Annotated in this window: 57 protein-coding genes, 1 tRNA gene and 1 pseudogene (1 of these 59 only partly in view); 20 read left to right on the top strand and 39 right to left on the bottom strand. The window is 51.1% G+C overall.

Annotated features, from left to right (window positions below; all coding sequences use genetic code 11):
- The first annotated feature begins 37 nt into the window (after positions 1-37).
- Positions 38-364 (top strand): metalloregulator ArsR/SmtB family transcription factor, encoded by a 327-nt coding sequence (locus KK062_RS03325; RefSeq protein ID WP_254082809.1) that lies wholly within the window; start codon positions 38-40, stop codon positions 362-364.
- Positions 361-867, top strand: coding sequence for an SRPBCC family protein (locus KK062_RS03320; RefSeq protein WP_254082808.1), 507 nt, complete (start codon positions 361-363; stop codon positions 865-867). Before KK062_RS03325 ends, KK062_RS03320 begins: the two co-directional genes overlap by 4 nt.
- A 376-nt stretch (positions 868-1,243) precedes the next feature.
- On the opposite strand, the gene KK062_RS03315 is transcribed toward KK062_RS03320, so the two are convergent.
- The 3 genes from KK062_RS03315 to KK062_RS03305 all read right to left on the bottom strand — a co-directional run bounded on the left by KK062_RS03315 (position 1,244) and on the right by KK062_RS03305 (position 3,755).
- Entirely contained in the window at positions 1,244-2,368 is a 1,125-nt protein-coding gene (locus tag KK062_RS03315) for a M23 family metallopeptidase (RefSeq protein WP_254082807.1), read from the bottom strand.
- Positions 2,365-2,826 (bottom strand): DUF4268 domain-containing protein, encoded by a 462-nt coding sequence (locus tag KK062_RS03310; protein WP_254082806.1) that lies wholly within the window; start codon positions 2,824-2,826, stop codon positions 2,365-2,367. The genes KK062_RS03315 and KK062_RS03310 overlap by 4 nt, the downstream gene beginning before the upstream one ends.
- An 89-nt stretch (positions 2,827-2,915) precedes the next feature.
- On the bottom strand, positions 2,916-3,755 hold the full coding sequence (locus tag KK062_RS03305; RefSeq protein ID WP_254082805.1) for a dienelactone hydrolase family protein: 840 nt from the start codon (positions 3,753-3,755) through the stop codon (positions 2,916-2,918).
- A gap of 222 nt (positions 3,756-3,977) precedes the next feature.
- Here KK062_RS03305 and KK062_RS03300 point away from each other — a divergent pair, with 222 nt between their 5' ends.
- Positions 3,978-5,087 carry a DUF3179 domain-containing (seleno)protein gene (locus KK062_RS03300; RefSeq protein WP_254082804.1) on the top strand — a complete coding sequence of 370 codons (1,110 nt, stop codon included), beginning with the start codon at positions 3,978-3,980 and terminating at the stop codon, positions 5,085-5,087.
- Positions 5,088-5,094: 7 nt separating this feature from the next.
- Here KK062_RS03300 and KK062_RS03295 read toward each other — a convergent pair whose 3' ends face one another.
- Positions 5,095-8,157, bottom strand: a complete 3,063-nt coding sequence (locus KK062_RS03295) for a glycosyltransferase family 117 protein (protein ID WP_254082803.1) — start codon at positions 8,155-8,157, stop codon at positions 5,095-5,097.
- Between the two features lie 134 nt (positions 8,158-8,291).
- Between KK062_RS03295 and KK062_RS03290 the strand changes: the two genes are divergently transcribed.
- The 5 genes from KK062_RS03290 to KK062_RS03270 all read left to right on the top strand — a co-directional run bounded on the left by KK062_RS03290 (position 8,292) and on the right by KK062_RS03270 (position 11,852).
- Positions 8,292-9,524, top strand: coding sequence for a sensor histidine kinase (locus KK062_RS03290; RefSeq protein WP_254082802.1), 1,233 nt, complete (start codon positions 8,292-8,294; stop codon positions 9,522-9,524).
- A complete protein-coding gene (locus KK062_RS03285; protein ID WP_254082801.1) occupies positions 9,521-10,228 on the top strand; it encodes a response regulator transcription factor in 708 nt (235 codons plus the stop codon). Before KK062_RS03290 ends, KK062_RS03285 begins: the two co-directional genes overlap by 4 nt.
- Before the next feature lie 66 nt (positions 10,229-10,294).
- Complete coding sequence (locus KK062_RS03280) at positions 10,295-10,597, top strand: hypothetical protein (RefSeq protein WP_254082800.1); 303 nt, start codon at positions 10,295-10,297, stop codon at positions 10,595-10,597.
- 494 nt (positions 10,598-11,091) lie between these two features.
- Positions 11,092-11,457 carry a DUF4180 domain-containing protein gene (locus KK062_RS03275; protein ID WP_254082799.1) on the top strand — a complete coding sequence of 122 codons (366 nt, stop codon included), beginning with the start codon at positions 11,092-11,094 and terminating at the stop codon, positions 11,455-11,457.
- Positions 11,458-11,779: 322 nt separating this feature from the next.
- Positions 11,780-11,852: transfer RNA gene (locus KK062_RS03270), tRNA-Arg, on the top strand.
- Positions 11,853-11,859: 7 nt separating this feature from the next.
- On the opposite strand, the gene nhaA is transcribed toward KK062_RS03270, so the two are convergent.
- The 4 genes from nhaA to KK062_RS03250 form a co-directional block, all read right to left on the bottom strand.
- Positions 11,860-13,026 (bottom strand): Na+/H+ antiporter NhaA, encoded by a 1,167-nt coding sequence (gene nhaA, locus KK062_RS03265; RefSeq protein WP_317195736.1) that lies wholly within the window; start codon positions 13,024-13,026, stop codon positions 11,860-11,862.
- Positions 13,027-13,299 (bottom strand): hypothetical protein, encoded by a 273-nt coding sequence (locus tag KK062_RS03260; RefSeq protein WP_254082798.1) that lies wholly within the window; start codon positions 13,297-13,299, stop codon positions 13,027-13,029. It abuts the gene before it with no gap.
- Positions 13,300-13,383: 84 nt separating this feature from the next.
- Positions 13,384-13,842 (bottom strand): hypothetical protein, encoded by a 459-nt coding sequence (locus tag KK062_RS03255; protein ID WP_254082797.1) that lies wholly within the window; start codon positions 13,840-13,842, stop codon positions 13,384-13,386.
- A gap of 153 nt (positions 13,843-13,995) precedes the next feature.
- The gene (locus tag KK062_RS03250; RefSeq protein ID WP_254082796.1) at positions 13,996-15,000 is read right to left on the bottom strand and encodes an RDD family protein; all 1,005 of its coding nucleotides are present in this window, start codon (positions 14,998-15,000) and stop codon (positions 13,996-13,998) included.
- A 173-nt stretch (positions 15,001-15,173) separates the two neighbouring features.
- Between KK062_RS03250 and KK062_RS03245 the strand changes: the two genes are divergently transcribed.
- Positions 15,174-15,620 (top strand): DoxX family membrane protein, encoded by a 447-nt coding sequence (locus tag KK062_RS03245; protein ID WP_254082795.1) that lies wholly within the window; start codon positions 15,174-15,176, stop codon positions 15,618-15,620.
- An 11-nt stretch (positions 15,621-15,631) separates the two neighbouring features.
- Here KK062_RS03245 and KK062_RS03240 read toward each other — a convergent pair whose 3' ends face one another.
- The 4 genes from KK062_RS03240 to KK062_RS03225 all read right to left on the bottom strand — a co-directional run bounded on the left by KK062_RS03240 (position 15,632) and on the right by KK062_RS03225 (position 18,215).
- Positions 15,632-16,870, bottom strand: coding sequence for an RNA polymerase sigma factor (locus KK062_RS03240; protein ID WP_254082794.1), 1,239 nt, complete (start codon positions 16,868-16,870; stop codon positions 15,632-15,634).
- A gap of 51 nt (positions 16,871-16,921) precedes the next feature.
- Positions 16,922-17,269, bottom strand: a complete 348-nt coding sequence (locus KK062_RS03235; RefSeq protein WP_254082793.1) for a YciI family protein — start codon at positions 17,267-17,269, stop codon at positions 16,922-16,924.
- Positions 17,270-17,315: 46 nt separating this feature from the next.
- Positions 17,316-17,768: a carboxymuconolactone decarboxylase family protein gene (locus KK062_RS03230; RefSeq protein WP_254082792.1), complete on the bottom strand. Its 453-nt coding sequence runs from the start codon at positions 17,766-17,768 to the stop codon at positions 17,316-17,318.
- A 105-nt stretch (positions 17,769-17,873) separates the two neighbouring features.
- Positions 17,874-18,215 carry an MmcQ/YjbR family DNA-binding protein gene (locus KK062_RS03225; protein WP_254082791.1) on the bottom strand — a complete coding sequence of 114 codons (342 nt, stop codon included), beginning with the start codon at positions 18,213-18,215 and terminating at the stop codon, positions 17,874-17,876.
- A 105-nt stretch (positions 18,216-18,320) separates the two neighbouring features.
- Between KK062_RS03225 and KK062_RS03220 the strand changes: the two genes are divergently transcribed.
- Both KK062_RS03220 and KK062_RS03215 read left to right on the top strand, forming a co-directional pair.
- On the top strand, positions 18,321-19,586 hold the full coding sequence (locus KK062_RS03220) for a serpin family protein (protein WP_254082790.1): 1,266 nt from the start codon (positions 18,321-18,323) through the stop codon (positions 19,584-19,586).
- Complete coding sequence (locus tag KK062_RS03215) at positions 19,537-20,199, top strand: CPBP family intramembrane glutamic endopeptidase (protein WP_254082789.1); 663 nt, start codon at positions 19,537-19,539, stop codon at positions 20,197-20,199. The genes KK062_RS03220 and KK062_RS03215 overlap by 50 nt, the downstream gene beginning before the upstream one ends.
- Before the next feature lie 14 nt (positions 20,200-20,213).
- On the opposite strand, the gene KK062_RS03210 is transcribed toward KK062_RS03215, so the two are convergent.
- Genes KK062_RS03210 through KK062_RS03185 form a run of 6 tightly spaced genes read right to left on the bottom strand, consistent with a single transcriptional unit; the run spans position 20,214 to position 24,295 of the window.
- On the bottom strand, positions 20,214-20,756 hold the full coding sequence (locus KK062_RS03210) for a DUF2721 domain-containing protein (RefSeq protein WP_254082788.1): 543 nt from the start codon (positions 20,754-20,756) through the stop codon (positions 20,214-20,216).
- Positions 20,757-20,763: 7 nt separating this feature from the next.
- The gene (locus KK062_RS03205; protein WP_254082787.1) at positions 20,764-21,147 is read right to left on the bottom strand and encodes a sensory rhodopsin transducer; all 384 of its coding nucleotides are present in this window, start codon (positions 21,145-21,147) and stop codon (positions 20,764-20,766) included.
- Positions 21,140-22,339 carry a D-arabinono-1,4-lactone oxidase gene (locus KK062_RS03200; RefSeq protein ID WP_254082786.1) on the bottom strand — a complete coding sequence of 400 codons (1,200 nt, stop codon included), beginning with the start codon at positions 22,337-22,339 and terminating at the stop codon, positions 21,140-21,142. Before KK062_RS03200 ends, KK062_RS03205 begins: the two co-directional genes overlap by 8 nt.
- Before the next feature lie 8 nt (positions 22,340-22,347).
- Complete coding sequence (locus tag KK062_RS03195; RefSeq protein ID WP_254082785.1) at positions 22,348-23,385, bottom strand: Gfo/Idh/MocA family protein; 1,038 nt, start codon at positions 23,383-23,385, stop codon at positions 22,348-22,350.
- Between the two features lie 24 nt (positions 23,386-23,409).
- The gene (locus tag KK062_RS03190; RefSeq protein WP_254082784.1) at positions 23,410-23,967 is read right to left on the bottom strand and encodes a BON domain-containing protein; all 558 of its coding nucleotides are present in this window, start codon (positions 23,965-23,967) and stop codon (positions 23,410-23,412) included.
- Between the two features lie 37 nt (positions 23,968-24,004).
- A complete protein-coding gene (locus tag KK062_RS03185) occupies positions 24,005-24,295 on the bottom strand; it encodes a peptide deformylase (RefSeq protein WP_254082891.1) in 291 nt (96 codons plus the stop codon).
- 30 nt (positions 24,296-24,325) lie between these two features.
- Between KK062_RS03185 and KK062_RS30670 the strand changes: the two genes are divergently transcribed.
- Both KK062_RS30670 and KK062_RS03180 read left to right on the top strand, forming a co-directional pair.
- Positions 24,326-24,448, top strand: coding sequence for a hypothetical protein (locus KK062_RS30670; RefSeq protein WP_262899146.1), 123 nt, complete (start codon positions 24,326-24,328; stop codon positions 24,446-24,448).
- 207 nt (positions 24,449-24,655) lie between these two features.
- Positions 24,656-25,216, top strand: a complete 561-nt coding sequence (locus KK062_RS03180) for an HD domain-containing protein (protein WP_254082783.1) — start codon at positions 24,656-24,658, stop codon at positions 25,214-25,216.
- Positions 25,217-25,513: 297 nt separating this feature from the next.
- Here KK062_RS03180 and KK062_RS03175 read toward each other — a convergent pair whose 3' ends face one another.
- Together KK062_RS03175 and KK062_RS03170 are read right to left on the bottom strand one after the other, a co-directional pair.
- Positions 25,514-26,470 carry an NADP-dependent oxidoreductase gene (locus KK062_RS03175; protein WP_254082782.1) on the bottom strand — a complete coding sequence of 319 codons (957 nt, stop codon included), beginning with the start codon at positions 26,468-26,470 and terminating at the stop codon, positions 25,514-25,516.
- 71 nt (positions 26,471-26,541) lie between these two features.
- Entirely contained in the window at positions 26,542-27,927 is a 1,386-nt protein-coding gene (locus tag KK062_RS03170) for a serine hydrolase (protein WP_254082781.1), read from the bottom strand.
- Positions 27,928-27,983: 56 nt separating this feature from the next.
- On the opposite strand from KK062_RS03170, the gene KK062_RS03165 reads away from it, so the two are divergent.
- The 3 genes from KK062_RS03165 (at position 27,984) to KK062_RS03155 (ending at position 30,273) form a co-directional block, all read left to right on the top strand.
- The gene (locus KK062_RS03165) at positions 27,984-28,547 is read left to right on the top strand and encodes a hypothetical protein (RefSeq protein ID WP_254082780.1); all 564 of its coding nucleotides are present in this window, start codon (positions 27,984-27,986) and stop codon (positions 28,545-28,547) included.
- A 47-nt stretch (positions 28,548-28,594) separates the two neighbouring features.
- Positions 28,595-29,125: a HEAT-like fold family protein gene (locus KK062_RS03160; RefSeq protein ID WP_254082779.1), complete on the top strand. Its 531-nt coding sequence runs from the start codon at positions 28,595-28,597 to the stop codon at positions 29,123-29,125.
- A gap of 77 nt (positions 29,126-29,202) precedes the next feature.
- Positions 29,203-30,273, top strand: coding sequence for a serine hydrolase domain-containing protein (locus KK062_RS03155; RefSeq protein WP_254082778.1), 1,071 nt, complete (start codon positions 29,203-29,205; stop codon positions 30,271-30,273).
- A gap of 192 nt (positions 30,274-30,465) precedes the next feature.
- Here the strand turns inward: KK062_RS03155 and KK062_RS03150 are convergent, their stop codons facing one another.
- From KK062_RS03150 to KK062_RS03140, 4 genes and pseudogenes are all read right to left on the bottom strand, one after another.
- Positions 30,466-31,017, bottom strand: coding sequence for an REP-associated tyrosine transposase (locus tag KK062_RS03150; RefSeq protein ID WP_254082777.1), 552 nt, complete (start codon positions 31,015-31,017; stop codon positions 30,466-30,468).
- Positions 31,018-31,307: 290 nt separating this feature from the next.
- On the bottom strand, positions 31,308-32,051 hold the full coding sequence (locus KK062_RS03145) for a c-type cytochrome (protein WP_254082776.1): 744 nt from the start codon (positions 32,049-32,051) through the stop codon (positions 31,308-31,310).
- A gap of 9 nt (positions 32,052-32,060) precedes the next feature.
- A pseudogene (locus KK062_RS31215) lies at positions 32,061-32,144 on the bottom strand (hypothetical protein); the annotation flags it as partial.
- Positions 32,108-33,505: an outer membrane protein assembly factor BamB family protein gene (locus KK062_RS03140; protein WP_254082775.1), complete on the bottom strand. Its 1,398-nt coding sequence runs from the start codon at positions 33,503-33,505 to the stop codon at positions 32,108-32,110. The gene KK062_RS03140 and the pseudogene KK062_RS31215, both read right to left, overlap by 37 nt.
- Positions 33,506-33,681: 176 nt before the next feature.
- Here KK062_RS03140 and KK062_RS03135 point away from each other — a divergent pair, with 176 nt between their 5' ends.
- On the top strand, positions 33,682-35,010 hold the full coding sequence (locus KK062_RS03135; RefSeq protein ID WP_254082774.1) for an APC family permease: 1,329 nt from the start codon (positions 33,682-33,684) through the stop codon (positions 35,008-35,010).
- 28 nt (positions 35,011-35,038) lie between these two features.
- Here KK062_RS03135 and KK062_RS03130 read toward each other — a convergent pair whose 3' ends face one another.
- The 4 genes from KK062_RS03130 to KK062_RS03115 all read right to left on the bottom strand — a co-directional run bounded on the left by KK062_RS03130 (position 35,039) and on the right by KK062_RS03115 (position 38,200).
- On the bottom strand, positions 35,039-35,887 hold the full coding sequence (locus KK062_RS03130; protein ID WP_254082773.1) for an NmrA family NAD(P)-binding protein: 849 nt from the start codon (positions 35,885-35,887) through the stop codon (positions 35,039-35,041).
- A 75-nt stretch (positions 35,888-35,962) separates the two neighbouring features.
- Positions 35,963-36,181: a permease prefix domain 2-containing transporter gene (locus KK062_RS03125; protein ID WP_254082772.1), complete on the bottom strand. Its 219-nt coding sequence runs from the start codon at positions 36,179-36,181 to the stop codon at positions 35,963-35,965.
- A gap of 3 nt (positions 36,182-36,184) precedes the next feature.
- Positions 36,185-36,520 carry a PadR family transcriptional regulator gene (locus tag KK062_RS03120; RefSeq protein WP_254082771.1) on the bottom strand — a complete coding sequence of 112 codons (336 nt, stop codon included), beginning with the start codon at positions 36,518-36,520 and terminating at the stop codon, positions 36,185-36,187.
- Between the two features lie 159 nt (positions 36,521-36,679).
- Positions 36,680-38,200, bottom strand: coding sequence for a sulfatase family protein (locus tag KK062_RS03115; RefSeq protein WP_254082770.1), 1,521 nt, complete (start codon positions 38,198-38,200; stop codon positions 36,680-36,682).
- Between KK062_RS03115 and KK062_RS31030 the strand changes: the two genes are divergently transcribed.
- Positions 38,199-39,260, top strand: a complete 1,062-nt coding sequence (locus KK062_RS31030) for a DinB family protein (protein ID WP_369075164.1) — start codon at positions 38,199-38,201, stop codon at positions 39,258-39,260. The genes KK062_RS03115 and KK062_RS31030 overlap by 2 nt on opposite strands.
- A 1,458-nt stretch (positions 39,261-40,718) precedes the next feature.
- Here KK062_RS31030 and KK062_RS03105 read toward each other — a convergent pair.
- The 5 genes from KK062_RS03105 to KK062_RS03085 form a co-directional block, all read right to left on the bottom strand.
- Positions 40,719-41,597, bottom strand: a complete 879-nt coding sequence (locus KK062_RS03105) for a hypothetical protein (protein WP_254082768.1) — start codon at positions 41,595-41,597, stop codon at positions 40,719-40,721.
- 11 nt (positions 41,598-41,608) lie between these two features.
- The gene (locus KK062_RS03100) at positions 41,609-43,018 is read right to left on the bottom strand and encodes an RtcB family protein (protein WP_254082767.1); all 1,410 of its coding nucleotides are present in this window, start codon (positions 43,016-43,018) and stop codon (positions 41,609-41,611) included.
- A 330-nt stretch (positions 43,019-43,348) separates the two neighbouring features.
- Entirely contained in the window at positions 43,349-45,814 is a 2,466-nt protein-coding gene (locus KK062_RS03095) for an ABC transporter permease (protein ID WP_254082766.1), read from the bottom strand.
- A gap of 13 nt (positions 45,815-45,827) precedes the next feature.
- Positions 45,828-48,470, bottom strand: a complete 2,643-nt coding sequence (locus tag KK062_RS03090; RefSeq protein WP_254082765.1) for an ABC transporter permease — start codon at positions 48,468-48,470, stop codon at positions 45,828-45,830.
- Positions 48,471-48,474: 4 nt separating this feature from the next.
- Positions 48,475-48,807, bottom strand: coding sequence for a PadR family transcriptional regulator (locus KK062_RS03085; protein WP_254082764.1), 333 nt, complete (start codon positions 48,805-48,807; stop codon positions 48,475-48,477).
- Positions 48,808-48,948: 141 nt separating this feature from the next.
- On the opposite strand from KK062_RS03085, the gene KK062_RS03080 reads away from it, so the two are divergent.
- Positions 48,949-49,347: an OsmC family protein gene (locus tag KK062_RS03080; protein WP_254082763.1), complete on the top strand. Its 399-nt coding sequence runs from the start codon at positions 48,949-48,951 to the stop codon at positions 49,345-49,347.
- Here the strand turns inward: KK062_RS03080 and KK062_RS03075 are convergent.
- The 5 genes from KK062_RS03075 to KK062_RS03055 all read right to left on the bottom strand — a co-directional run bounded on the left by KK062_RS03075 (position 49,324) and on the right by KK062_RS03055 (position 54,263).
- Complete coding sequence (locus KK062_RS03075; protein WP_254082762.1) at positions 49,324-50,409, bottom strand: DNA polymerase beta superfamily protein; 1,086 nt, start codon at positions 50,407-50,409, stop codon at positions 49,324-49,326. The two genes, KK062_RS03080 and KK062_RS03075, sit on opposite strands and share 24 nt — an antisense overlap.
- On the bottom strand, positions 50,406-51,158 hold the full coding sequence (locus KK062_RS03070; protein WP_254082761.1) for a nucleotidyltransferase domain-containing protein: 753 nt from the start codon (positions 51,156-51,158) through the stop codon (positions 50,406-50,408). Before KK062_RS03070 ends, KK062_RS03075 begins: the two co-directional genes overlap by 4 nt.
- A 141-nt stretch (positions 51,159-51,299) precedes the next feature.
- On the bottom strand, positions 51,300-52,403 hold the full coding sequence (locus KK062_RS03065; protein ID WP_254082760.1) for an AAA family ATPase: 1,104 nt from the start codon (positions 52,401-52,403) through the stop codon (positions 51,300-51,302).
- Positions 52,404-52,415: 12 nt separating this feature from the next.
- Complete coding sequence (locus KK062_RS03060) at positions 52,416-53,114, bottom strand: RNA ligase family protein (RefSeq protein WP_254082759.1); 699 nt, start codon at positions 53,112-53,114, stop codon at positions 52,416-52,418.
- Positions 53,115-53,444: 330 nt separating this feature from the next.
- Positions 53,445-54,263: a helix-turn-helix transcriptional regulator gene (locus tag KK062_RS03055; RefSeq protein ID WP_254082758.1), complete on the bottom strand. Its 819-nt coding sequence runs from the start codon at positions 54,261-54,263 to the stop codon at positions 53,445-53,447.
- A 358-nt stretch (positions 54,264-54,621) separates the two neighbouring features.
- Here KK062_RS03055 and KK062_RS30885 point away from each other — a divergent pair, with 358 nt between their 5' ends.
- Complete coding sequence (locus KK062_RS30885) at positions 54,622-56,781, top strand: PKD domain-containing protein (RefSeq protein WP_254082757.1); 2,160 nt, start codon at positions 54,622-54,624, stop codon at positions 56,779-56,781.
- An 8-nt stretch (positions 56,782-56,789) separates the two neighbouring features.
- Here the strand turns inward: KK062_RS30885 and KK062_RS03045 are convergent, their stop codons facing one another.
- Positions 56,790-57,049, bottom strand: the 3' end of a protein-coding gene (locus tag KK062_RS03045; RefSeq protein ID WP_254082756.1) for an alpha/beta fold hydrolase. Its footprint extends 613 nt past the window's final position; the window shows 260 of its 873 coding nt (coding positions 614-873); its start codon lies beyond the right edge, outside the window; the stop codon is at positions 56,790-56,792.

Below are 57,049 nucleotides of genomic sequence, written 5' to 3'. Positions count from 1 at the left end.
TAGCCACATAGCTACACAACCGGTAAACAGTTGAAAAATGAAACTACGAAGAGACCCATTTCAAGCTATTGCCGATCCCACGCGGAGGGCGATACTGGTGCTGCTGGCGTCACAAACTATGACTGCCGGCGCTATTGCTGACAACTTTGATGTTGCTCGTCCTACGATCTCCAAACACATGCAGGTGCTGAATGAATGCGAGCTCATTACCGCCACGCAAAAGGGGCGCGAGATTTACTACGAACTAAAAGTTGACAAGATGAAAGAGATAGATCATTGGTTAGCTCAATTTCGAAAGATTTGGGAGGACCGCTATAATCAATTAGACAATTTATTATCCATCATTAAAAAGAACGAACCATGAAAAACAACCTGTTATTCGATTTCATTGCTGACAAAGAAAAAAACACACTCACCATCAAAAGAGAATTTGCCGCCGGACGTCAACTGGTGTGGGATTGCCATACAAAGGCCGAGCTCCTTAACCAATGGTTCGCGCCCAAACCCTTAAAAACAAAAACAAAACACATGGACTTCCGCGAAGGCGGCTATTGGTTATACGCCATGATCGACCCGCAGGGACCGGAGTATTGGGGCCGCACAGAGTATACGAAGATCACGCCGATCGAAAGCTACGAAACGCTTGATGCCTTCAGCGATGAGACCGGCGCCATAAACCCCGACCTGCCGCGTGCTCAGTGGGTGGTAACGTTCACCCCGACGGGCAATGATAAGACCCTCGTACAAACCGTGGTGACATACAAGTCGCTCGAAGCGCTGGAGACCGTCCTCAACATGGGTATGCAGGAAGGAATGATGTCAACCCTCGAAAGATTGGATGACCTCTTGTTAACCTTAACAAAATAAAGAGCAACGATCGACAAAGAAGCCTGCTCTCAACGAGCAGGCTTCTTGTCTTGCCATCAGGGACAAGACCAGTTCACTGAAATGCAAACAAAAATAAGAGGCTGTCCTATTGTAAAATAGAACAGCCTCTATAGTGATTGTTTACTAGTTTGAATCTTATTCAATCGAAGTATTTAAGCATTTGACAGTTGTCCAAAACTTATGTTCTGTCTACTTTTTCAAAACTTAATCAATCACACTGTCACTTGTACCAAACCCGTGCCAGCCTGAAAATGCTTTAAACTGAGTCGTTTACCGGTAGCGCTTTTTGATATGCCCTGCACAGTCCACAAATTGGTGAACCCCGTACTCGTATCAACGACAGGCACGTCAATTATCACTCTTGCACAAAGCGAATGACAGTGTTGGGCGCCGGACGTTCGCGCACCACGCGGGCTGAAGCTTTTACAGGTGACCAAACTGATTTTCCAAATACGCCGAAATCCGGATAGCGTCCCACTAATTGAAAATCCAGAAACACAAATGGCAGCCCTTCCGCGCGCAGCGGCAAGGGCGCATTGGCAACATGCAAGTGCAGATGCGGCCCGGTAGACTGCCCGGTAAAGCCTATCGCGCCGAGCACTTGTCCTTTACGAACTCGCTGACCTCGCCATACATGAATACTTCCCGGCTTCAGGTGTTCATAAAAAACAACCTGGCCGTGCCCGATGTCGACCGCAACAAAGTTACCCGTCGCATCTGTCGCCGCATACGCGGGATGCCCCGACAACGTCGGACTCTCTGTAAAATCGGTTCGCATGGCAACGACCGCTCCATCGGCAACGGCATATACTGCATTACCATATCCATACCAGTTGGCTACGCTGTCCTCATTTCCTGAAGCATACCGCCCGACGGAATCCAGCCGTACAAAGTCGATGGCAAAACGTCCGGGCAGGTAATCTGTGTTGCCGAAGGTAAAGCACACTCGTCGGTGGCCACGCTGCCACACAGGACTATAGATAGCTGCCCAATTCCCTTCGCGCAACGGTGCGGCTAAAATAGGAACAGGGGCCTTTGCAATGGGGACCACAACCGACAAACGAAAGAAACCGGATTCTTTGTCTTTGTTTGGAAGGGCGTACTCCAGTTGATGGTTTAAAATGCTGTCGTCAGCGTGCAAATTTTCCAATTCGATATAAAGCGTGGACGTATTTTGTGGAACAAGAACCGCGTCACTCATGGTGTCATCCAGCGCACTGCCTTCAATCGAAAGCAACGGACCCGCGCCGGAAATCTCTACCCTTCTTAAACGAATTGTATCGGACGAGATATTCTTAAGCTGTAATTCATAATAGATTACACGTTTGCCATCGATCGTTACTCGTTGGGGCGCCTGCGGAATACGCACCACTAATCTTTTATCCGGCCACTGCCCAAACGCAGGAGCCGACACAAAAAAAATCAACAAACCTATACACAAGAGCACTCTTATTATCCCAGGCTTTACCATCGTTATCATTTCAACGTTTCAAAACTATATTTAGCATCCTCCCAGAAGTGGTCGAGAGCGATGATCCTGGGCTTAAAGAAGGAAATTAATTCCGGCCAGTGATCTCTGTCAAAAACGGAAATCCCAGGTAGCTCGGTATAAATCCGACTAATCACCTTCCCTTCCTCCACGGGCGCGTGCAGCTGCCACTGCCATTCCTCCTCCAACGTAGCATGCAAAAGGCTTCTTAATTCCAGGAACTGCTCAAAATACAATTCCTGAATCGCCGGATCCCGGTGCTCGATCGATATACTAATGACCGCAGCTTTACGCCCGGTGTCCATCCGGAAGTAAACGTCTTTGAGTTTGGTGTGATAGTTCACCCAGTTGATCTTGAACCCCTCGGCAGAAGGGATTGGGCTCATATACTTCCCGAACGTAGTCCAGAATTCTTCTTTGATGCGCGATGCTTCGTCCCGTGCAAACATGACCCAAAAATACGTGGAAGGAATCAGATGTCTATAAAAAACAAAAGGCCGGATCGTACCGGCCTTTTGTATGCGTGGGCAGTGCCCGATTATTTCAGTGCGTCTGCCAGGAACGTCTTCATTTCGATCCAGGAAGCAGAGTCCGCTGCCGCGTTGTACGAAATCGGCAGGTTAAATTTCTTGCCAAGCTCGGTAGCCGCAGGATTGGTGAAAGCGTGCTGTGCGCTGTCGTAGGCCTTAAAGGTATACGTAGCACCGATGCCATCCATCTCTTTCTTGAAGGCCTCTACTTCTGCCGGCTTCACCATCGGGTCGGCGTTGCCATGGCACACCAGAATCTTCGCCGTCAGCGTTTCCTTCTTGGCAGGCACACCACCCATCAGGGTACCGTGGAAGCTCACAACAGCTTTCAGGTCGGCATCACCCAACCGTGCTGTGTTCAGCAATACGCCACCGCCAAAGCAGTAACCGATGGCACCAATGCGGGTAGTGTCTACCTGGCTATACGTTTTCAGTTTGGCAATCGCGGCGTCGATACGCGCCTTTGCCAACACAGGATCCTGATAAAAAGGAGTAGCCAGTGCACCGGCATCAGTCGGGTTATCAGCCGTCTTGCCGTTGCCATATACGTCGGCCACCAGGGCTACGTAACCCAGCTTAGCCAGTTCGTTGGCGCTTGTCTTTACATGGTCGGATACACCCCACCACTCCGGCACGACAATAATCCCGGGGCGTTTGGTTGAATCCGTTTGATTATAAGCAACATACCCGTTCATGGTTGTTGTATCGAGGCTATAGCTCACCGCTTCCTGGGCATAGCTCGGTTCTACCGGCTGGGGGGCAGCCTCTTCGGCAGGCTTTGGACGGCTACAAGCCGCCAACAATACCAACGCTGACAGGAGGGCAATGGACATTCTTTTGATGCTCATGATTCTTTGGCTTTAATAATTTGCGGGCGAAAGATACGGAATTGGCATTTTTACGCTCTACCGGTCAAAAAAAATATGTGGTTAAGAACCTATTCATAATGACCGGGAGAACAAACTTGTATTGAAACCCAGTGCAATGGGTATGTTACGTGTCAAATTTTGATTTCTACTACATTCTATTTAGTTTATGTGGACCGTGTGAGAGCGCACACCACTAACCCGATGAAAAAACTATACTACGCCGGCCTGATCGGCCTCGGCCTCTTTGAAATCCTCAATGTATACTTCATTATGCCCATGCCCGGCAGTCAACAACGGGAGACCCTTGACATGGCTTACTTCTTATATACCAGTCGCTGGTTCTTCCGCGGATTGTTCCTGCTGCTGATCCTTTGCAGCGTCCGATCAGCCTTTCGTACTCCGCGACGCTGGGTACCTGTTGTGGCCGCCCTCCCGGTTCTGTTGATCGTGTACTTTTTTAACTTTCAAATGACGGCAGACCACATGTTTCTGCAACCTGCCACGATCGCCTTCCGGTCAAAAGCCGAAAGCACGTTGAGCGACAGCAGCCTGGTTATTGCCGTAAGTAACGGCCGTGAGGCCAAGGCATATCCCATCCGGTACATCCAATATCATCACCAGGTGCGTGACGCTCTCGGTAGCACCCCCATTATGGTCACGTATTGCAACGTGTGCCGTACAGGCCGCGTGTTCCAGCCTGTCGTGGATGGCCAACGCGAAAACTTCCGATTGGTGGGAATGGATCATTTTAATGCCATGTTTGAAGACAATACTACGGGCAGCTGGTGGCGACAGGCAACCGGCGAAGCCGTGGCTGGTCCATTAAAAGGGACTGTATTGCCCGCCGTGCATTCCACGCAACTTACGTTACAGAGGTTCTTCTACCTGTACCCTTTTGGAAAAGTGATGCAGGCAGATGTTGTTTTTAAGGAGAGCTATGATACGCTCGGCCGCTTTGAGAAAGGTAAAAGCAGAGGTGAGCTTACACGAACGGATTCAGGTTCGTGGAATGCCAAGTCGTGGGTGATAGGCGTCGTGGTCAACGGCCATGCCAAAGCATATGATTGGAATCAACTCAAGGAGGTCCGCATCGTGCATGACAGCCTCGGCAGTATACCCATTGTGGTGACATTGGCGTCCGACAATCAGTCCTTTGCCGTATTTCAACGACCCGCGGGAGTACACTTTGTCATTCAAAACGACTCTTTGGTCTCCGATCAGGGCCAGGCTGAACTGAAGTCACTCCCGGCTTACCAGGAGTTTTGGCATAGTTGGAAACAGTTTCATCCTGATACGGAAGTGTATAAGTAAATACAATCTATACTCCCAAATCCACCAGCCTGGCTTTATACTCCTCCTGCCCTAATTGATGCAGTAGTTCTGCGGACTGATATGCGAGGTACCGATCCAACTGATCCACCGCGCGATGCTCTCGCAGACTCGCCTGCACACGATCATACTGAAAATTAAACAAACTGGCACACAGTGTCCGCGCCGAATCAGTCTTCCCGACGGCCTGTAACAGATCGGCCGCTTGCAGACCCGCGTAGCCCGGATCGAGGTGTGGCGGATATAATTTATCAAGTGCCGCCTGTAATACATCGCCTGCACGGTCGCGATCGCCCTGTCGAAGCAGTGTTATCGCCAGCGTATTCACAGACATACGCACCGGCGCAATCATTCGGGCCTGGTAATCCTCCGTATTGAAATAGACATGGGCGTCCGCCAGGTTTGTATAGTCGGCGCGTTCGATCAGGTTTCGATAGGCGAGTTGCGTATCCACCACGGGCTCTTCCCCTGCCTGCTCAATCGGTGCCAGCCGATATACCTGGCCCTCTTGAATCACATGCTCCTCCAGCTCCACGTCGAGCGAGTGCAACGAGGTGAAATTAAAATAGACCGGGCGCTTCCACTGATTGGACGCTACTACATCTAAAAATGCTAACGTGTTTTTGGTCATGTAGCTACCCTTAACGTTGAATGTTATCTCGGGCAACGGCGTATATCCTGCCTGTCCTATCATGCCCGTTGTGTCCACCTTCAATCTAATGGCCGAGGAGGGCAGGATATTGTATGCATCACCACCAGCCGACTGCACGCGCAGGGCTGCGTGCTCTTCGTGCAAGAGCTGCAGATATTTTTGAACATCTATCGCTCCTTTCACCGATTGACGGACATAGAGCACATCGTTGATTCCATATTGCAAATAATCCTTTTCTGTCAGGGTAAGCGCAAAAGGAGGCGAGTCATAATACGGTCGGCGCAACTGGTTGACATACCAGTCTGTATTAAAATAGCTCAGCACCACCACCCGCACATCCGTCCGGAAGCCTTCTACATCCTGCAAATACCACAATGGGAACGTATCATTGTCACCGCCGGTAAACAAGATTGCGCCTGGTGCGCAGCTATCCAGCACGTTACGGGCGTTAGCCATTTGAAAAGTTCGGCCCGCGCGATTGTGATCGTCCCAGTTCTGGCAGGCCATCCACGCAGGCATCGCCAATGCCAGCACACTAATACATGCCATCGCCGCACGTCCCGCCGGCAGAACACGTGCCAGGGCAAGCATACCCAGTCCCGTCCAGAGCGCAAAGGCCATATAGGAGCCCACGTAGATATAGTCACGCTCACGCGGTTCGCTGGGCGGCGAGTTGAGGTAAAGCACGAGGATGACTCCTGTCAACAAAAAAAAGAAAAGGTTTATAACAAAACCTTTGCGGTCCGTTCGCTGCTGCGCCACCAGGCCCACGATGCCCAGCACCAGCGGTATAGCCCAATATTGATTGCGGGCTCTATTCTCATACCGGGGTTCGGCGGCCACGTGCAGCGCATCCCACGGCTTTAACCAGTCACTTCCCTGCACGTCACTCGCCCGGCCGGAAAAATTCCAAAGAAAATAGCGAAAGTACATGTAGCCTAATTGATACGAAAACATAAACTTTACGTTGTCACGGAAGTGGGGCACCTCTCCTTCGGCCAGGCCCGCCAGCCTGCGATAATTTTTGATATGATCCGGGTCGTTGCTATACATGCGCGGCAGAAATGTTGTCCGCGCCGGATCATAGCGGTAATCAGACACTGTACCGGCTACCTTATAATCCGTCGTCGTTTTGTAATACATACTCCGGCCCGTGGTAACCTCTGCAACCTGCGCGTCAAAATACGGCCCTGTCAGCAACGGACTGGTCGGATAAGACTCACGATTCATATACGCTTTGCTGAGCGGCAGGTTTTCGGGATTGCCTTCGTCGATCGGCGGGTTGTGGCTCGACCGGATAAAAATCATGAGATACGGCGTAAAGCCCAACAGCAAAAACACCGTCGCCCAGGTATAGGGCCGGATGGCGGGGTATCGCCTGACACTCCACACCACCGCGCCCGTAATCACTGCGAGCAACGCAAACACACCAGTATAAAATGGCAGGTGTAATACATTGACCAGGAACCGGTCCCACGCGAACGCAAATTCAAAGATACCAATGGCCACCACGCGGTTAACAACCACTATCAAAACAAGCCCTGCCATCGTCGTCATCAACACATTCCATCTTGTAAGCTGACGATCGCGTGTATACCATACCAATGGCAACACCGGCAGGATCAGCACACTCATCGGATGAATACAATATCCTAACCCTGTAATATAAAAGATCAGCACAAGCCACCGACCGCGTAGCGCCTCCGGTATGTCATAGCTTCGTAGCATGAGCCACAGCAACAGCACGAGAAAAAAACACGCGGGTCCATACGTTTCCGCCTCTACCGCCGAAAACCAAAAAGAATCTGAAAATGCCAGGCATAAACTACCACCCACCGCAGCCATCGCGATCACACCGCGCGATACAGTCCACGTAGCCGTCATCTTCTCACCAAAATAGTAGATCAGGTAAAAAACCAGGTATATCGTTAGCGCGGAAAAAAGTGCGCTCATGGCATTCACGCATACCGCCACACGGGAAACATCGCTTCCGGCGGCCATTGAAAACAAACGACCAACTAACAACAGCAGCGGTGTGCCGGGAGTATGCGGCACCTGAAGCTTGTAGACGGTGGCAATAAACTCCGAACAATCCCACACGCTTGCCGTCGGCTCCAGCGTCACCAAATAGGTCGTCAGGGCGACAACAAAAACGATAAACCCCGACAGGTGTTTCCACGTTTCTTTCCGCAGGAAGGACCACGAAACCGGGAGGGTAAATCCTGCGCCAAGAATGGCGAAGACGGGTAAAACAAACCCGACCAGCAACAGCGGTGGTGCCACCCAGCGGGTCAGCGGGCCAAAACCCTGGGCAACCGGATCGTATAGCATACCGCCATACCCGGCCACGAGAAGTCCCAATGACAAAAGCAATATGCGGTAGTCCTTAACAGTAAACATAGGGCGTTGAATTATGCTGTAAGGCTACCAAAACACAACGGACCGCCGCGTTAAGGAGTGTAAAGAAGTGTTAATGGAGTGTTAAGGGGGTAGCGACGGTATACAACGGACACAATAAACGGGTATCTTGACGTATGAATAATAAACATCTTGGTCGCATTATTCTTTTTGGCACGTGTGTATTGACATGCCTGCTCATTCTGCAGGTATACTGGTTCCGCAAGGCCTTTAACGTGGCCGAAAAGCAATTCGACCACAGCGTTCAAGTGGCGTTGAAACGGGTAGCCGATTCCGTAGCCCGCAACCCCGAGGTACGAAAACTCTCCTCCAACTTTTACTTCGTCGTAACGGGCAGCCAACTCGACAGCGAGCTACTCGACGACCAGCTTCAAAAGGAATTCCTCATCCGAAGCCTGAACCTCGACTATGAGCTTGGCGTCTACAATGCCCATGACGATACGCTGGTGTATGGCAACTACATCTCCGCAACCCGGCCCGCATCGGCGCCCGAAGACACAGCCCAGGAAGCGTCGGCCGACGAAAAAAACTTTGCCGTATACTTTCCAAAAAAGAACAGCTTCGTCGCCGCCCAACTCGATATCTGGATCTTCTCCACGCTCGCCCTGTTGCTGATGATGGGATTTTTCGCGTATGCGATCTATTCGCTATTACGCGAACGAAAATTTGCAGCCCTGAAAAACGATTTCATCAACAACATGACGCACGAGTTTAAAACTCCTGTCACAAACGTGCGCATCGCCGGCGAGATCCTCAAGAAAAAAATCCCCGAGCCTGATAACCTGCACGTATACATCGATATCCTCTTAAAAGAAAATGAAAACTTACGACGAAAGATCGACCAGGTATTGTTGGGAGCTTCCGTCGACTACATCCGTAGACCCGCGCTCGAAGTAGTACACGTACACCAATTGATTCGCGAGTGCGTCGAAGCCTTTCAACTCAAAGTGCTGGAGCGCAACGGATCATTGATCGTCGAGCTTCATGCCGAACGTAACACCGCCATTCTCGCTGACCGCGAGCTCCTGGCCCAGGCCATCAGTAACCTGATCGACAACGCCGAGAAATACTCCCGGCAGCGGCCCAATATTCTCATACGCACCAGCGACTGCCGGGAAGGCATCGCCATCCACATTGTCGACGAAGGCATCGGCATAGACCGAAGCATGCGCACCAAAGTGTTTGAAAAATTCTTCCGCGTGCGCTCAGGCGATGTGCACGACGTGAAGGGCTTTGGCCTGGGATTGAGCTTTGTAAAAAGCGTTATCCGATCACACCGGGGCAAAGTCAACCTCTTGAGCGAGCTGCACAAAGGAACCGCCGTACAAATCATTTTGCCTGCGGTATGAGCATCGCCAAACAGATCATGGTCGTTGAGGACGACGAAAGCCTGGGTTTCCTCATCAAAGACTCGCTCAGCGCTCATGGCTGGGCCGTCCAGCTGTATACTACGGGTGAAAAAGGATTGACCGCCTTTCACAACCACACGTTCGACCTCTGCATACTCGACGTCATGCTGCCGGAGAAAGATGGCTTCGCCCTGGCCCGCGAGATTCGTAAATATAACCAGGGCATACCCATTGTATTTTTGTCGGCTAAAAACCAGACCGAAGACCGCATCAAAGGATTCCAGATTGGCGCTGACGACTACGTCAGCAAACCCTTCAGCCTGGAAGAGTTTAAATACCGCATTGAGGCCGTCCTGAAGCGCACCGGCGGCAATCAAACAACTTCGACCGACAGGGCTTCCGTGTTACAGATCGCCGACTCCATTCTTGACATTCACAATTTATTACTCACCGCAGGCGGGGTATCGACACGTCTCACCTACAAAGAGTGTGGCATGCTCCAACTGTTTTTCCGCCACCCGGACAAGGTCATCGAGCGCGATGTCTTTCTTAAAACCATCTGGGAAGACGACGGCTTTTTTGTAGCCCGTAGCATGGATGTGTTTGTTTCCAGACTGCGCAAATATCTCAGCCACGATAGCGCGCTGCGCATTGAAAATATCCGCGCCGTTGGATACATTCTGAAACGCGTGGCGGTGGCTTAAGGGTCATACGGCTGCTATGGAATTTTTTCAATACTTTTACCGTTGTCCGTGTAGAATAATACAACCATGAGCACCTCATACACACCAGTATCGTACGACGTCCGTGAAGTCATTGAAGATCAGATCACGAAGGGCACCCATGGAAAGATTTTTTATTGGGGAGAAGAACAAACCGTAGAGGAACAGATTGGCCGCGTGGAAAAACTGGAAGAAATTCCGGGGCAGGGCATGTTCATTACACTCGACACCGGCGCGCAAGTCCGGATCGACCGCATCATCACCTTGTTTGGCAAGCCGGGCGCAGCATACGACGAATACGACGCATTTGCCAATGCGTGTCTTTCTTGCACGGCAGGAGTGCCTTTGTGAGAGAAATCGCAACAATTATAAAACCCTGTCGCCGGCTTTTCCGTAAAGCATCAGACAACAGAAGTAACAACGTAAACACGAGTATGAAACCGGGTAACAACATCTTAGCAATCGACCTGCGATTTAACAGCAGCTGCGACTTTGCGGATTGTCGTGCCTATTTGGGGAAATATTATTTATTGTAGCTCTTATCAGGTTTTAATAAATATATAAAGCCCCGGGCACTGCTCCCGGGGCTTTTTTGCTTGTGGGAGTTTTTATTGGAGATTAAGCTAACTAAGTAGAAGCATCCCGTTGAAACCGGGAAGGACTGGAGCGTCACCAGAAATCTCCACAGAGGGCAGCCCGTATGCCTGGGTAATTATATCCAGCGCTTAGGTTATGCCGGTGGCGCGATAGCATAGTCGCTGAAAAATGCGTCCACTTACACCACGGAGTGGAAGATCGAGGTTAAAGCCCTCCGCGCCACAATACATTAAATTTGATAGAGACAAATGAACCACGTATTGCACATTGATCATCGCGAGCCTGTTGCGGAAATATCGACCAACAACCCGGTGATCCAAACCGCCCAGGAGTTCCTGGAAGCCATGATGAACTTACCAGCCGACATTATCGTCGTCCACCAGGCGACGCTGCACGACTCGTTCTTCGACCTCCGCAGCGGACTGGCCGGCGAAATTCTACAAAAGGTTGTAAACTACTCACGGCGTATGGCAATCGTTGGCGACTTCACGCGCTATACCAGCAAAAGCCTCCACGATTTTATTCGCGAAAGCAATCGGGGCAATACCGTTGTATTTGCTTCGACGCTAAGTGATGCCGTGGAAAAATTGAGAATTGAAAAAACAGCTGAATAAAAAAATATCACCAACGGGCAACCTAAACAATACAACCTCGTATAGTTGAATCATGAAAACAACCCATATACATATCGTACGCCAACCGCGCCGACCCTTGCTACCGGACCGGGAGGCCATGCTATTGTGTATACTGGATCAATGACATTGTAACAGCATTGCATTCATCATACAAAGCCTCCTCTAATGGAAGGCTTTTTTATTTTTAATACATAGGGTAATGGAGGAGTCAGGCCGTCCTCGCAAAAACAGAGTGAGCGTGAAAGCGAGAGCGAACACATTCACGCTGTTTTCCTTCACTTTCGCTCTCACACTGATTTAATGCCCTGTCGTCTAATGGATCAGGATACAAGGATGCGGACCTTGTGGTGCAAGTTCGATTCTTGCCGGGGCAACTTTTGATCACGTAAGTGATTCTTCCGCCGATGACTTCGCGCGGCAGGCCCTATTCAGTAGTATAAAACCCACGCCACCCGCCAGTATAGACGAAAGAAGAATGACAATCTTCGACTCGCTGATAAAGTGTGGTTCGTCAAATGCCAGCAACGTAATAAAGATCGACATCGTAAATCCAATACCCCCTAAAAAACCTGCACCAATAATCTGTCCCATCGAAAGATCGTCCGGAAGGCGTGTCAGCTTTACCAACGACGAGACGTATGAAAATATCGAAATACCCAACGGCTTGCCGACAAACAAGCCGACAAAGATGCCCAGGCTGTTGGCCTCCACCAATGAGTGTATCCAGTCTGCAGGAAGCGTCACGGCTGTATTGGCCAGCGCAAAAACCGGTAGAATGAAAAATGCGACAGGCTTGTGTAAAAAGTGCTGTAGAATATACGAAGTAGATTTTTCATCACCATTTCCAAACGGTATGGCAAACGCCAGCAACACGCCCGCAATGGTTGCATGAATACCGGAGTGCAGCATAAAATACCACATTACGATACCGCCAACCAGGTACGGTATGAGGTTACGAACCTTCGCTCTGTTCAAGATCAACAATATACCAAATACGCCGAGCGCGATCAGCAAGTTTGTCCAGGCCAGTGAGCCGGTGTAAAAAATGGCGATAACCAATATGGCACCCAGGTCGTCAATCACAGCCAGCGCTGTCAAGAAGATCTTTAACGATACCGGCACACGGTTTCCCAGCAGCGACAACACCGCCAATGCAAAAGCAATATCGGTTGCCATCGGAATACCCGCGCCTGCCTGTGTAGGCGTACCGTGGTTAAAAGCGAAATGAAGGCCTGCCGGCACAAGCATACCGCCCATGGCGGCAACTACCGGTAGTAACGCCTGTCGCAGCGTGGAGAGCTCCCCAATGTAGACCTCCCGTTCCAGTTCCAGTCCGACAAGCAAAAAAAAGATGGCCATCAATCCGTCATTGACCCAGTGCGAAAGACTGTGATCAAACACGTGATAATCCCAAAAAGCCAAATATTCATGCTGCCATACCGAGTTGGCCAGCACCAGTGATACCACTGTACACCCCATCAGTACCAACCCAGACGATTTCTCACTATGAAAAAAGTCGTCGAATAGCGCGGTCAATTTCATTGCCATCTATTCCTCGTCGATCGAACCCTTCATGAGTGCACGGTATTGAACCATCAACCGTTCTTCCAATCCTTCTTCCGGCGTATAGCCCTGCACCTTTATGGAGGTCCGGTTGGAGTTTGTATTGCTGACCGGCGGTGTGACACCACTCACCTGCATGCCCAGCCGCTGCATGCCGATCGTTCGGTTCATGAAGGCATTTGTATTACCGTCCTGCCCGCAGACTTCAAAGGTCTTTTTAGCGTCGTCTTTTAATATCAGCCAGTTTTTGGAGTACATAAAAATGAAAATTCGGTCAAAGATTCAAACTTTGACGTTCAATTCCTAAAACCGACCTCTCCGGAAACCAGGAATGAAACGAGTCTACGCGAAAATGACCAGAAGAGAAAGCAGAATAGCGTCCATGACGAAGCCCACCATGACCGACAACGAAAGGTCGTCTGTATCGCCTTGCAAATAACTTGTACGCAACACAGGCTCTGACACAATCACATAACGATTTCCCAACGTGCGCAACCGGTCTATTTCGCACCGCTCACCCTCACCTGCTACTTTGATGACAATATCGTCGGGTTTTACACATGAACTGGCCAACAATGGAATACCACAATATTCCAGGTAATTATATTCCATCATCCGTGACACCTGTTTCATCATGCGCAACATATACAGCTCATAGGACTCGTTGGAAAGAACGATTACCAGGTCGGCTCGTTCCACCAGTGTTTTCGGCAGGCTGATTACCGCCAGCGACATTCGACTGGCGATATTCTCCCGCGTAATTCCTTCGGCAATATGAATCAATGCTTCTTCGGCAGCCATAGTATGCAGATAAACCGGAATGAAAATCACCGCTACACGTATCTTACACAACCACTATCGATATTACGAAAAAACGATCAAAAAAGAAAGGCTGCCTACATAGACAGCCTCGCTTCAACCGACTTATTTTTATTCTGCCACTGCGCGATAGATTTAAAAGATACCGTCCATATTGTATAGTATAATGCCCAGCGCGACGATAGCCGGAAAAATGAGGAGATAACGTGTACCGTCAACACCTGTCTGCTCCTCCTTTACCACGCGTGTATACGAAATATTGTCATGCCACAGGCCATTCCAGAAAAAAGACAAAGGTTCAAATGGTATAAACCGTGACAGCGTTCGCCTTACAATAAGGCCGGGAATTGCCGGATCTCCATCGACATCCATCACGCGGGTTTCGGTCATAAACTTACCCGGTGTTGCTGCGAGGGTCATTTCAAAGAGAATGTAATAGATCGTCCGGGCGATCACCAACAGTATCACCACGGCATTCCGGGAGCCAAAGGTCTCTTCCATCCTGGACAGCCACTCTGGTACAAGCTGGGTGCCCAGCGGCAAAAAGATCAATACACATACGATCAGATCGATTAAAGCATTTGTAAATCGTTGTGGCCCCGAGGCCTCCTGCAACATAAGAATCGGTTCTTCGGGTAGACCTGACTGTACCGTAACCAGCACCTTTTCAGCACGCAGCACCTGCAACACCCGATACGAGAAATATGCCAGTGCTGCATTCTTTGCCAGCGTAATACCGTACAAAATCCATCCCATCAACGAGAGATCGACTTGAAATTGGCTGCGAAAAGCGGATGGCATGAGAATAGAGAAAAGGATCGTCAATACGTTGCTCATCATAACAATCGATAGCACAAAACGTATCAACCGGGTCTCACGCCTCTTTGACGTACGGTACAGAATTGCACCTGCAAAAAGCATCAGATAACAAATCACATCCGGAAAGCCAATGCGCGGCCCCTGCCATACCCGTGCATACTCCAGGAAACCGTGGGTTCGAATTTGCACAATGCTCAACAGGTGCTGTATTTCAGCGAGCAGGGGGAACACGGCCTCTTGAACAGGAACGAACATGAGAAACTCCGCTACCAATCCAACCAGGGAAAAGGCGAACGAAATAAGAATAACTTTTTTAGACATAAAGGTTTAAGGTTGAGCAGTAAAAATACCGGCTCATATTTCCCATTTCCCTGTCATTTTTCCCGAAATGGTACACAGGCAAAAATCCTGATCATTGTGCATGTCGCATTTCTTAAACCAGTTTAAGAAGGAAGCTTTGGCGATACCAGATCTTTGGGGGCATCCTTCACGATATGAAAACAACCACAACAACCCTTTCACAGGCATTTCTGCGCCTGGCGCTGTCCGCATCCTATCTGTCGGCTGTAGCCGATCGGTTTGGTCTGTGGGGGGCACCGGGTACTCCGGGCGTGAGTTGGGGCAACTGGCAGAACTTTATCGCATATTCCAATTCGGTTAACAGTTTTGTGCCGCCACTCCTGGGCAACGTACTGGCCATCGTGGCCACTACGCTGGAAGTAATATTACCCGCATTATTGCTCATTGGCTATAAAATACGCCTCGCATCCTTGGCCTCGGGTATAGTATTACTGTTGTTTGCCCTGGCAATGACCATTAGCTTCGGCATGAAAGCACCGCTAGACTACTCGGTGTGGACTGGCGCCGCCGCCTCATTTCTCCTGAGCGCCCTGCCTACGTACCCCTATAGTCTCGACCAGGCGATTGCGTCAAATCGATAAAAGGCCGTACGCTATTGGTTTTCCAGCAGTCGCGCGATTGTGCGTTGCAGGGTTGCCTTGTCTGCGGCAGAGGTAGTCAGATTCGCCGCCGTCTCAAAGTGTTGCAAGGCTTTACGATTGTCGATACCCGTGTATAGATTACCTAACAAAGAGTAGTAAAATGGATTGGTCGTAAGCTTTAGTTTCTCCGCCTCTGCAATCGCGACCTCCTTACCATGTGCTTTTGATAACGCAAACGTACGGTTCAAGGCAGCAATGGGCGAATACTCCCGGATCAATAAGTCGTTATACAGGCTTAGAATGTTCTCCCATTTTTCGGCAGTATCTTCTTTCTGCGTATGCCAGTAAGCAATTCCAGCCTCTAAGTGGTAACGTGTTACCGCTGTACCGATCGAGGCGGCATTTAAAAAATAGGTGCCGCGCGCGATCAATTCACGATTCCACAACGCCACGTCCTGGTCTTGATACAAGATCGACTCTCCTTGCTCATTTACCCGCGCGTCGAATCGCGAAGCATGAAAACACATCAGTGCCAGCAACGCATGTACCGGCGGCTTGCAGGTAATGTCATTATCCAGTAATAGTGCACACAACCGCATAGCTTCTGCGCAGAGGTCTTTGCGTAGCGTGGTGTCCCGAGACGTGGAGTAATATCCCTCCGAGAACAGTAGGTATAACGCCGTAAGGACCGTATTAAGCCGTTCATTTATCTCCGTCAACGTAGGTTGCTCAATCCGGATGTTGGATTCCTTTAATTTCTCCTTGGCACGGCTCAGGCGTTTGTAGATCACCTCTTTGTTTGTCAGAAAAGCATCGGCGATCTCTTGTGTACCAAACCCGCACAGCAAGTTTAACGCCAGAGCCACTTGCGCCTCCGTTGAATTTACAGGGTTACAGATGGTAAACATCATCGCCAGCTGACTATCGGCAATGTTTTTATGAGACAGGTCCAGGTCGAGCTCCTCCGCCTTCTCAGCGGTGTAGCGTAGCTCGGGCGAAAGTTGCTTCTCAAAGAGCGTATTCCGCTTGAGGTAGTTCCGGGTTTTGTTTTTGGCGACCGTATATAGCCAGGCCGTGGGATTGTCCGGCACGCCATGCAGACTCCAGTGCTCGGTGGCCGTCAGGAACGTATCGCTCACAAGGTCTTCGGCAACCTGGATGTGCTGAATACCGAACAAATACGAAAGTACCGAAACGATGTTCCGGTACTCCGTTCTGAACAAATGCGGTATCAAGGCTTTGTCGTCCATCTTCCGTAAGAATGCCCGGGTAAAACTACAAAGACATTCTTTTACTGCAACTTACATCGTGGGCGCCGCCATACGTACTTCCACTACAGCACCCCATTTAATAATGGGGCATCCCTGGGCTATCTCCACCGCCTCCTCGTAGTCGTTCGCACGTATAAAGAACATCCCACCGACCGACTCCTTGATTTCAGCATACGGTCCGTTCAGTACGACATTGTCTTGCTTCACCACGCGACCCGTCAGATCCCAGCGCCGCGGCGGCGCCACCAGCTTATTCTGCGCCGCAATGCCACCGATCCAATCCTGGAAAGGTTTAATAGATTGCTGCATTTGCTCTGGCGACGGCGTTGCATCTTTACTGGTCAGGTCCCGGTGAATGATCAATAAGAATTCGTTCATAACATATAGGTTAAAGTTCTGGTTTATGTTTCACTAAAACTCAAAATTAACCGAATTGGCCTACCTGGTAGGTTCCAATGTTTTGTGGGAAAGCGATATTGACACGATTCCAGGCATTGATCGACGCCACTGCCAGCGTAAGGTCTACCAGCTCTTCTTCTGAAAACTGCTTCAATGCTTCCGCATACACTGCGTCAGACACATCGCATTTGTTAACAGCTTCGGCCCAGGCCAATGCGGCACGCTCGCGGTCGGTATAATAAGGAGCTTCACGCCATGCGCTCAGGCCGTACAACCGTTGCTCCGTCTCGCCGTGCGCACGCGCATCTTTATAATGCATGTCGAGGCAGTAGGCGCAGCCGTTAATCTGCGACAAACGAAATTCTATCAGCTCGCGCAGCGAGGCGCCAATGGGTGACTTCTTTAGATAACCACCCATGCCAAAAAGCGTTTTTAAAGCTGCCTGCCCTTTTTCCCAGGGATTAAGTCGATTGTTCATAATGTTGAAATTTTTGATTGTATGCCCAGTTGACAATCGATCTGACGCTTCTGGACATATTCTGGCATTTTTTTTTAAAAATCTTTAACTTCTTCCTGGAGGAGTCTATTCTCCAGTGACCTGTTCAGCCAATTTTGCGGGCGCAACCGTACAATAGGCGGTCATCAAAACCTGCTGAAATAATTTCTTTTTTACCTTCTTCAGCTCCACCAATGTCCAACCCTGTTTACCCCACTTGTTAGGGACGGGATAAATGGCAGTCTTATCGGCTGCCGAGAAAATATTCTGGTCCATTTCTGACAACTTGAGCGATGCCTGGTTGTTCCCGGCATCATAGGTTGCAAATATCTTCTTCCGCACACGAAACGATACCTTCTCAAAATGCGGCTCTTCCGTAGCCTCTGGAAAAGACAAGGCGACTTTGCGGAAATAATCTAATGTTACCATAACCGAAAGTAATGATTTCACCACTCCAGAAAAATAGCATCTATAGCGTATAAGTCCGGCTCGGTATTTGTAGATTTCGCGGTCCAATACATCGGACCCCCTACCATGAAAATAAAGACCGGCCTGGCCGTTGGCATCTTCACTGTATTAGTATCCTGCCAAACCCTTTCGGCGCAAGGGCTTGTGGCCGCCGCCAACACGTCCTTTTCTATCGACTTCTATAAACAACACAGTGAAAAAGAGCCGGGAAATGTATTTTTTTCACCCGTCAGTATCTCCATCGCCCTGTCGATGGTATATCCCGGCGCACGCAATGAAACCGCGGAAGAAATAAAAACTGTCATGGGTTTCCTGAAGAAACCAGAAAAGCAAAGTGCCGAAGTTTCATACCTCATACAAGATGTGACCGCCGCGGGCAGCCCCTTTAGGGTTGTCAACACGGTGTGGGTACAAAAAGGAGTTCCCTTTCAACAGGAATTTTTAACAATCACCGCCGAGTATTTTAAGACCAGCTTGAAGGAGGCTAATTTCGACGATCCCGAAGGTGCCCGACAGGAGATCAACAAGACGATCGAAACCCAGACAAACAACAAAATCAAAGAGCTGTTGCCAACAGAGGCCATTCATTCCGATGTACTCATGGTGCTAACCAACGCCGTCTACTTTAAAGACTCCTGGGCTTCTCCCTTTAAAAAAGAGCTCACGTCGTCACAAAATTTTTATCCGACGTCTGGCGATCCCATAAAAACTATGTTCATGCAACATGCGGGAAAGTTCCCGGGCTTTGAAAATGAAGTTGTATCTGTTTTGGAATTACCCTATAAAAACGCAGATTATTCGCTGATTGTCCTGCTGCCCAAAGGCGACATGAAGACATTCGAGGAGCAATATCTTACCGCGGAAAACTATATCGAATGGACGAGCTCCTGCCAATCCGTACCTTTTAAAGAGATCGTATTTCCACGATTTAAGATGGACCACCGTATCGACGTACAAAAAATCCTGAAGGATTTCGGGATGACACGTTCGTTCAATGCGAGTCAAGCTGACTTTACAGGCATTTACGACGGTCCGGAAAATCTGTTTATATCCGATATTCTTCACAAAGCCTTTATCGACGTAAACGAAGAAGGTACCGAAGCCGCCGCCGCAACAGCCATCGGTATGGCGATCCGAGGCGCGGCGCCAACGCCGCGCGATTTCATCGCTAACCACCCTTTCATCTTTGTCATCCGCGAGAAAAATCCGACTGCATTTTATTCATGGGCAAACTTGCCATGCCGGAGCCCACGAAGGAATAATATCTTCGATAACCATCGCCATGAAAGATACTATCAACCCCATTATTCCCGACAACCACAGAATAGCTGAAATAGTAGCTGTCCTCCTAACAGCCGTGGGAAAATTTATATTCATGGATACATTGCAGTGGAAACTACCGTTTATACTTTCCATTATCGGAGGATGGACGATCTACGTTCTCTACAGGTGCCGAAGCACGCCCGGAATCCTATCCTACTGGGGTTTCCGACGTGATACATTCAAGGATGTAGCTCGCAGAGTACTGCCCTTCGCTGTCACTGCCATCGTGCTCTGCCTTCTCGTCGGATATTACCGGGGAACGCTTAACCTTACCTGGCATATTTTTCCAATCCTGCTGCTTTATCCCATCTGGGGCTGCATTCAACAATTCCTGGTCGTCGCCCTGGTGGCGGGCAACTTACAAGATCTAAAAAATCATTCTGTCAATCACGCAACTGCTATTGTAACCGCCGCGCTACTATTTGGCCTGATGCATTATCCCTATTATTGGCTTATGATCGGCACCACTATCCTGGCCCTGTTGTATGGTTTCATCTATCTCCGAAGCCGAAATATCTATGTTATGGGGGTCTTCCACGGCTGGCTTGGCGCATTGTTCTTTTATACCGTCGTTGGCAGAGATCCTTTTGCCGAGATCTTCGGAAAACTGACACAGCCCTAGCACTTATATATTCCCTATAGCTTAAACAAATTGCGCCAGCTTTTGCGCACGGCCTTTTTTACAAATTCCGGCGCGTTGGGCCGGCTGGTTTCGATCGCGAAGTCCACCTCGTCGGCAATGACGCTGTACGTAAGCCGCGATTCAATGATCAGGATTGCCGACGCACAAAACAAAAAGCTGGCGCCTATCATGCCGAGCGCGGTGGGGATCCAGGTATACCGCAGGTGTGTAATGGCAACCACACCGATCGCCAGACTGGTCGTAACAAAAAGACCCAGGCTCACATACAAAAACGTCATGGCGCGTGTCAGCAGCTTGCTGCGCCGTGCGCTCTTTTCCAACAACGTATAGAGAATCCGGCGTTTAGCCTCATTGGCCGACTCCGGATCGTGACTCCTTTCGATTTGCATAAACTCCTGTGACGTCTTTCGCACACGTTCAATAACACGACTCAACCGCTGGGAGGTCGTCATGATTAAAGATCCGCTCGCCATGATCAATACCGCAGGGGTGATCATGCTGGTGAGGATGCCGAGGGCAGCGTTTGTTTCGTCCATAGCTATATTACGCGGATGCGTGGAAAGGTGTTACACAAAAACCTGTGGCGCTGCGAGAACGTGTATCCATCCGGCTAAACTGTACGACAACGGCGACGCTGGATTGTATGATAAATCCGAATAGTTTATCCAACGGAATGGGCAGGGGGTTGATCAGGTCATTAAAACGGATCTTGCGTATCCGCCTCGCTTTCACACATATCGTGTGATCTTTGACAGGGTCCCCGTCTTCATAAAAGATGGTGATCGTAATGTCAGCATCCTGCGCAGACGTGTTTAGAATTGCAATTTTATCATGACTTGTAAAAGTCGGCTCATGACCCGTCGACGTCAACGGAATGTGCCCGGCCGCAAATGCCCATGTCTTTTTACCCAGCGCTTGTTCAGCCATTGTCTTCCGGATTAAGCAACTCGCGTAAATGATCATTCATAAAACAACCTTCCGGATCAAATGATGTACGTACAGCGCGAAAAGCACTCCACTCCGGATATAAACCCTGGAGGTGCTCCGCCCGGAGGTTATGTTTCTTTGCCCAATGCGGTCGTCCGCCGTGTGCACGAAAGATCGGTTCAATGTCGTTAAAGAACGCCTCAAACGGCAAGCCGGCATTGTGGTGAAGTGAGATTGATACACTGTCCCGGCCGTAATGCGGACTCAGGTAATTCTGGTCTGCTGCAATTGTTCTATACAACACACGCCATGCTACCATTTGCCGATGTTTATCTTTCATGCGCTCCCGCACTTCACGAAAGCATGCTATGCCTTGCTCGCGTGGCAACGCATACTCCATTTCATCAAACTTCAGGGTACGTTTGCGCGGCAATATCTCGCCAACGAATCCTTCCTCGTCATCGACGCAACGAAAGCCGGCAGGAAAAGATGCGGTACCGCGTCCTGGTTCATTCAGCACCCGTACCTTGATTTCATCGCTGCGCGGATACCAATAAAAATCCACGTTCCGGTTCTCATCCGACAGGGCATTAAAATGTTCCAGACACGTCTCGACATCGGTACACAGTTCCAATCGTCGTAGCCGGAACAACGGCAGCACGCTCACGGCAATCTCCGTAAAGATACCCAATGCCCCCAACGACACGCGCATCGCACGCATCACTTCGGCATGTGTCTCCTCCGAAAACACCTGGACATTCCCCTCGTAATCTATCATCCGCACACCCTGTAATATCGATGCCAGGTTCTGCAGGGCCCGGCCACTGCCATGCGTACCGGTCGCAATAGCGCCCGCCAGCGTCTGCACATCCACATCGCCCGTGTTGAACAATGCCAGCCCGACGCGCTGCAATTCCATGTTTGCCTCGTGTATGGTAGTGCCCGTACGAAATGTGGCCGTTCGCCTGAAGGTGTCGTATGACACCAGTCCTTTAAAATGATGTAAGTGTAATAATGTGTCCGACGTCGCTACCAGCGGCGAAGACGAATGTCCCGCTGCCGCCAGCCGCACTTTCTTTCCGGCGGAGCGACTGTGACGAATCACTGCCGCCAACGCATCTTCATTTTCCGGACGCACATATTCCTGGGGCGTGAACCGTAACGATCCCGACCAATTTGACCATTCCCGCATGTTACTATCTACAGCTCAATTAAGTCCTGGTATGCTTCCAGGTGTAACGTCACCCGCTCGCCGCCTTTTCGCGCCGATTCATAAATAGCCATCATAATTTCTACATCACGCATACCCATCTCACCCGACACCCGGGATGTTACACCACGTTTAACACACAACGCAAAATCATCCAGCTGCGCCGCTTGCTGACGGATCGTCGGAAACTCCATCGGACCTTCCGACGTCTGGCCTTTCAACCCTTTATACTCATACGCGGGGTTCAATTCAAACCACCCACGTTCCGCAGTGACCCGCAGCAAATTGCCGTCTTTGCTATAGCTACTCTCACAAAGCGCCTTTTTCCCACTGGCAAATTCCATTTCCCATTGAATACCCTCCTCCACCGTACGAAACAAGTCCGGCTTAGTCTTCGGCGAAAACTCGGCCCGCACGGCAACCGGTAATTCGCCGGTAACAAACAGGGCAGCCTGCACGCAATAAACGCCGTTGTTCATCAACGGTCCACCGCCTGCCAGGGCGCCGTCGAGCCGCCATTCTTCTTTCTCCAGCGTCATGCTATCATCGGCAATAATACGTTTTACGTTGCCAAAAACTTGATCCTGCCCAAGATGCATCATCTCTTTGTTGAACGGATCGAAGTGCAGCCGATACCCGATCGACAACAACACGCCGGCCTCCTGGCAAGCGCGGATCATCCGTTGACACTCCTCCACGGAAGTTGCCATCGGCTTCTCGCAAATAACATGCTTGCCTGTTCGTGCTGCACGAACAACGTACTCAGCATGCAATGCGTTCGGCAAAACCACATATACAATATCAATGGCGGGGTTCGCCGCCATCGATTCAAAAGTATCGTAGTTATAAAGATTGCTGCCCGGTAGGTCGTATTGCGCCTGCCATCGCTTCCGCTTTTCTTCGCTGCTGCTTACGACGCCAGCGAGATAACAGTGTTGTGTTTCCTTCAGCGCCGGCCCCAGCTGTCCTTCGCTATACCGGCCCAGGCCCACCAATGCCACGCCTAACTTTCTCTGATCGTATGTCATTTGCTTCCTTTCTACAGTTACGTCTTATGCCGTTACATTCCGGCGAATTTCAATTTCGCGCTCGCCCTTATTAGAATTTTCACCAACCGTTTCGGGCGCGCCCTGCTGCTCGAACGTCGTTTCTATTCGAATTCTGTTCTCAACTTGCAACACCCCGGGTACCGCCTCAACAATATCTTCTGCACGACGCTTCATCATGCGATCCGGCACCGTGCCCGACAGCACCACTTCTCCCAGTTTTACCTCTACTGCAATGCCAGAGGCATCCACATAAGGATCGTCCGCCAGACATTCACTGACATCTTCCACTATACGATCGTCTGAACGACGGTAATTCCGGGGACCCTTGCCGCGATGTATACCGGTATGCTGTTCAGCATTACCGCGTATATTACCGCGTTCCGACATGTGTGATATTTCATTTTCAGGATAGGGCTCATGGGAATATGAATATTTATCATCCCGATAGCGGTTCCTGCGGTCCTGACCGGAACTTCGCTCAATTTCGCGGTTGCGCATCCCATCGCCTTCGCGCCGCGAGCTGGCATAAGCGTCTTCGATTTGCTGATTGTAGGTTCTCATAAGAAATTCATTTTGATTTCCGATAAAAATGCCATAGCTAGGGACAATAGCCGTTAAATATTATGCCTGGCGTTGAAGAGCATGAGGTGGGGCATGAAAATAGATAAATCGATGGCATGGCAACCCGAATAAAAAACCCCGAGATCGACGGCCCGCAAAGATTCCTGCGAAGACTCAGATAGTCCAGGTATAATACTTTGCGCGTGTGATCATATTCATGCTGAATCATTCGCGCGGTGGCACCTGCAAAAGTGCGCGTCTGTTTTATAAATGCCCAATCGAAATATTCAACTGTAATCGACCACGGCCTTGAGACGTTGCGACTCAACGAAGGTATACTCAAACACCCCTCGTCGTCATGTTCATCGCCCGGGATATAGAACCGTATGGCACCACGCTCGACAAAAGAGAGATAGTTTTCCAGCTCACCTTGTTGGGTGATCACGGCGCCTTTGGTAAAGACATGCTGATGAAAATGTGAAGCAATAAAACTCCATTCCGGTTCGCTCAACTGGATGATGCGTTCGTAACATTCGCGAATGTAACCCATAGTGCCTTTTTCCGTATATCCTGTTATACGAAGATACCATATCTACACTTCCAATGCCCGTCGACCGGCATCAGATCCGGACCTCGGCAATTCCCGACAGATCTTTCACAAATTTCTCACTTTTATTATTTCGCAACTATGACCAACCCCTGGCCCATTGACGCATTGCAAGATGCCTGGCAGCTCGCGACCCGCATGCACGACGGACAAAAATACGGCGGCTCCAACCCCGGCGAACAAATCGAATACATGAACCATATCGGCAGCGTGGCATTCGAAGTACTTACTGCCGCCGCAATTGAAAAAGACTTCGACACCCACCTCGCCATACACTGTGCCATTCTACACGACACGCTGGAAGACACTGCGCTGACCTACGACGAAATTGCCAACCAGTTCGGCTCCGTCGTGGCCGAAGGTGTGCTCGCCCTCACCAAAAGCAATGCCATTGCCGACAAACAAACCAAAATGCTCGACAGCCTGGCCCGTATCAAAAAGCAACCAAAAGAAGTCTGGGCTGTAAAAATGGCTGACCGCATCACCAACCTCTACGCGCCGCCGTTCTATTGGGACAACGAAAAGAAAAAAGCCTACAAAGCCGAAGCGCTGTTGATCTACGATGAGCTGAAGGACGGCAGTCACTATTTGGCAGAACGTTTGGCCGCGAAGATCGAAGCCTATCAACGCTTCCTGAAGTAGTCGGGGCTCTGCTGGAATTGAAAATTGAACGGTATAGAAACAAGAAGAGGCTGTTCTTTTTTATTTCAAAAAAAACAGCCTCTGGTATCGATCGCACACTTACCCATCATAGATTGGCAAGGCTGTCAAAATATAGCGGCGGCAGTTATCCGGAAATTCACATCTCGGGATATTGCCGATACTATTTTCCAGATCGACATTCGTACAGACATAAATAGCGTGCCCGCAAAAATAATTGATACAGGCACGTTTACCGTGTAGTGCTTTTCCCGGCTGCTTCCGATCTTCTACAAATCGTTACCCACTTACATAGTTACCTTGTTTCACATCAATGGCAATCTTGCCCAGGATCTGGTGCTCGTCCTTGGCGCGGTAAGCTTCTTTTGCTTCCGTTAGCGCATAGATCGCCGAAATGTGCACTTTTAAGACACCTTCATCGATTAGCTTCGCCACTTTTGCAAGCACCCTGCGGTCGATACGGGTCATCTCCAATACGGCCCGCACACCAAATTGCCGTATTGCATTTTCGTCGGGCTTCATTAACATCGACACAATAATGCCGTCGCGCTTAAGTACATGAAAAGATTGATTATAGATGCCGCCACCGACGGTATCGAGCACGGCGTCATAGTTGCGCAACTTCCATTCAAAGGCGTCTTTACGATAATCGATCACTTCATCGGCACCCAGGCTTTCAACAAATTCCACACCATCACCCGAAGCCGTGGCCGCAACGTAGGCACCAACATGCTTGGCCATCTGAATCGCAAACGAACCGATACCACCGGATCCGCCGTGGATCAGCACGCGTTGTCCGGCTTGCAGCTTCATATGTTCGAAGATCGCCTCGTATGCGCTCGTCGCCGCTAACGGCACCGCCGCCGCTTCTAAAAACCCCAGACATTCCGGCATCACGGCAACCGAATCTTCCGCCGTAACCGCATATTCCGCAAATGCCCCGGAGCCTTCCCGTAAAACACTCGCTTGCCCAAATACCCGGTCGCCCACCTGAATATGCTTCACTTTATCACCCACCATTTCCACCACACCTGCCACATCCATACCCAATGTGGTCGGTAAATGCATTTGCGATCGGTAATATGAATCCTTCTCAATAGACTTTGCATCCACCGGATTCAAACTCGAAGCATGCACTTCGATCAGCACTTCATTATCGCGTGGCAAAGGCTTTTTCACCTCTTCCACCTGCAGCACCTCGGGGCCGCCAAATTCATGGATCGTAACTGCTTTCATATCTCGTCTTGGTTGTTTCACATACGGCGAAAAAACCATTCCCGACACACCGTCGCTACCTGTGGCAACATCTACTTCTCAAACAAATCATACGAGGGCCATGCACCCCTCATTAAAATCTGTTCCCGGACAATCGTATACAATTCCTGAAGAATCCGATTATAATTATCCTCCGTGCGCGTATTCGCCAGGACCACAAAACTAAACGTATTGTCTAACCGCACCAGAAGCGATGACGTCCCCGGCAGCGAACCGGAATGCACCCAGGAGTTGTCTTTAAAATACATCGTCTGCAACGACGACGATACGATATCGGGTACATGTGTCCCCCGATCGATACGCACCATAAAACGCGCCAGGTCCGTTGCCGATGCCACCCAGCCACCATGCGCGTCCATGCGCGCAACGTTCATGCTATACGGACTGAACTCAGTCTGATAATACTTCACCTCCCCCGGCAGCCGCGCCTCCCATGTATTACCGGCGATCTGCATGTCCGTTATACCCATGGGCGCGAGCATCGCTTTCGTATAAGCTTCATAGGACTGCCCGGTAACCTTCTCGATTATGCGTCCCAGTACGCAATATCCAAAGTTGAGATACTCGTCATGCGCGCCGGGAGCATATGCCAGCGGTCGATTCGCCAGGAGGTCGCTGATCAGCTGCGCCTGTGTCAGGTTAACCGCACGAAACATGGGATCATCGGGTAAGTTGATCCATCCCGAGGTATGATTCAACAAGTGCCGTACGGTGATCTTGTCCTTGTCCGAACCCACCGGCGGTGCACCGAAGTCATTGCCCAGGATGCCATTGGCACCAACGACAGCATCGTCCAGCGAAAGCGTGCCCGTTTCCGATAGTTTCAGAATGGCAATGGCCGTGATCGGTTTTGATAGGCTGGCAATGCGATAACGATCGGCATTTGCAGCCACCTGGTTTGCTTCCTTGTCTGCGTAACCGTACGATTGCGCGTAGACAAGTCGTTCGTTGCGAACGATGGCCAGTGACACCGCAGGTATGGAAAGCTCATTCATTTTAGCCATCAGTGCATTATCCAGTGTGGTGAACGGCTCGTTCGCAAGAAATGTCACTTCCTCGCCGTACGCGATGCCCGTACCATTGGTGGCATAGGCGCGCACATAGTAGGTCGTGCCCGGCACGAGGTCGGTTAACAGACTGACAAAGCCACCCTCGCCCGTGCCATCGTCCGTTTTGGTGAGCAGATCAGCCGTGGGATTGTGCTGCGTGCTCCATACAACGCCACGCGAGGAAACGGGCGATCCGCCCGCGTCAGCGACGGTACCGCCACCCGTCGCGGAAATTGGCGTCACGTCGGACATCGACGATGTCTCGACCGTTGCAAACGCCCCGGGCCCGGGGTCATCCTGGCAACCTCCCAATAGGCCGGCGCTGAACGTGACAAAAAGAACAAAGCGAAACAGGTGTAGTGTTTTCATGTATCAAAGATGCGGTGTCTTGTAACGCAACACAAAAAAAGTCCGTCCACGAACATGTGACAATACCCCTTTCGGGGAAATTTTCAGGTGAATGCAAAACACCGGAAGTTACCTGCATCAATCTTTCGGTATTATTGGAAGACAAGATTATGCGACTGTTAAGCCCCATCAATATTCTGAATGCGCTCGCTGTGCCCGTGGCCTTGTTGTTGGTGCTGATGATTTTGTTCTCCACAACCGACTACAAACATTCAAGCTCGGCAAACATCGTAGCATTCATTTTTTTGCTTGTCCTGGTCGCCTGGATGTACGGTGTGATCAATCGAACATATGATCTATACTACGATCAGCAATTTGTATACCTGAAAGGATTCCGAAAAAATAAATCGGTACCGTTGGCCAGTATCAAGCGCATCGCTCACGTCCATAATATGCAATTGAATTATCGCGCAATGTTGATCGACGGCATGCGCTTCGATCGCTATTCGATTGCTTTCGATCCCGCGATCGACCTTGACGATCAGGAAATATTACTGCTCAGAAAAAAAGACCTCGAGCTGTTTATCGATGCCGTACGTCGCTGCAACAAACACGTAGTCATCCACTGGAAGAACGCCTGACGCTACTGGTAACACGGCACGATTTTTACAATACCCCTTTGTAAACTATGGACCAGTCGTTGACAACGTTGCTCATGCGCACTAACCGCCAAAACAAGGTATTGCTCGCGCGCATCAAAGATCAGCTTTCCTTCGACTCGCTGTTTGAGCTTCTATACCACCATGAACGGCCTCTGGTACTCCGGGCGGCCGACGCCATAGAAAAGGTCACGGTCAAGCACCAGGAATTTCTACGCCCCCATAAGCTCGACCTGCTGCGACTGTTCACTACATCCGATCATCCGGAATTACGATGGCATTTGGCTCAACTCATCGTACGCGTTACATTGTTACCAGACGAAGCGAACGAAGTCTGGAAAATATTACAATACTGGACACGAAACCCCAACGAAAGCAAACTGGTCCGCGTGCACGCCCTGCAGAGCCTTTACGACCTCTCGCGCATATACTCCGAATTCCGGGATCCTTTCCAGGAGATCCTAACGGTCATCGCACACGAGCCCATACCTTCACTACAAGCACGCATACGGAAGCTCCACGCCAATCTCGAAAAGCAAACAGAGTTGACGAACGGCTAAAACTATTGCCCGTGTAAGAGCATCTTCACGACATGAAACACCGCTGCTCCCTTAGAAGCATCAAACGAGGCATATGCTTGTGCACATTCGCCCTACTCACATCACTGTCTGCCTGCCACGATGACAATCCCGCCATCAGCGGCGACCCCAAAGAACGGATAGTAGCACTAGCGCGCGAAAACAATCTACCCACACTTACAGTTTTAATTCAAAAAGATACCGGCACATATGCCCTTCATTACAAAAACCCACATGCCGATATTCAGGAAATCGAAACATATGGCATCGGCAGCACAACCAAATTTTTATCTGCCATTGTAATCCTGAAATACGTCGAACAGAATTACCTCCGGCTGGATGATCCCATCAACCACTATATCGCGGAAAAAGATCTTACCACCATCTCCTGGTTCTCCGCCATCACATTACGCCACCTATTGAATCATACCAGCGGCATTCCCGACTACACACAAAACCCAGCCTGGCTTGAAAGCGCCTTCAACGGCAATGCCCCGGCCACGACCCCCGAAAAAATTGCTCTCATCCCATCCGACAACAACTATGCACTCGGACAATTTCGCTACAGCAACAGCAATTATATTCTGCTCCAACAAATCCTCGAACAGGTAAGCGGTCAATCCGCTCAGAAAATATTCAACGACTTTTATACGTCGATAGGCCTACGCGACATAACACTCGATACGGGCGACGTATACGGCCAGGCCTTCTACGCTGAAAACGCCCTATCCTCCCGGAACGTCTCCACGTGGCAGGAACACTATGGCTACGATGGTGCCGCCTACGCTTCCGCAGATGATCTTGCCACCCTATTAAAAAAAGTATTCGTCGAGAAAACCATTCTCCAGGAAGAAAGCCTGACCGCGATGACCACCTGGACCACTATGGGCGATCGTTCACTACGTTATGGCGAAGTCACCATCGACCGCTACGGTCTCGGCCTCACGCAATTCCAACTTGGCGACCGCATCTTCATCGGTCATCCCGGCGGCACTCTAAAATACCAATCCTTTGCCTTTATTGAACCCGCCACCGGCACCACCTTTATTCTCCTAACCAACGGTGCGGGACCATATTATACAAAAGCATTCTTCTCAAGCATCCTGAACGAGGCTATTAAAATCTTATGATATTAAATTATATCTGCCATCGCTGTCACTGCCATGTTCATCAATTCCGAGGCTGTTGTCGAAGCCCTGGCGCAAGTGTTAGCACCAAGCGAAGCGGAGGTGCGCACTTGTGCCTTGTATGGTTGCAGTCTCCGACTGCATTCGAGTATGCCTGATTCAACCGACAATCGTGCGACGAAAACAAACGCTTTTTTAAATCAAAATAACATCAATCAGCCCTTTTGAAAACCCAGCATAGGTCATAGCACTGCTATGCAAGTAATGTTCTGGCTGCGAGACTATTCCAGCCTCAACTGGATTATTATGAATGTACTCCATGCGCTGATATAATTTTTCTTCTGTGTTAAGCTCTATGGGGTGGCTATGATGCTGCCAAAATTGATACTGCTCATTACTTCTGTTAAACTTCCCTTCCTTTTTAAACAGCCACATCAGTAAATCACGGCGGCTTTCTTGTTGATTATTCTTGATAGCGTCAATGAGCCGCGAGGCTGTGTACTTTTTTATGTCTCGCATGATGTCCGGAAGCTCCTGTTCACCACGTCTGGCAATGATCATATGAACATGGCTGCTCATGATGCAATAAGCGTATAGTTCCAGTCCTTTATTCTTTTGACAATAACGAAGGCTATCTAAAAAAATATCTTTGTATTCCTGGCGAATAAAGATATCGAGCCAATAGATTGTGGTGAATGTTACGAAGTATACGGCTTCCTGGTCCTGAAATTTGTATTTGCGACTCATGTGAAAACGGTTGGTTTAGCTAACGGTTGGATCAAGATAACAAATAGTTTCGTGCTCTCGAAAGGCGTCGTCGTTTTTGACTGTGTGTTTTTTGGGGTAATTGATTGCGACAATGGAGTTTCTTGAATTCCGTTTGTCGAAGCCGAAAAGTAGCCATCCAACGTCGTCATACACCAAGGCAGTCGGAGACTGCCGCCATACTGGGCACAAGTGCGCACCTCCGCTTCGCTCGGTACTAACACTTGCGCCAGTCACCGTCGACACCCGATACATCCGCACCATTCCGACGGTTAAGGCAACGCAAACGCTACATACGAATCACCCGACTTCGTACCCAGCTTCCCGCCGCCACAGGCAATAACGATGTATTGTTTACCATTCACTTCAAACGTAGCCGGTGTAGCAAATCCCGGAGCGGGCAGGGAGGCTTCCCACAACAATTCGCCCGTGCGTTTATGGAATGCTCTTAACTTTCCATCCTTGGTCGCACCGATAAACAACAATCCCCCTTGTGTCACCACTGGGCCTCCGTAGTTTTCCGTACCGGTAATCGTGGCCCCCAATGCTTTCATCTCCTCATCTTCCCCTAATACCTTTTTCCACACATGCTCGCCGGTATTTAGATCGATAGCCGTAAGCGTACCCCAGGGCGGCGCAATGGCGGGTAATCCTTTCGGTGTTACAAATTTGTTATACCCCGAAATGTTATAGCGCAACTTCCGAAACTCTTCTGCCGACGATAACTGTTTTTCGTAAGGCCGTTCCTGCCGCTTTTTCAGGTTAAGAATGTACACCGCAATAGCATTCTTCTCTTCCGTGCTGAGATGTTGAAAGCCAGGCATCATACGCCGTCCGGTATTGACAAACTCCACCAGCGTCTGCGGTGTATATTTCTTACTTACTTCTAACAATGAGGGATAATTACCACTCCCCTGCCGGTTGGTGCCATGGCATGCCATACAATGTTGCCGGTAAAGGCGTTGCCCGGCGGCACCATAGTTCTCGATGGCCTCCCTCTTTTCAGCATCAAGCATGTGCAGCACCCACGGCATTTCGTTGGCGTTGACGTACAGTACTCCCGTTGTCGGATCTACCGCAGGGCCACCCCACTCACCACCGCCATCCAGTCCGGGGAAGATGATGGTCCGTCTTTGGATTGCGGCATAAACATACGCCCGGTGTGCAGCTTGCGTAATTTTTCGCGCAGGGCCTGTTGCTCTTCCGATGGCAAAAAAGGATTGATATCCTTTTCGGTAAAGGTCTGTCGAATGAACGGCGCCGGCTTTTGCGGTATCGGCTGCGTCGGCCACAGCTTCTCGCCTTCCAATTGCGTCACGGTATCGACCGGTGTTTCGACGATGTCAAAAAGAGGTTCCCCGGTTTCGCGATTAAACAAAAAAACAAAGCCGGTCTTCGTCGTCTGCACGACGGCGTCGATCTTTTTACCCCCGTGTGTTACCGTAACCAGCACCGGCGAGGACGATGGATCCCAATCCCACGTATTGTGATGTATATATTGAAAGTGCCACAGACGCCGGCCCGTGTTTGCATCTAAAGCCAACAGGCAATCGGCATAGAGGTTGGAGCCGGTGCGCTTGCCACCATAGAAATCCATGGACGCAGAACCGGTCGGCACATAGGCAACGCCACGCGCGTGGTCGATGGTCATGCCCATCCAGTTGTTGGCGCCGCCGGTCAGCGTATAGGCGTCGGGGTTGTCCCACGTTTCATGACCGGGTTCTCCCGGTTGCGGGATGGTGTGAAAGATCCACTTTAGCTCGCCGGTGCGCACATCAAACGCGCGGATATGACCTGGTGCGGCGTCCATCGCTTCGGATACGCGCGTTCCCGTCAGGAGCAGATCTTTATAAATAGACGGAGCCGATGTATGCGTGATGAAGAGCTCTTGAAAAGCCTCGCCGAGGCCCGTGTGCAGGTCCACCTGGCCATCGCGGCCAAAGCTCATGATGCGTTTGCCGGTCGTGGCATCGACAGCCTGCAAAAAAGGACCCACGGTGTAAAAGATACGGCGATCGTGCTGACCGTCGGACCAGTACGTTACGCCGCGGTTGTTGTTGAGAATAAAGTGTCCGGTCTTATCCCCGGCAATCGTGTCAAAAGGTGTATACCGCCACCGCTCCTGTCCCGTCGCCGCGTCTACAGCAAACAATGTCAGCTTCGGCGAAGTGCCATACAATACACCGTCTACAATAATGGGGTTACATTGTATCTGCGAATGTGCTGCCGTGTCGGTATCGCCGGCATGGTACTGCCAGGCCACGCGCAGCTGGTCCACGTTGGCGGTATCGATCTGGGCCAGCGACGAATATTTGTTACCTGAGAAATTTCCGCCTACGACATTCCATTGGGAATAGTCGTCGGCAGGCAGGCTGCACCCATACCACGCCGGCCACAACAGCAATAATAGATAGAACAACGTTGGTCGGGCGGCGCGATGCCGGGGGTGGCAGTAGGGGTGGGACATCATGGCTGGTATAGGTTCCGGAAACGATGGAATATACTTCTTTTCGACTTCCCCGGAAGTTAGTCGCGATTGCCCCGGCAGTTTTTGGCCTTCAGCGGCAAGCCCGTGAACGATAATTTATATTTTGTAGTTATAGAAACCTTACACAAACCCATACCCTATGCGGTTAAACCTTTACCATGGCTGAACAGGCGCAAGATCGGCGGCTGGGACTGCTGCAAGCCACTGCCATCAACATGACCGACATGGTCGGTATCGGCCCGTTCATTACCCTACCCATGGTCATCGCTACCATGAACGGCCCTTATTTCTTATACGCCTGGCTGGCCGGCGCATTTCTGTCGTGTATCGACGCCATGGTTTGGAGCGAGCTGGGCGCCGCCTTTCCCCGCGCCGGAGGCTCTTATAACTTTCTCAAAGAAACATACGGCACCCGCGGTCCGGGGAAGATCATGAGCTTTCTGTTTGTATGGCAAACCATGATTCAAGCTCCCCTGGTTATTGCTTCCGCCGCCATAGGCTTCTCCGACTATTTCTCGTACCTCGTTCCCCTCTCGCCGATCGCCGCGAAAGCCCTCAGCGGTACCGTCGTCGTCGCCATTGTCTTCCTGTTGTTCCGCCGCATAGAAGCCATCGGCAAGATCAGCGTATTCTTATGGGTAATAGTCATTGGCACTATGCTGTGGATCATCGGGGGTGGTATTGCCCACGGCAACTTCATCGCACCCCTCCAACACATCAACGACGGCGTAACGTTTAACTTTGCATTCGTCGCCGCCATTGGCTTTGCCTCTGTCAAGACGGTATACAGCTACCTCGGCTACTACAACGTATGTCACCTGGGTGGTGAGATTATCAATCCTGCGCGCAACATTCCCCGCAGCATGTTCCTCTCCATTGCCGGCATTTTCGTCTTGTATATGACCATGAACATCAGTGTCGTCAGCGTTATTCCCTGGCATGAGGCCAAAGAAAGTAAATTCGTCGTGAGCCTCTTCATGGAAAGGCTACTCGGCCCGAACGCTGCCAACATCGCCACGTGCCTCATACTCCTGGTCGCCTTCGCATCCGTATTTTCAGCCACCCTCGGCTACAGCCGCATACCCTATGCCGCCGCGGCCGACGGGGCATTCTTCAAACCCTTTGCACGCCTGCACCCCCGAGGCAACTTCCCCTACGTGTCGATCTTGTCGCTGGGTGTGGTAGCCTTTGTCTTCAGCCTGCTGTTTAAACTACACGACGTTATCAGCGCCATCCTGGCCATGCGCATCCTCGTTCAATTTATTGGACAGGCTATCGGACTCTTACTGCTACGCGAAAAACGCAAGAGCTTTCCCTACAAAATGCCATTCTTTCCCATACCGGTATATATTGCCATTGCCATGTGGGCGGGCATCCTGATTTCAACCGGGTATAAAATGGTGGTTAGCGGTCTGACCGTCATTGGCCTGGGCATCGTGGTCTATAGTATCAAGGAAGCTATCGCCCGACGGCAACAACCATCCTGAATCTATTGTATGAACCCGGCGCGGGGCATTAAGCCTCCGGCGCCTGGTTCCATATACCCGTAGCAGCATTCTTGCGCACAAACTCTTTAAAGTCGGTTGGCTTGCGCCCCAGGGCACGCTCCACGCCATCGGAAATATACTCGTTTCGGCCGTCCAGCACCTCGGTAAATAAATAGCGCAACAACCAGATCAAATCGTCAGGCAAGCCATACTGTCCCAATGTCGACGCATACGACTCCATCGGGATCTGTTCAAACACGATCTCTCTACCGGTGGCAGCAGCAATCTCCTGCATCGCTTCACGAAATGACAACAGGCGCGGCCCCGTCACTTCATATACCTGGCTATCGTGACGGCTATCAGTCAACGCAGCCACCGCCACATCGGCAATATCGTCTGTATCAATAAACGGTTCCTTCACATCGCCCGCCGGCAATGCCACATATCCCGCCTGAATCGGATCCGCCAAATGCCCTTCGCTAAAGTTTTGATTAAACCAGCTGGCCCGCACGATCGTCCAGCGCATACCGGCATCGATCACCACCTTCTCACACAACTGGGCTTCCGTTTCACCGCGTCCCGACAACAGCACCACCTGTTGCACATTGTTTTGTTTCGCCATCTGCGTCAGGGCATGAATAGCTTCCACGGATCCCGGCACGGCCAGGTCTGGCTGAAACGTAATATACATCGCCTGTACACCCTCCATCGCCGGCTGCCACGTCTGCTGATCATTCCAATCAAACCGCGTCTTTCCCGACCGCGACGCCGCACGCACCCCATACCCCAACGCCTCCAGCCGCTGCACCACCCGCGCCCCGGTCTTACCATTACCCCCAATAACCAAAACTGTCTTTGTTTCTTTTGTCGTGTTCATAAAGTTTTAATGTTTAAATGATACACCAAAACTACTTTCCCCTGGAGCGGGGGAATAGAACAAAACCGACAACCTTCAAGAGGTAATGGCCTTCTTGTGCCGGACAATACCCGGCCGAAAAAGTAACAGCACGTCGATCATAAACTGCCGCGACGCACGGCGTGCTCCTCGCTGCATCACCCGTTCATGAAATATTTCCATCAAATCGCCCTCGATATGGCGAAGCAATTGCGGGTTGCAGTACCAGCGAAAAAAACGCAGAAAGAGATGCGGCGGCCGGGGCGTAGGCTTCATATGCTATCCCGAAATTTTAAAGGCAATCTTCGGAATAGCATTCCAAAGCTCCTCGCGCGTGCTCCGCGTATATTCCATCGCCCGCTTGCCCAGGGCGGTAATTTGCAAGTACTTCTTGGGGCGACCCGCCCGCTCTTCGGTGGCCTCGCCTTCAAACGAGCGCAGGTAGCCTTTGTCTTCCAAACGCTTCAGGGCCGTATGCAAGGCCCCCATGCTTACCTTGCGGGAAAGCCTGGTTTCAATTTCCTTCTTAATGGATACGCCGTAGGCCTCATTGTACAGAACGCCTACGGTCAGCATGACGATCTCTTCGAACTCGCCCAGCTGGTATTTCTTCATGGCGACAGAATTATTTCCTAAACGTAGTATAATTATTGTGCCAAAAAGATAAATGCGTTTGGCCGGGAAAAAATAGCCATTGTGTGTTATGTACTGGCCGATAACGAACAATCACCGGACGGTTTTTTTTACGCTACACGTCGTGGAATATATCGGAGGCTACCGAAGCTTTTGTCCGGCGACCACCGCATCCAATGCGCGTTGCATACGCCCGGCTTGCGCTGGCAGTTTCTCTGCTAAGTTTTGTCTTTCACCAGGATCACGCTCCAGGTCATATAGCTGGCCAACATTCGAAAGGCCGTGCTCAATCTTCTTGTTATCCATCCAGGTAGGCGTCGCTCCGGTGAACGGCTGTATATATTTCCAATGGCCTTCGCGCAGCGATAGCGTAAACGACTCTTCGATCATCGCCTTGCGGCCGGTGGGATCCTGACCGAGCCAGGCATCTAATTGATTTTCGCTGTCAATATTGTCGACGGCCGGCGCGTGGACTAACGCGGCGAGTGACGCCACCAGGTCCACCTGCGTAAGCAATGCATCCGATACCTCGGGCTTGACGTGCCCGGGCCACCACACAATGGTTGGCACACGTGTACCCGCCTCGTAGGCGGAATATTTACCACCTCGAAAAGGACCGCCGGGTGTGTGATCGCCAATGCGTTGTACGGCCTCGTCGGCATAGCCGTCGTCGAGGACGGGTCCGTTATCACTGGTGAAAATAATGAGTGTGTTGTCGGCGAGGCCTTTTTGTTTAAGAGCCGCGACGATCTGCCCGACCACCCAATCCACCTGGGCGATGGCATCGCCACGAGGACCGAGCGTACTCTTGCCTACAAAGTCGGCGTGCGGCATACGCGGAACGTGAATGTCGTGGAACGAATAAAACAAAAAGAAGGGTTTGTCCTTCGCACCGTCGATAAAAGCCAGCGCCTTTTCGTTGAATACATGTGGGAAGTCTTCGTCCACCCAGTGCGCGCTACGGCCACCTTTCATGAAGCCGATGCGACTTACGCCGTTCACCACGGTGTTGCTATGCTGTGGATCGGCATTCATCTTGGGTGAATCGGAATGAACGGCCCCGGTATCTTCGAACGGCTCGCGATAGCTTACGCTAATGGGGTCCGTGGGATCGAGGTTTACAACGCCTCCGTCTTCGACATATACCGTAGGCACACGGTCGCCCGTGGCGGGCAGCAGGAAGGAATAGTCAAAACCTACTTCGTTGGCGCCTGGAGCGATATGGCGGTTCCAGTCAATGTGGCCGATACCTAAGCCCAAATGCCATTTTCCCACTACCGCCGTGGTATACCCCGCCTCACGAAGCATACCCGGCAATGTATGGTGCGCAGTATCGATCAGGAGTGGCGCATCGCCGGGTAAGATGGCGGCTTTATTGCGGAAGGCATACCGGCCGGTCAGTAACGAATAACGCGAAGGCGTGCACGTAGCCGCGCCACAGTGAGCGTCGGTGAAACGTATACCTTGACGCGCCAGCGAGTCAATGTTGGGCGTGGCGACACCGCGCGCACCGTAACAGCCTACGTCGGCGTAGCCCAGGTCATCCACATAAAAAACGATGATGTTGGGTTTGACGGGTGGTGGCGTTGTGGGCGATGCGCAGCCGGCCAGTAGGGTAATAAGGGCTATTGACGCGTGCAGAATGGTGTGACGTGCTTTCATGCGGAAAAAAATCGAAGATACAAAAAGATGGTTATGCCGCATGAATTGTACAGCCGCGGCGCATCATCCCCCTGCAATAGTCCTTTTTGCACCGCGCAAGGGCGGGCGGTTCTTCGGAGCTTTGTTTCATACAAAACGCATTACCATGGACATCATACACCTCCCCCACGACATTCAACTTGTAACACTGCAGGCTACTTCGTTCCCCGACGGCATCCAGGCTACCTTTGATGCCCTTAAGGAAATGCTTGGCGACATGCCCACCCAAACGTTTTATGGCGTATCGCATGCTGATCCTCAGGGACGTATCTTGTATTACGCCGCCGCGAGCCTGGCCGACGCGCAACAAACCGTACCGGGTACCAAATCCTTTACTATTCGCAACGGGAATTTTATCTCTTTACCCGTGCGGCAATGGCGTGAAAATATTCCCGCGATAACAACCACCTTTCATACACTGATGCAGCACGCAGACATCGACCCTGACGGGTATTGCCTGGAGGAATATGGCTGCGACACGATGCGCTGTTTTGTACCGCTGCGCCCGGGACATGTTCCTGCACAGACCGTATCACTCACGAAACGAATTACAGAAGTGCTGGATGATTTTTGTGAAACGTTGAGCAAGTTTACAGATGCACAACTAAATCAGGCACCTTCCGAAGGGGGTTGGAACGCAGGACAGGTAGCGGAGCATATTTCCATTTCAATCGAAGCTTTGCCCGATGGCCACACGGCGGAGGCCAACCGGTTCATCGACGAGAAGGTGATTCCTATTAACGATGTTTTTCTGGACTTCGAAGCAAAATATGAGTCGCCGGAGTTTGTATTGCCAAAACAGGTGACGCATGATAAAGCAGCGTTAATAAAGACGTTACGTGATTTAGCGGAAAAGCATGCAAAGGCGGCAACCGATCTCGACTTAACTGTATTGTGTATGGACTTCGAATTTCCGACGTTGGGATATATGACGCGTTATGAGTGGCTGAATTTTTTTGTTGTGCACACGCAACGACACCTGCGGCAATTGAAGAATATTTATCGGTCGCTGAATGCTTAACACCCCTAAGCTTGCGCTGGTTACCCGAGATTACTGGCGCAAGCGCTGGCATCTTGTCTGTTGCGGAATCCAGATTTGCCTGCCCCGCGACTGATATAGCATAACTGTAAATCTTCACTTCCGACTTCTCTGCAGCAGCCTCTTTCAGGGTGTACACATACTGCACCTCCGGCTCGCGATACCCCTCCGACTTCTTCTCGATGCCCGCCAACGGCACTTCTTCAATCACCATTTCGTCCATCACCTGCACTTCTTCTTCCCCCATCTCGCCAGCTCCAACTCCACCGCCAAACGCATCATCTTTCCCGCGCAATGCCAGGATCTTCGCCGCGCCAAAGCGTGGCACTTCTTCAATCCTTCCACTCTCCCGAAATGCTCCATATTCAATACCGATCGACAACATCAACGTCCACCGATCATCCGGCGGGAGTACATCCATGGTTAATTCCAGTACAGAACTTTTCATTCCCTTCAACGATGGGTTCCAATCTGTTGAAATATCGATCGAGTAAAATGACTGATCATACCATGTGGGCGGTAAATACTCTTTAGCGGCCACATCAAATGTCACATCCGGCACAATACCGAGTGTTACCGTCAGACGAAACATCGCATGGTTGTTTTGTGGGAAATAATTAATATCACGCATAAGCTCCGGAATTTCAATACGCGCCGAGCGATTGGCGCGATCCAACGTGTAGTATACCGGCGTGCGAGCAATGGAGTCGAAACTGGGGGCCTTTTTGGTGGTTGAAAATCCTTCGAGCATGCGCGTGTGTTCGGAAAGCGTAATACGACGGCGTCCCCATTCGCCGGTGCCGTCGCGCAGTTGTACCTGGCGCATGATACTGTTGATATCGCTGCCGAAATTATAGTCCGACAAGCGCCGGAGTTGGAGCATCGCCATCCGCACATAGCTGCCGTGGCGCGAGCAACCGCCAAACTCTGACATGGTCCGGCGTGTATTTTTAAAACTGGGGCTTGTTTTTACTTTTTCGGCGCTGGGCCCGCCCTTGCGACGAACGACAATCTTGTCGACGCCACGCATGCGGTAAGCACTGAGCATGTCTAATTTACCAGTAAAGGCAAATGGTCCTTCGAGAAAAGGCATAGTGAATTGTTTTTAGGGTAACGAGAGGGATTTTCGACAACATTTAATATTGTAACGGTGTCTGAAACGAATTTACGGAAAGGTGGGCAACTGGCAATCAATTGAATAATTTAAATTTAAGGGAAAAGATTTTTAGTAAGGGATGTTCAATAGCAATATAATACTTGAATATCTATTGGATAAAGCTTGATAAACTATTGGATATCTATTCTATATCCTGGAATTTGACAGACCGAATACCGGATTTTTCAGGGCTGATTCATAGACCTAACGGTTCAATTTGGAAAAATTACCTGGCGAGGGATGTTTTGGGGGGCGATGGTCAATCATTTATACGCGAATACATCCTAAAATGTCTTGCGACGCTGCGTTTGGTGGCAGCCCCGACTTCGTCGGGGCCTCGGCAGTCTGAGACGCACACAGTTGAAGGCATCAAAATGATCAAAATAAAAATCCCCAGGAGATTGGGGATTTTTATGCGTAATGCGAAAAGTTGGCTCCGGATAATATTCCGACAGGACGTCGGCGAAGGAGCGATTGAGAAATGGGCTGGCCCGCTTCGACAGACCAGTGTACCATTTATATACATTCCCATTCAATAGCTTCACCCAGCGGTCCTGACGGTTATCGAACGAGAAATAGCGATCCAAGTCGGCCTCCCGACGATCGAGGTCCACATTTCTTCTGCGGACCTTCGTGATCATATTGGGCTGGATGCGCAAGACAAACCGCCAGGGTTCTGTAAAGCGATAGACTATCCGCGAACAATGCTGTTGCCTACTGTATATCGTCTCTTCCGAAAAGCACGCCAATTCTTCCATCGTTAGTTTTATTCTCCGTAGTTCCCAGGACTCCAGCAGTCGCAGTGTCTGCTCACGTGGTGCATATACTTTCTTACCGTACCGTCTCCGTTTCACTAAAAAATCCTTCCGGTGGCTATATTGCCTGACGTTGATCTTTGCCAACAGTTTTTCATAAAAACCTGCCTGCTTCGTACGTTTTATATCGTCGCGTAGCACAAAGAAACGTACATAGCCTCGCTGTATCGGTGGATTTAATTCATCCCATCCCAAACTATAGCGTTTACGACTGACGGCGCCCCGCTCCCGACCTAACCGCAGCAGGTTTTTGTCGTATGCTTCCTTTGCTGCACGCTTCCGGCGTCGTTCGCTTCGCACGCGAAAGCGCCCGCGGTAATCTTCTATATCGTCTATTGTTATTTCCATTATTTTAAGATTTAGTCCCGGGCCATACGAACGACCCGGGGTTGAAATATACCTTCTACCTTTACCAGTGTAGCCTGGCTGCTCATGACCAGCTCGATGTCCTTGTAGGCGCCGGGCGCTTCTTCTGCGCTGCCTCCGATCAGCGTAACTTTCTCACGCTGTAACGTCTCTCGCAAGCTGCTCATTGTAATGGAGCTCTTGGCACGCTGGCGCGACAGCAACCGACCGGCGCCGTGCGCGGCCGAGTTGAGCGATGCTTCGTTGCCTTTGCCACTCACAACGTAGCCCGGTGTGGTCATGCTGCCGGGAATGATTCCCATCTCGCCGGGTGCCGCGGGCGTTGCGCCTTTGCGGTGGACGATGTAGGTCTCGCCGTCGTGCAGGGTTTCCTTCCATGCAAAGTTGTGATGGTTCTCCACGGTGTGCAGTGCCGACAGCCCGAGAGCCCGGCACAGGTTGGCGTGAATGCGATCGTGACAAGCTTGCGCATAGGTACCGGCCAGGTTCATCGACAGCCAATATTCCTGACCGGCATCGCTGTCGAGGTCGAGCCAGGCCAACGACCTGGCTTCGCGTGGCAGGCGGCAGCGGTCCATGGCAACGGCGGTATACGCTTGCGCAATGTTCGCGCCCAGGCTGCGGGAGCCCGAGTGCGACAGCAGCGCGCCGTATGTACCCGCCGGCAGTTGCAGACGGTTGCCTTCTTCGATTGTCAAGGTGCCGAACTCCACAAAGTGGTTCCCGGAGCCGGAACTACCCAGCTGGCGTACAGCCTTACCGTGCATCTTGCGCAGCAGCGCTGTAAGCTGAAAGTCCGGATGGTCGAGCACGGCATGGTCTTGCATCGTATCGAGCGCACCATCGTTGCCGAAGTGTGTTTCAGCGCCGAGGGCTTTCTTAAGCTCGTATACATGTCGATCGATATAGCTACCGGGTACGTCGAGGATGCTCAACGCCATGCGACAGCCAATGTCCATACCGACGCCGTACGGCATGACAGCCTGCTTGGTGGCCAGTACGCCGCCGATCGGCAAGCCATAGCCCTGATGGGCATCCGGCATGAGTGCACCCTTTACCGCTATCGGCAGCCGCATGGCCAATGCCATTTGCTGCACAGCGCTGAGCTCGATGTGTTTGCTGCCAAACATGTCGAAGTGCGCCGGTTCGTCGGCAAGAGTATAGGTATTAAACGGTTGTATTTCCGTCGCCTTGGCGACAAGCTTTAGCGCCAGGATGCTTAACGTACTGTGGCCGGTATAGTTACCGGGATTTTGCAGCACGTCAAGGATGAGATTCAACTTCTCTTCATTGGATGTATGCTTGAAGTGGCGGTTCATAATATTTAGCGCCAGGCTTCGTGTCACATCGGTTGGGAAGTCGATGACCGCGAGGTCTTTTATCGTTAATTTTTGTTTGCCCATAGGGATATGAGGCCAGGGCCTGCGCAAAGTGAGTGCCCATCCCGTTGTTACGAACAAGATAAGACAAACCTTTTCCGTTCGTGTACATTGCAAAAGCAACGCGCATACAAACGGGCAGGCTTACGGCCGATTTTTAAAATAATAATTTGTTAAAGGAAGAAAGCACGGCAGTATATGCCGGTAAGAGAGCTTACCGTTGCCGGTTTGGGGCGATATGTAATTTCAGGGCAAACATAATCCTCTATAATTATAGGGTGAAACAAGAGGTAATTGCCTGGCAAAGGTACGTCGACTTTTTTAATTGTACACACGACCGCGGAATAATTCTTTTTAATCATACCGCAACGAATGGCTGGGACTGGTGCGGGCGGTTCGCAGCGATTGCCCGGCTACCAACAGCAGCGTCGCGCTTATCAGAACTATTGCCGGTATAAGAAAAGCCGTCCACGTAAGCGGCACATGGTAGGCAAAACCTTTCAGCCAACGATGCATGATGCTATAGGCCACCGGAAGTGCCAGCATCATGGCCACGACCATCAGCATCAGGTATTGCCGGCCCAGCATCACGACGATGTCGACGGCGGAAGCGCCCAGTACTTTGCGTATGCCGATCTCGCGTGTGCGACGCAACGCCGAATAGGCTGATAAACCCAGTATACCCATACTGCAAACAATCGCGGATACAACGGCCAGGATGGTCATGAGCTTACCCGTGATGCGTTCGGTGCGGTATAGGTTGGCGATGGACTGGTCGAGAAAAGAGATGCGCAGCACATCGTCGGGAAATATGTTTTTCCAGGCAACGGTAATCGCTTCGAGTGTCGCCTCGGTGCGATCGGTCGACAGGCGAATGCCGGTTTGACTAAGGGCTGCCCGAAGCGGATAGATCGCAAGAGGCTCAATTTCATGCTGGAGGGATCGGTGATGGAAGTTTTGTACGACACCGACGATGGTCGCCGTCAGGCCGGCATTGTCCAATACGATTTGTTTTCCCAGGGCATCGTGGGGGTTCGTGATGTTTAGTTTTTGGAGCAGCGTTTCGTTGACCAGGGTTTCGGTGATGGAATCCTGTAGCACGATGTTACGACCTGCGACCAGTGGCAGTTTATAGGTTTCAATAAAGTGATCATCGCCCCAGCGGTCGCGCACGATGAATTCTTCCCACGTGGAACGGTTATCGTACTTTATAAAACCTCCGTCCAACGATGCGGCCAGTGGGCCCTGATGTTGCAGTGTAGCGCCCTCCACACCCGGTATAGAAAGTAAGGCATCGCGAAAAGCCTGTCGCCGGGAGAGGTCGGCTTTGGGTAAGCCTATCGTTACAACGGCATCGGCGGGCACGCCTGTACGGTCTTCTTGCAGAAGAAAGTGTAGTTGGTGCAGCATGACGACCGTCGCTATCATAAAAAGCAAGGCGACGGTGTATTGAAAGCAGATCAACGATTGCTGGAGCCATTGCTGTTTACCGGTCAGGGCGCCGGCTTTTCCGGCCAGGGCGCGGATAGGATTAAAGCCCGATAATACTACGGCAGGATAGTATCCTGCCAGGAATATAAGTGCCAGGCAGGAGAGCAGTATTGTGATGATCTTTCCTATGGATGCCAATTGCGTCAACGTCAGATCCACTTGCAGCCAAAGGCTAAAGAACGGCAACAGGATGTAGGCTGCGGTCAACGCCAAGCCCGCGGCGGCCACCACGACCATGGCTGTCTCCAGCATAAACTGAATGAACAACTGGCGTTTGCTGCCACCTAAATATTTACGTACACCGATCTCCTTTGCGCGCGACCCGGACTGAGCGATAGACAAATTGACATAGTTCATGCATACCAGTCCGGTCAATGCGAGCGCTACCGCTACCAGGGTCCATAATACCGGCTTGTTGACGACACCATCATAGCGGGTATCGAAGTGTATTTCAGCCAAAGGCTGCAAGCGGAATTGCCAATGGTGGAATTCGGCACCGAGGTGTTTTGCAACGAAGGTTGGTAGCTGGGCTTCGAGTGTAGAAGGCTGCTGCCCCGCTTTCAGTTTTATAAATGTCCACTTGCCAGAGCCGATCCACGTGTAGTTCTGATCCTGATACTGGGGGCTGAGTATTTTGAGTGTGGGCAGGGAAACCAACACATCAAAGTATAGATCAGAACGATCGTCGGAAGTGGCAAAGACGCCCGTCACCGTAAGGTCGATGCTGTGGTTGATGTTGAGCGTACGACCAACGACATCGGCACGGCCGAAGTATTTGAACGCCTGGCGTTGCGAGAGTACGACGCTTTTGGGCTGGGTCAGTGCCGTGTGTTTATTGCCCTGAACGAAGTCGTGATGGAATAGTTGGAGATAGGTGCTGTCGGCGTACGCCGCGATTCCGTCCTCCTGGTAATGGTCGCTGCCCGCCGCTGTGGTGACGGTAATGGTCGGCGCGGCATAGAACCGCATGCAAAAGGCCGCAGCCTCCACGGCATTATACGTCGACTGCAACGTGTGGCCCAGGGGCAGCGATGTGCCCTCTTCATGTTCTATGGGACCGGCGGGTGTTTGAATGTCCAGTACGACACGGTATAGGCGCTCGGCATCTTCATGATGCCGGTCGGTATCGAGGTGGCTGCTGACATACAGAAAGATCAGCCAGCTGCAGAGCATACCCAGGGCCAGCCCTGTGATATTCAGGAGTGTAAACCACTTGTAGCGGGCTTGCAGTCGTAGGGCAATCTTGAGATAATTCATAGCACCGATCAATATCGGTGCTTTTTTGATCGGATTCAACCCCTCCTGCACGATGATGGCGGAAAGTAGCACATTGCTTTCAATCTTATCGCTGCGTCAATGTATGTGCTGGGTTTTTCCACGAGGCTCTGACACAGGGATAGACTACCGCCACCAGCGTAATGCCGAGGAGCGCCAGCAGTGGTCCGACAAAGTCGCCTGCTCCCGGAGTGACGGCAAAAGCAAAGTTTTGTAGCCATTGCTGCATGGCGTAAAACGTGATGACGCTTCCCAACACCGCGCTGATCAACACTATACGCACATACTGCGCAGTAAGCCAGGCAATGATTTGCGCGGTACGTGCGCCAAAGACTTTGCGTACGGCAATCTCACGGGTGCGGTATTGGACATGGTGCGCCGCCAGGGCAAAGAGTCCCGCGCAGGCGATCATGATCGCAATGGCGGCAAAGGCCTGGACGACGGTTTCAAAGCGGTCGATCACAACATACTGTTTATCGTATGAAGTTTCAATAAACTCATATTCAAATGGCGCATCCGGAAACAGCGTGGCGAGCTCACGTTTCGCACCCGCTATTGCGGCCGCATCGTGACCCGGTTTTACCTGGAGTGTGACAAAGCCTCCGGGAGCCGGATTGTAACACAAGACTAAAGGCTCGACGATTGTTTGCAGATATTGATGATTGTAGTTCGAACATACACCCACGACTTCATACTCCTCGCGTCGCCAGCGTATGCGCTGGTGCAGGGCTTCGGCCGGCGTGGAGAATTTCAGAATGCTGAGCGCAGCTTCGTTGATTATGACAGCCTGCGTCTCGGTGGAGAATGTATCAGAGAAGGGACGGCCTGCCAGCAACCGGACATCGTACGTGCGGAAGAAGTCCTGGTCGACCAGCAGTTTAAAGACATTATTATCGTCTATCGAGGGACCGTCTATGCGTCGTACATACCCGGACTCATTCAGCTTCATTCCCGGCACGGCCGAGGCAAAAGATACCGAGCGGATGAAAGGATATGCCTGCAGGCGTTCTTTGTATGCCTGCACGTGGCCGGCGTATGCGGAATCTGTAGTGCCCGGGCTGCGTATCACAATGCGGTTGTCGAGGGCTACGCCCAGGTCGGCTTGTTTCATGAATCGCACCTGGCGGCCTACTATGACGGCGCTGGAGAATACCACAAATGCCACCACGAATTGGAAGTATACCAGGCCGGCTTTCATGCCGGTGCCTGGCGAGGAACGCACCAGCCTGGCGCCCAACGCTTGTATCGGTTGTGCCGAGACGATGAGCGCAGGATACAGTCCCGTTACAGCACAGCCCGCGACGATGCTAAGACCCGTGATCCAGGTATACTGCGTATCTTCCAGAAAGGGTAACGGCAAGTCAATACCCAGCCACGCTTCGACCGAGGGATGTATCAACAATAGCATCAACACGCTGAGTGCGATGCTGACCATGTGAATCACAACGGACTCCGCGAGAAATTGCACCACGAGATGCGCGCGGGTAGAACCTAAGATCTTTTTGATTCCGATCTCATTGGCACGCTCCAACGATCCCGACAGGAACATGTTGACATAGTTCACCCAGGCCATCGCGATGATGGCGTACGCAATGATGGTCAGGAACATGAGGTGCTGTGCGGAGATGCCCGCGGAAAGCTCTTCGCGCAAGCGGGAGTGCAGGTGTATTTCGCGGAGGGGCTGGAAGAAGATCGAAATGTGGTGGTCCTCGCCGTAGAGCTTGTGCAATAGTGGCTTGGTGTCGGCCGTGAGCAGGCTGACGCCCGCCTGCGGGGTGCAACGGACGTAGGTATAAAACTGACTCCAATATTTATTCTCGTCCAGTCTCGCGGACTGGATCGTGGCAAAGGAGATCAGGTAGTCGAAGCGGATGTGCGAGTGGGCGGGTACGTCTTGCAAAAGCGCCGTGACCGTATAGCGGGCGCGCTCACCATTATCGATTTCAAGTGTTTGGCCGATGATGTCGTTGGGCACGGCTGTGCCAAATATTTTGGTAGCGAAGGCCCGCGTTAATACAATGGCATGGGGCTCGGTGAGCGGACGGCGATCGCCATGTTGTATCGGGAACGAGAACAGTTGTAAGAAAGCGCTGTCGGCGAAAAAGCCGTTCTCAGCACTGGCGTTATAGCGGATGCGATCGTTGACGCGGCGTGTAATGGTGGTATAGGGCCTGACCGTGTTGACCGGTACAAAGCGCGTATAGGCTTCCACGCCGGATAGCTCTTCCTTTAAGAATGGCCCCATGGCCGGTACGTTTCCCGCATAGCGACTCGAGTTGTTTCCGGTATAATCGGTTTCGCCCCAATCGAAAGCAACGCGATAAAGGTCTTCGCCGCGTGTGTGGAAAGTATCATAGCTTCGCTCGAACACGATATACTGCATAATCAACAAAAAACTGACCAGGCCAACGGCCAGGCCGGCAATGTTTAGCAGGGAATAGCCCTTGCGTCGTGCCAGGTTACGCCAGGCGAGCTTTAAGAAGACCAGGTTCACAACTTCGTGGGCAACGTGGCTTTTCTTTTTCATGGTATAGGGGCGACAGGTTTGAAGGGCTTCGAGCAGATAGTGCCAACGAGCGTACCAAATGCCATGCGCCGTGGCACGTTGCTGGAACATTTCGTCGAGATCGCCTTCTATTTCTTCGAGAAAGTCGATGTTGACAAACCAGCGGAGCATCTTCTTAATAACGGTGGGCGGCGTGTGTTTCATGCGGTCAGATGGTTTTGAGTACGGCTTTTGGCAATAGCGACCACATTTGACTGCGCAGGGCCTGGGCGTCGCGCAGGGTCTGGAGGCCTTCGGCGGTGATCCGGAAAAGGCGCTTACGTTTTCCTCCCCGTACGTCGGAAGCGTCGCCAAAGCGCGATTGTAGAAATGCCTTTTCTTCAAGCCGGTGCAGTGCTGTATGGACCGCACCAATACTGATCACGCGACCGGTGTGCCGCTCGACCTCCGCCCGTACGCTGACGCCGTAGGCCTCGTCGTATAAGATTCCAACGGCCAGGAGGACGATCTCCTCAAATTCACCGAGATAAGTTCCTTTCATTCAATCCGGGTCAAAAATCTATGCTTCTATATAATTCATAAATGTAAATAATATTATTTCGGAACCTATAAGGTGCGCTTCTTTTTTCAAAAGGGGGTGCTGAGATCGATTTGTGTATATTCGTTGTAAGCCCAGCTTTTTATGAAAATCACCGCAAAACTCGAAAATCAATTTAACCATCAGACTGTGACCCTGGAGACCAATGGTGTTGCGCAAGAATTACCGATTCCTGCCAAGGTAGCTGGATTTGGATCCAGCGTGAATGGCGGTGAGTTGCTATGCCTGGCCCTGGCCACTTGTTTTTGCAATGATCTTTATCGGGAAGCGCACCGGCAGGCCCTCGTGATCCGCCGTGTGACGGTGGAAGCCTCTGCCGAGTTCGGCGCCGAGGGCCAGCCCGGGTATAATTTTCAGTATAAAGTTCATGTCGAGGGTGAGGCCACCGACGAGCAGATTGCCGTCCTCATCCGGCACACGGATACGGTCTCGGAGATACAGAATACGCTGCGACGGGGGTCACACGTGATGTTGATCGAGTGACTTCGTATAAAGCTCCTCCCGGATACCTATGAGCGCCTCTTCGGCACGCTGCACGTCCGGCATGTCTGGCAAGTCTGCCGTTTTGAAAAGATGATCTACGTGATGTACTTTTTCTTCGGCTTGTTTTAACAGGTCTTCATACAAAAACTCGCCCGCGCGAATGCGTAGCAACCACTCTCGATCTGGACGGCGTACATTCACACGGCCCTCTCGGGCAATTTCTTGGGCCATGTTTAGTATCCGGAATACGTGCATAATGTTCTTCGCGTCGTAGTTACGGCCATGGCTAAGGGTATTTTTGTAACGGGCTTCGTTGCGTGTACTCGCCCACTCCCAATATTGGCGGTATTCTTTACAGTATACCGAATATCCATCTTTATTAAAGTATACCGTTGCTGGAGGCTCCGGCCCCGCCGGTACAGAACTGAGTGATACCTCGTCGGCCGCCGGACTGGAGGTAATGCCCTGAAGTTTACGATCTGTTTGCGACTGATGAAACAATACATATACCTCACGCATGTGGTCCACGCGCACAAGGCCACAGTCTTCCTGTCGGTATTGTTTTTTTTTCAGCCATGCGACAAGCGGCAACGCTCCCTGACCTTCGAATACATAACAAAAGTCAAGAATGGTTTTGCGCACCTCCGCGACAGGGTTCAGGATCTTCTTATTAAGGCCCCGGGCTTTTTTAATCTGGGCGTACGCGTATTGCCCAAAAGTTTGGTTGCATAGCTTCGATAAAAATATTTCCGGGCGCAATTGTGCCAGTACAGGGTGACGATATAATATGCAGTCGTCCGGTGTGCTGAGCAGTTCCAGGATGTTAGGATTGTTCTTTACCAGGAGGTCGACGATCTTTCCGATCTCGTAGTACATAACATCATTGGTCTCATTGTTAATCTGGTCGATGTACTCCATTCCGTAATATGCACGACGAGGCAGTATAAAGATTCCCTTGATATCGGTATCAGAATGCGGCAGCGCCAGGCCGTACGCCTGGCTGCCGCTAACGCATTTTAACAAGAGATGCGTGGTATCATATTCTAATTCTTGTAAAGTCATACTACATATTTTCGAAAGAGTGTGTGCAAAGGCTCGCTGCCGGCGACAGGTTCTGTAGCCGGCGGCACCGCTTGCTTCAGAAACTTTACTTCCTCCAGCAGGTATTGGTTCAGCGCTGGTACCGGCACGATGGTATGGCCTTCACATGCCGTAGCTTTTTGGCGCAGCAGGTCGTCCACCATGTCGTTCAACGCCGCCGGCAATGATGCCCGCAGCTGCGAAAACACCATGGGTGGGACAGTACCCTGCTCGGCAATCCACCGGGCTGCCAGCAGGGGCCGGAGAGCATAAAAATACTTCTTAAGCCGCACTTCCGGTGCAGCTAGCTCGTATTCAACAACACCCTTGGCCATGCTGAGGTAGTGGTGCATCGCGGCCCGCGGCGAGAAGTACTGCGGCATAAGCTCTTTCATGTCGGCCACAAAGTCATCTTGCGCAGTGTATACCAGCGGCGATTGTAACCATTCATACAGGGACGCGTTCGCCTTGCGAAAAAGTCGTAATGCTTTTCGCAGCTCCCAGCCGCCGATGTCCAGCACAGCATCTATCGGCAGTCCCAGTACATCCGGCCGCTCGTCGATCGACAGATAGAAGTCCTTTTTATGCACATAGATAAACCGGGCATCGTAGTCGCTATCGGGCGACGCGAAACCCCACGCGCGGCTTCCCGACTCGCATGCCAGCAGGATCTTTACATCACATTGCTGCTCCAGGTCTTTCAGTTTGTCTAAAATAACGTCTTTCATCATTCTCACGCATGTCGTACGCGTTCCTTGCCCCAAAGGAAGTACGGGACTACGCACTCTTTTTGCGCAGGAGGTTTTTGCGTGAAATTTCTTTCATAAAAAGCCCCGAACAGATGTCCGAGGCGCGCTATTCCAGAAAAGATCCTATACGACATACGTTACCTCATGGGCTTCGTGCGGCGCGGGTACTTCCAGTTTTTGCAGCAGGTGCATCAATGCCTTTTGTGGCACGGCGTGCTCCCGGTTCTTGTTTTGGTGCAACCAGTCTTTGTAAGGCACCTCGATGTAGACCAACCGAACGCGTGCTTTGTACGTCGCAAAGAGGTCGATCCACTGAGTGCGTACCGAGCGGGTAATGTTGGTAGCATTCCAGGCAAAGGGCCGTCCCTGTCGCAAGTATTCCCGGGCTTGTTCTTTGGCCTGCTGTACCGCCCATCCCGTGGCGGCCGTGTCGTCGGGCTTTAGCTTGTGCTGGCGGCGAATGTTGTCCAGGCTGACCACGGGCAGGCCCGGATAGTGTTTCTTTAAGAAGGTATCTTTGCCCATGCCGGGTAAGCCCGACAACATCATTACCTCACTTTTCAGGTCGTCATACGGAATATAGTCCGGCGAACCATTCTCCTTTTGGAAGTAGGTAAACTGCGCCAGTCCATTGACAAAGCGTCGCGGTGTTTGCCAGCAGTGCTGTTCCTCGCAGAAAGCACTAAAAAGCTCAATGCGATCCAACAGGTCGCGCTGGTCTGTGCAGATGCGTCCGCGAGCGTCGGCTTCTGCTAATAGCGCCAGCAACGGCATCTGTACGCGCAAGGAAGCTTCCAACAGGGTCTTGATGGGATCGGGCTTCTCCAGAATCCACAAGGGCAGACCGTGATACCGTACCAGGGCCGCGACCTGTTCGCGTATGACAAACGGCGTGGATACCTGAGTATATAGTATCTCGCGGGCGGTGCGTTCGCCACGGCGTGCGTGACCCGGTGCGGTAATCCGATCGCCCTCCTGTTGCGTCGTGGAGCGCTTCTCCACGTCGTGCAACAATGCCGCCGCCCACAGGATTTGCTGTTGTTGTGGTGACAGCAACTGATATTGCGGCATTGCCTGCAAAGCTTCCAGTACCATACGTGTGTGGATCGCTACATCCCCTTCGGCATGGTGTATGGAGTCTTGCGGCACGTGCTGCATATCGGCCGCCCACGAGAACGTTTGTTCCAGGGTTGACCAGTCTCTATTTGTTGTTATTGACCATTCCATACAGTATTCTATTTAAGACCCGATCCGATACTCCCAGGCGAACGGAGCACGTCGCCAGTGGCGCGTCCAATGTTCGTCTGTTTTCACATGTCCTTTCCGGACGTATTTCCATACGTGGTGCGGGAAGTCGGCTACTGCATATTCGGCAGCGTTCCGGCTTACTACACCTTCGCATGTACAAGGGGCTTGGGTGTGGATGTCGCGGGAGTCCAGCAGACTGGGTCGTGACACCAGTTCCAGTACTTTTTGGCGGTATATCTCTTCTTTCGACGGCGTGACGATGCAAAGCTCCGGCACGATAGGAAAGTCAAACATGGCGGCGTAGAACTTTACTTCCTCCCAGCTCAGCCACGTGTCGAGTATACGTACCCCAAACACATAATAATGATGTTCCAGGCGCCTGTATTCGATCGAGTGCACAGCGTATAGATTCTCGCCAAAGATCTCCAGATCGCCCAGGTCATTCTTCAACAGCGCCCATCGTTCGCGTATTGCTTTCGTCCACGCGGAAGTTGTTGGCGCAGCGTGCGAGCGGGCAAAGACGCCATACCGGCTCAGGCAATTATTCTCGCCGTCCAGCTTCTCCGTATGCACAATGGCTTTTACTGTGCGTATATCTTCCCAATAGTGGTGACTGATGCGGTCGTCGCTTGTTGTGCCGGGCGAAAAAGGATAGTGATAGGTTCGCCCATATTTTCTTGATATCGTCATATGTACTTTCATTTGAGTAAAAAAACAGCATGGCTTTGCCGGACCGGCCGAATCCGTCGGCGGCAAATGCGAAAGGACAAAACAATCCCGGTCTCCGGGAAGGAGGCTTATATAGTCTGGCAATACAGAAAAGGAAATACCATTTCAGCTCCCGGGCGCGGGAGAGTTTTGTGAGGATATGGTATTAAAAGGCGAGCACGTTTATAGTCCCTCTTTTTTAAGGGTTGTACATGTATTACGATACAAAGGTATCTGTTATCGCGTAGAAACGAAACACCCCTGAAAAGGTTTTCAGGGGTGCGTTCTATTATTACAATAGTATCAATTCTATTAGAATAACCGGAATTTGTTTGCCAGTGATCCGGGAGCGGCGGCAATTTCTTTGGGGGTTTTGCCGCAGATGGCCTTGAAATCGCGGATGAAGTGAGATTGGTCATGGTAGCCTACTACCTCGGCAATGGAGGCGAGGCTGCTGGCTTCGTCTTTTTCATAGATATATTTCAGCGCGTGGTTAAACTTCACCAGCTTGATAAACTGTTTGGGTGCCATGCCGAAATGTTGCTGGAAGCGGGTGTGCAGGTGGCGGGTGGAATAACCGACGTGTTCGGCCAGCTCCTCTACCTTCAGGCGGTAACCGCCAGGGCTGGTGAGCTCCCGATAAATCTGCAAAAACTCGTTGTTGAAGGGATGATTGGTCAACTGCTGCTCCATGTAATTTTCGAAGAGTCCGAAGATCTCTTTATAGTTATCCCCGGCGCCGGCGATCAGGGATGAGACGGGAATGAGCACAGGGGGTTCGTCCTGGCGCTGGAACTGATTGAGGATGCTTATCAGGCTTTTGCCGAAAATAAGGTTGAAAAACACCGGATAGATGGAAGCACCGGCGATTTTAGCTTCGGTGTGGATGAACTTCATGGCGGTGTTGCAGTAGCCGACGTAAAAGCCGTTTTGCAACGGCGTGGGCTGCGTGTCATCCCCGAAGAAGGTTTCCATGGCTTTATCCGCCTCTATATAAAAGAACGAGGGAAGGCCATCGGGCAACAGATAATCGGTTACGGGGGTGTCGTTGTGGAATTCGAGTACGAAAAAATTTTTTACGACGGCGCCCAGTGATTCGCGTGGTGCGACCGTTTCAAATTTAAAGCTCATTACTATACACGTGTAAAATTCGGGGGCAAACTTACCATTCAGTCCGGACTAATCAACAAGGATTATGCCGGTTCATACAACCGGGTTTTACAGGGCGTCATTTGCGTTACCGCGCTGTACTTTTGTTCTATTTCGGTCTATTAACCTTCGTTCTATAGTATCTTCGGCTCACGTTATCCTGGTACCGCTTCGTACAGAAAGCGTTGGAAGCAAATGTAACTGTTCCGGTTACAAAGTTTTCAGCGGTCGTATGGAGTGGTCGGATATTTGCAGGGTCTTTTCGATAACGCCATTTCCATTTAAAAAATTGTCTATACCGCGTCGCCTCCTGATTATTTTGCTTACGCTTAGTGGACCCGTGGCATTTTCGCAACGGGAAGCCACCCATTGGGTATTTGGGGGGCTCGGTGGGCTGGACTTTTCTTGCTCGCCGCCGCAGGTAATAGCATCGCCGTTTAACGGCCTGGAGGGGGGCGCTACGATAAGCTCTGCCTCCGGCGAGTTGATCCTCAGCACAGACGGCAACACTGTCTGGGATCGTGAAGGACACATCATGCCCAACGGCAACGGCATTGGCGGGTATTGTAAAGGCTTCGGCGGGAGTCCCTCTTCCTCTCAAAGTGCGCTGGTTGTGCCACACCCGGGTGATGCCAATCTCTACTATATTTTTACGAGCGATTGTGACGAAGACGAATTTGCAGATGGCTTGCGATATTCGGTTGTAAATCTGTCTTTAAACAACGGTTTGGGCACGGTTACCGAGAAATATCAGCCATTGGCTGTACATACCGCAGAAAAAATTGCAGCGGTCCTTCATCCCAACGGGCACGATGTATGGGTGCTGACGCACGAAGTGGGAACGAATCGATTTCTTGCCTTTGCTGTTACCGGCGCCGGACTTAACACTACGCCGAAGGTATCTGCTACCGGGCAGGTACATGCCGGTGGCCGGGGTTATCTCAAATTTTCACCCAATGGCAAGCGGCTCGCCGCGGGCAGTTTTATCGAGATAGGAAACGACGGCATTGATACGGAGCTCTTTAAATTTGATGGCAATACAGGGGTAGTACAATCGGACTTCATCCTGAGCGATGACGTTGCGTATTCTCTTTCCTTTTCGCCCGACAGCAAACGGCTTTATACCAGCTGCGCCTGGGCATGCTATCCTGACAATGGTATCACGCAGTACAATCTGGAGGCTGGGACGCCGCAACAAATTATCGCGCAACGTTACCGCGTCCCTGATTCGGAATCGTTTGGGGCTTTGCAACTCGGCCCTGACGGCCGATTGTATTATCCCAGCGTAATCTACGACGACGCGTATGCTTATTACCTGGGGGTATTCGACGATCCCAATCAGACTGGATCCGCCAGCGCACATCATCACCGCTATATTAAACTTCCGTGTTGGATCACGAGCACCTACGGTTTACCTAACTTTATCGAATCCTATTTTCAAACATCTATCACAGGCAATCCAACTTGCAGCCCTACGGCCAGCTCCTGGATCGACTCTGTGGCGTTCGTCGCGCATACGGATTGCGCCAGCCTGGAGGTGGTTTTTGAAAACACCTCTCCTGCCAAAAATTATTCGCTCCCGGACTACTTCTTGCCCATGTCATGGACCTGGGATTTTGGCGATGGTATCACGCAAATGGTTATGTCTCAGGAAGGAGTAACACATACCTACGAACGACCCGGTATTTATCACCCTACCCTAACGTACTGGCAAATCGGCTGTAACGTAGACGTTGCGGAAAAAGAGGTCGCTGTTACGGGTAATCAAGCCGTAATCAGTGTTAATCAAGACTGTCACAGCCTGGAGGTCTCGTTTTCGGCCCGCTTGATACCGGATAGTCCCGATGCGACCTGGCACTGGGATTTTGGCGACACTACTTCCAGCCTGGAAAAAAATACTGTACACTCTTATTCAGCACCAGGAGACTATACCGTTACACTGTCAGCAGTTTCTCCTTCCTGCGGAACCTTTATCCGAACATTGTCTGTGCATATTTATAGTCCATTAGACCTGGAGACATCCTTTGTTGAGCTATGCCAGGGAGAAACTTTGCAGCTGCAGGTTCCGATTGATATTCCCGGCAACGTCCAGTGGAATTTTGGTTCCGAGGAACGCGCTGTGAGCCTGTCAGAAGCAGGAGAATATTGGGTTCGCATTATACAGAACGACTGCATCGCCGCCGACACGGTGACACTGGCCGTACGCGACTGCGCTGCCTGTCCTTATACTGCCCCAAACGTTATCACACCAAACGATGACGACAAAAACGACACTTTCGTTTTTCAAACCGAGTGTACGTTTTTGTCGTACCGCATGAATCTATACGATCGCTGGGGACATCGTATCTATACTACTACCTCGCCGGTGTGGGATGGTCGTATTCACAACGAAGTACCTGCCACGGGCGTCTATTATTATACAGTCGAGTTCACACACACAGGGGCGCACCAGAAAATACTTACAAAGCACGCGAAGGGCTGGTTGCAAGTTTTTCACTAGGGCTTTCGTTACAAAACCACCTTTCTCAGAAAGCTTATGATCTCCTGCCCGATCTCAGCATGGTGTGTTTCGAGCGCAAAATGACCTGTGTCGTAGAAATGCACCGTGGCGTTTGGGATGTCGCGTTTATACGCCGTGGCACCCGCAGGCAAAAAGAACGGATCTTTGTTGCCCCAGGTAGCCAGCAACGGCGGTTTTTTGTCACGGAAGTATTTTTGAAATACCGGATAGAGCGCTACGTTGTTTTTATAGTCTCCCATCAGGTCCA

Source organism: Dawidia cretensis, from assembly GCF_018598175.1.
In the GTDB taxonomy this organism is placed as follows: Bacteria; Bacteroidota; Bacteroidia; order Cytophagales; family Cyclobacteriaceae; genus Ohtaekwangia; species Ohtaekwangia cretensis.
Note: the sequence above shows the minus strand (reverse complement) of the source record. Positions and strands in the feature narration are given on the sequence as shown.

What these genes read in the sequence shown, in the direction of transcription:
- KK062_RS03325 (WP_254082809.1), top strand. Translation starts at nt 38, where the DNA reads ATGAAACTACGAAGAGACCCATTTCAAGCTATTGCCGATCCCACGCGG.
- KK062_RS03320 (WP_254082808.1), top strand. Translation starts at nt 361, where the DNA reads ATGAAAAACAACCTGTTATTCGATTTCATTGCTGACAAAGAAAAAAAC.
- KK062_RS03315 (WP_254082807.1), bottom strand. Translation starts at nt 2,368, where the DNA reads ATGATAACGATGGTAAAGCCTGGGATAATAAGAGTGCTCTTGTGTATA.
- KK062_RS03310 (WP_254082806.1), bottom strand. Translation starts at nt 2,826, where the DNA reads ATGTTTGCACGGGACGAAGCATCGCGCATCAAAGAAGAATTCTGGACT.
- KK062_RS03305 (WP_254082805.1), bottom strand. Translation starts at nt 3,755, where the DNA reads ATGAGCATCAAAAGAATGTCCATTGCCCTCCTGTCAGCGTTGGTATTG.
- KK062_RS03300 (WP_254082804.1), top strand. Translation starts at nt 3,978, where the DNA reads ATGAAAAAACTATACTACGCCGGCCTGATCGGCCTCGGCCTCTTTGAA.
- KK062_RS03295 (WP_254082803.1), bottom strand. Translation starts at nt 8,157, where the DNA reads ATGTTTACTGTTAAGGACTACCGCATATTGCTTTTGTCATTGGGACTT.
- KK062_RS03290 (WP_254082802.1), top strand. Translation starts at nt 8,292, where the DNA reads ATGAATAATAAACATCTTGGTCGCATTATTCTTTTTGGCACGTGTGTA.
- KK062_RS03285 (WP_254082801.1), top strand. Translation starts at nt 9,521, where the DNA reads ATGAGCATCGCCAAACAGATCATGGTCGTTGAGGACGACGAAAGCCTG.
- KK062_RS03280 (WP_254082800.1), top strand. Translation starts at nt 10,295, where the DNA reads ATGAGCACCTCATACACACCAGTATCGTACGACGTCCGTGAAGTCATT.
- KK062_RS03275 (WP_254082799.1), top strand. Translation starts at nt 11,092, where the DNA reads ATGAACCACGTATTGCACATTGATCATCGCGAGCCTGTTGCGGAAATA.
- nhaA (WP_317195736.1), bottom strand. Translation starts at nt 13,026, where the DNA reads ATGGCAATGAAATTGACCGCGCTATTCGACGACTTTTTTCATAGTGAG.
- KK062_RS03260 (WP_254082798.1), bottom strand. Translation starts at nt 13,299, where the DNA reads ATGTACTCCAAAAACTGGCTGATATTAAAAGACGACGCTAAAAAGACC.
- KK062_RS03255 (WP_254082797.1), bottom strand. Translation starts at nt 13,842, where the DNA reads ATGGCTGCCGAAGAAGCATTGATTCATATTGCCGAAGGAATTACGCGG.
- KK062_RS03250 (WP_254082796.1), bottom strand. Translation starts at nt 15,000, where the DNA reads ATGTCTAAAAAAGTTATTCTTATTTCGTTCGCCTTTTCCCTGGTTGGA.
- KK062_RS03245 (WP_254082795.1), top strand. Translation starts at nt 15,174, where the DNA reads ATGAAAACAACCACAACAACCCTTTCACAGGCATTTCTGCGCCTGGCG.
- KK062_RS03240 (WP_254082794.1), bottom strand. Translation starts at nt 16,870, where the DNA reads ATGGACGACAAAGCCTTGATACCGCATTTGTTCAGAACGGAGTACCGG.
- KK062_RS03235 (WP_254082793.1), bottom strand. Translation starts at nt 17,269, where the DNA reads ATGAACGAATTCTTATTGATCATTCACCGGGACCTGACCAGTAAAGAT.
- KK062_RS03230 (WP_254082792.1), bottom strand. Translation starts at nt 17,768, where the DNA reads ATGAACAATCGACTTAATCCCTGGGAAAAAGGGCAGGCAGCTTTAAAA.
- KK062_RS03225 (WP_254082791.1), bottom strand. Translation starts at nt 18,215, where the DNA reads ATGGTAACATTAGATTATTTCCGCAAAGTCGCCTTGTCTTTTCCAGAG.
- KK062_RS03220 (WP_254082790.1), top strand. Translation starts at nt 18,321, where the DNA reads ATGAAAATAAAGACCGGCCTGGCCGTTGGCATCTTCACTGTATTAGTA.
- KK062_RS03215 (WP_254082789.1), top strand. Translation starts at nt 19,537, where the DNA reads ATGAAAGATACTATCAACCCCATTATTCCCGACAACCACAGAATAGCT.
- KK062_RS03210 (WP_254082788.1), bottom strand. Translation starts at nt 20,756, where the DNA reads ATGGACGAAACAAACGCTGCCCTCGGCATCCTCACCAGCATGATCACC.
- KK062_RS03205 (WP_254082787.1), bottom strand. Translation starts at nt 21,147, where the DNA reads ATGGCTGAACAAGCGCTGGGTAAAAAGACATGGGCATTTGCGGCCGGG.
- KK062_RS03200 (WP_254082786.1), bottom strand. Translation starts at nt 22,339, where the DNA reads ATGCGGGAATGGTCAAATTGGTCGGGATCGTTACGGTTCACGCCCCAG.
- KK062_RS03195 (WP_254082785.1), bottom strand. Translation starts at nt 23,385, where the DNA reads ATGACATACGATCAGAGAAAGTTAGGCGTGGCATTGGTGGGCCTGGGC.
- KK062_RS03190 (WP_254082784.1), bottom strand. Translation starts at nt 23,967, where the DNA reads ATGAGAACCTACAATCAGCAAATCGAAGACGCTTATGCCAGCTCGCGG.
- KK062_RS30670 (WP_262899146.1), top strand. Translation starts at nt 24,326, where the DNA reads ATGTTCATCGCCCGGGATATAGAACCGTATGGCACCACGCTCGACAAA.
- KK062_RS03180 (WP_254082783.1), top strand. Translation starts at nt 24,656, where the DNA reads ATGACCAACCCCTGGCCCATTGACGCATTGCAAGATGCCTGGCAGCTC.
- KK062_RS03175 (WP_254082782.1), bottom strand. Translation starts at nt 26,470, where the DNA reads ATGAAAGCAGTTACGATCCATGAATTTGGCGGCCCCGAGGTGCTGCAG.
- KK062_RS03170 (WP_254082781.1), bottom strand. Translation starts at nt 27,927, where the DNA reads ATGAAAACACTACACCTGTTTCGCTTTGTTCTTTTTGTCACGTTCAGC.
- KK062_RS03160 (WP_254082779.1), top strand. Translation starts at nt 28,595, where the DNA reads ATGGACCAGTCGTTGACAACGTTGCTCATGCGCACTAACCGCCAAAAC.
- KK062_RS03150 (WP_254082777.1), bottom strand. Translation starts at nt 31,017, where the DNA reads ATGAGTCGCAAATACAAATTTCAGGACCAGGAAGCCGTATACTTCGTA.
- KK062_RS03145 (WP_254082776.1), bottom strand. Translation starts at nt 32,051, where the DNA reads ATGCTTGATGCTGAAAAGAGGGAGGCCATCGAGAACTATGGTGCCGCC.
- KK062_RS03140 (WP_254082775.1), bottom strand. Translation starts at nt 33,505, where the DNA reads ATGATGTCCCACCCCTACTGCCACCCCCGGCATCGCGCCGCCCGACCA.
- KK062_RS03135 (WP_254082774.1), top strand. Translation starts at nt 33,682, where the DNA reads ATGGCTGAACAGGCGCAAGATCGGCGGCTGGGACTGCTGCAAGCCACT.
- KK062_RS03130 (WP_254082773.1), bottom strand. Translation starts at nt 35,887, where the DNA reads ATGAACACGACAAAAGAAACAAAGACAGTTTTGGTTATTGGGGGTAAT.
- KK062_RS03125 (WP_254082772.1), bottom strand. Translation starts at nt 36,181, where the DNA reads ATGAAGCCTACGCCCCGGCCGCCGCATCTCTTTCTGCGTTTTTTTCGC.
- KK062_RS03120 (WP_254082771.1), bottom strand. Translation starts at nt 36,520, where the DNA reads ATGAAGAAATACCAGCTGGGCGAGTTCGAAGAGATCGTCATGCTGACC.
- KK062_RS31030 (WP_369075164.1), top strand. Translation starts at nt 38,199, where the DNA reads ATGCGGAAAAAAATCGAAGATACAAAAAGATGGTTATGCCGCATGAAT.
- KK062_RS03115 (WP_254082770.1), bottom strand. Translation starts at nt 38,200, where the DNA reads ATGAAAGCACGTCACACCATTCTGCACGCGTCAATAGCCCTTATTACC.
- KK062_RS03105 (WP_254082768.1), bottom strand. Translation starts at nt 41,597, where the DNA reads ATGGAAATAACAATAGACGATATAGAAGATTACCGCGGGCGCTTTCGC.
- KK062_RS03100 (WP_254082767.1), bottom strand. Translation starts at nt 43,018, where the DNA reads ATGGGCAAACAAAAATTAACGATAAAAGACCTCGCGGTCATCGACTTC.
- KK062_RS03090 (WP_254082765.1), bottom strand. Translation starts at nt 48,470, where the DNA reads ATGAAACACACGCCGCCCACCGTTATTAAGAAGATGCTCCGCTGGTTT.
- KK062_RS03085 (WP_254082764.1), bottom strand. Translation starts at nt 48,807, where the DNA reads ATGAAAGGAACTTATCTCGGTGAATTTGAGGAGATCGTCCTCCTGGCC.
- KK062_RS03080 (WP_254082763.1), top strand. Translation starts at nt 48,949, where the DNA reads ATGAAAATCACCGCAAAACTCGAAAATCAATTTAACCATCAGACTGTG.
- KK062_RS03075 (WP_254082762.1), bottom strand. Translation starts at nt 50,409, where the DNA reads ATGACTTTACAAGAATTAGAATATGATACCACGCATCTCTTGTTAAAA.
- KK062_RS03070 (WP_254082761.1), bottom strand. Translation starts at nt 51,158, where the DNA reads ATGATGAAAGACGTTATTTTAGACAAACTGAAAGACCTGGAGCAGCAA.
- KK062_RS03065 (WP_254082760.1), bottom strand. Translation starts at nt 52,403, where the DNA reads ATGGAATGGTCAATAACAACAAATAGAGACTGGTCAACCCTGGAACAA.
- KK062_RS03060 (WP_254082759.1), bottom strand. Translation starts at nt 53,114, where the DNA reads ATGACGATATCAAGAAAATATGGGCGAACCTATCACTATCCTTTTTCG.
- KK062_RS03055 (WP_254082758.1), bottom strand. Translation starts at nt 54,263, where the DNA reads ATGAGCTTTAAATTTGAAACGGTCGCACCACGCGAATCACTGGGCGCC.